The 57,671-nt window shown below is 62.3% G+C and carries 57 protein-coding genes and 1 tRNA gene (1 of these 58 running past the window's edge); 52 read left to right on the plus strand and 6 right to left on the minus strand.

What is annotated here, in order from left to right; all coding sequences use genetic code 11:
* Positions 1–731: 731 nt before the first annotated feature.
* The 12 genes from DSM100688_RS11740 to rpsI all read left to right on the plus strand — a co-directional run bounded on the left by DSM100688_RS11740 (position 732) and on the right by rpsI (position 15,486).
* Positions 732–899: a hypothetical protein gene (locus DSM100688_RS11740; RefSeq protein WP_163146843.1), complete on the plus strand. Its 168-nt coding sequence runs from the start codon at positions 732–734 to the stop codon at positions 897–899.
* Positions 900–973: 74 nt separating this feature from the next.
* Positions 974–3,088 carry a SpaA isopeptide-forming pilin-related protein gene (locus DSM100688_RS02820; protein ID WP_163146844.1) on the plus strand — a complete coding sequence of 705 codons (2,115 nt, stop codon included), beginning with the start codon at positions 974–976 and terminating at the stop codon, positions 3,086–3,088.
* Between the two features lie 261 nt (positions 3,089–3,349).
* Positions 3,350–4,024 carry a hypothetical protein gene (locus DSM100688_RS02825; protein WP_152357663.1) on the plus strand — a complete coding sequence of 225 codons (675 nt, stop codon included), beginning with the start codon at positions 3,350–3,352 and terminating at the stop codon, positions 4,022–4,024.
* A gap of 65 nt (positions 4,025–4,089) precedes the next feature.
* Positions 4,090–5,466, plus strand: a complete 1,377-nt coding sequence (locus DSM100688_RS02830; protein ID WP_152357664.1) for an AAA family ATPase — start codon at positions 4,090–4,092, stop codon at positions 5,464–5,466.
* Positions 5,463–6,278, plus strand: coding sequence for a hypothetical protein (locus tag DSM100688_RS02835; protein ID WP_152357665.1), 816 nt, complete (start codon positions 5,463–5,465; stop codon positions 6,276–6,278). Before DSM100688_RS02830 ends, DSM100688_RS02835 begins: the two co-directional genes overlap by 4 nt.
* 478 nt (positions 6,279–6,756) lie before the next feature.
* Positions 6,757–7,806, plus strand: coding sequence for a class C sortase (locus DSM100688_RS02840; protein WP_240811835.1), 1,050 nt, complete (start codon positions 6,757–6,759; stop codon positions 7,804–7,806).
* A 653-nt stretch (positions 7,807–8,459) separates the two neighbouring features.
* On the plus strand, positions 8,460–9,683 hold the full coding sequence (locus DSM100688_RS02845) for a CapA family protein (protein ID WP_420837472.1): 1,224 nt from the start codon (positions 8,460–8,462) through the stop codon (positions 9,681–9,683).
* Positions 9,684–9,740: 57 nt separating this feature from the next.
* Positions 9,741–10,379 (plus strand): IMPACT family protein, encoded by a 639-nt coding sequence (locus DSM100688_RS02850; RefSeq protein ID WP_152357908.1) that lies wholly within the window; start codon positions 9,741–9,743, stop codon positions 10,377–10,379.
* Positions 10,380–10,895: 516 nt separating this feature from the next.
* Entirely contained in the window at positions 10,896–11,630 is a 735-nt protein-coding gene (locus tag DSM100688_RS02855; RefSeq protein WP_152357667.1) for an AbrB family transcriptional regulator, read from the plus strand.
* Positions 11,631–11,950: 320 nt separating this feature from the next.
* Positions 11,951–14,116 (plus strand): 4-alpha-glucanotransferase, encoded by a 2,166-nt coding sequence (gene malQ, locus DSM100688_RS02860; protein WP_152357668.1) that lies wholly within the window; start codon positions 11,951–11,953, stop codon positions 14,114–14,116.
* Between the two features lie 408 nt (positions 14,117–14,524).
* Positions 14,525–14,974, plus strand: a complete 450-nt coding sequence (gene rplM, locus DSM100688_RS02865; protein ID WP_152357669.1) for a 50S ribosomal protein L13 — start codon at positions 14,525–14,527, stop codon at positions 14,972–14,974.
* Between the two features lie 20 nt (positions 14,975–14,994).
* A complete protein-coding gene (rpsI, locus tag DSM100688_RS02870; RefSeq protein WP_152357670.1) occupies positions 14,995–15,486 on the plus strand; it encodes a 30S ribosomal protein S9 in 492 nt (163 codons plus the stop codon).
* A 293-nt stretch (positions 15,487–15,779) separates the two neighbouring features.
* Here rpsI and glgX read toward each other — a convergent pair whose 3' ends face one another.
* Together glgX and DSM100688_RS02880 are read right to left on the minus strand one after the other, a co-directional pair.
* Complete coding sequence (gene glgX, locus DSM100688_RS02875) at positions 15,780–18,401, minus strand: glycogen debranching protein GlgX (RefSeq protein ID WP_152357671.1); 2,622 nt, start codon at positions 18,399–18,401, stop codon at positions 15,780–15,782.
* A 229-nt stretch (positions 18,402–18,630) separates the two neighbouring features.
* Positions 18,631–19,758: an ROK family transcriptional regulator gene (locus DSM100688_RS02880; RefSeq protein WP_152357672.1), complete on the minus strand. Its 1,128-nt coding sequence runs from the start codon at positions 19,756–19,758 to the stop codon at positions 18,631–18,633.
* A gap of 415 nt (positions 19,759–20,173) precedes the next feature.
* Between DSM100688_RS02880 and adhE the strand changes: the two genes are divergently transcribed.
* On the plus strand, positions 20,174–22,906 hold the full coding sequence (adhE, locus tag DSM100688_RS02885; protein ID WP_152357673.1) for a bifunctional acetaldehyde-CoA/alcohol dehydrogenase: 2,733 nt from the start codon (positions 20,174–20,176) through the stop codon (positions 22,904–22,906).
* Between the two features lie 982 nt (positions 22,907–23,888).
* Here adhE and budA read toward each other — a convergent pair.
* The gene (budA, locus tag DSM100688_RS02890) at positions 23,889–24,653 is read right to left on the minus strand and encodes an acetolactate decarboxylase (protein ID WP_152357674.1); all 765 of its coding nucleotides are present in this window, start codon (positions 24,651–24,653) and stop codon (positions 23,889–23,891) included.
* Between the two features lie 435 nt (positions 24,654–25,088).
* Complete coding sequence (locus DSM100688_RS02895; RefSeq protein ID WP_152357675.1) at positions 25,089–25,934, minus strand: YwiC-like family protein; 846 nt, start codon at positions 25,932–25,934, stop codon at positions 25,089–25,091.
* A 291-nt stretch (positions 25,935–26,225) separates the two neighbouring features.
* Here DSM100688_RS02895 and DSM100688_RS02900 point away from each other — a divergent pair, with 291 nt between their 5' ends.
* From DSM100688_RS02900 to DSM100688_RS03070, 35 genes are all read left to right on the plus strand, one after another.
* A complete protein-coding gene (locus DSM100688_RS02900; protein ID WP_152357676.1) occupies positions 26,226–26,909 on the plus strand; it encodes a hypothetical protein in 684 nt (227 codons plus the stop codon).
* Between the two features lie 235 nt (positions 26,910–27,144).
* Positions 27,145–27,453 (plus strand): 30S ribosomal protein S10, encoded by a 309-nt coding sequence (gene rpsJ, locus DSM100688_RS02905; protein WP_003808013.1) that lies wholly within the window; start codon positions 27,145–27,147, stop codon positions 27,451–27,453.
* Positions 27,454–27,470: 17 nt separating this feature from the next.
* The gene (gene rplC / locus DSM100688_RS02910; RefSeq protein WP_152357677.1) at positions 27,471–28,118 is read left to right on the plus strand and encodes a 50S ribosomal protein L3; all 648 of its coding nucleotides are present in this window, start codon (positions 27,471–27,473) and stop codon (positions 28,116–28,118) included.
* A gap of 17 nt (positions 28,119–28,135) precedes the next feature.
* On the plus strand, positions 28,136–28,801 hold the full coding sequence (rplD, locus tag DSM100688_RS02915; protein ID WP_152357678.1) for a 50S ribosomal protein L4: 666 nt from the start codon (positions 28,136–28,138) through the stop codon (positions 28,799–28,801).
* 5 nt (positions 28,802–28,806) lie between these two features.
* Positions 28,807–29,103 (plus strand): 50S ribosomal protein L23, encoded by a 297-nt coding sequence (gene rplW / locus DSM100688_RS02920; protein ID WP_152357679.1) that lies wholly within the window; start codon positions 28,807–28,809, stop codon positions 29,101–29,103.
* Between the two features lie 36 nt (positions 29,104–29,139).
* Positions 29,140–29,970, plus strand: a complete 831-nt coding sequence (gene rplB, locus DSM100688_RS02925; protein WP_152357680.1) for a 50S ribosomal protein L2 — start codon at positions 29,140–29,142, stop codon at positions 29,968–29,970.
* A gap of 15 nt (positions 29,971–29,985) precedes the next feature.
* Entirely contained in the window at positions 29,986–30,264 is a 279-nt protein-coding gene (gene rpsS, locus DSM100688_RS02930) for a 30S ribosomal protein S19 (protein ID WP_003814508.1), read from the plus strand.
* A gap of 17 nt (positions 30,265–30,281) precedes the next feature.
* Positions 30,282–30,641, plus strand: a complete 360-nt coding sequence (gene rplV / locus DSM100688_RS02935; protein WP_152357681.1) for a 50S ribosomal protein L22 — start codon at positions 30,282–30,284, stop codon at positions 30,639–30,641.
* A gap of 2 nt (positions 30,642–30,643) precedes the next feature.
* Positions 30,644–31,453, plus strand: coding sequence for a 30S ribosomal protein S3 (rpsC, locus tag DSM100688_RS02940; RefSeq protein WP_152357682.1), 810 nt, complete (start codon positions 30,644–30,646; stop codon positions 31,451–31,453).
* Positions 31,454–31,457: 4 nt separating this feature from the next.
* Positions 31,458–31,877: a 50S ribosomal protein L16 gene (rplP, locus tag DSM100688_RS02945; protein ID WP_094730272.1), complete on the plus strand. Its 420-nt coding sequence runs from the start codon at positions 31,458–31,460 to the stop codon at positions 31,875–31,877.
* On the plus strand, positions 31,877–32,134 hold the full coding sequence (gene rpmC, locus DSM100688_RS02950; protein WP_152357683.1) for a 50S ribosomal protein L29: 258 nt from the start codon (positions 31,877–31,879) through the stop codon (positions 32,132–32,134). Before rplP ends, rpmC begins: the two co-directional genes overlap by 1 nt.
* A complete protein-coding gene (gene rpsQ, locus DSM100688_RS02955) occupies positions 32,134–32,394 on the plus strand; it encodes a 30S ribosomal protein S17 (protein ID WP_152357684.1) in 261 nt (86 codons plus the stop codon). The genes rpmC and rpsQ overlap by 1 nt, the downstream gene beginning before the upstream one ends.
* 91 nt (positions 32,395–32,485) lie before the next feature.
* Positions 32,486–32,854, plus strand: a complete 369-nt coding sequence (gene rplN / locus DSM100688_RS02960; protein ID WP_152357685.1) for a 50S ribosomal protein L14 — start codon at positions 32,486–32,488, stop codon at positions 32,852–32,854.
* Position 32,855: 1 nt separating this feature from the next.
* Positions 32,856–33,191: a 50S ribosomal protein L24 gene (gene rplX / locus DSM100688_RS02965; protein WP_152357686.1), complete on the plus strand. Its 336-nt coding sequence runs from the start codon at positions 32,856–32,858 to the stop codon at positions 33,189–33,191.
* A complete protein-coding gene (gene rplE / locus DSM100688_RS02970; RefSeq protein ID WP_152357687.1) occupies positions 33,188–33,760 on the plus strand; it encodes a 50S ribosomal protein L5 in 573 nt (190 codons plus the stop codon). Before rplX ends, rplE begins: the two co-directional genes overlap by 4 nt.
* Before the next feature lies 1 nt (position 33,761).
* A complete protein-coding gene (locus tag DSM100688_RS02975; RefSeq protein ID WP_003814530.1) occupies positions 33,762–33,947 on the plus strand; it encodes a type Z 30S ribosomal protein S14 in 186 nt (61 codons plus the stop codon).
* A gap of 90 nt (positions 33,948–34,037) precedes the next feature.
* Positions 34,038–34,436: a 30S ribosomal protein S8 gene (gene rpsH, locus DSM100688_RS02980; RefSeq protein ID WP_152357688.1), complete on the plus strand. Its 399-nt coding sequence runs from the start codon at positions 34,038–34,040 to the stop codon at positions 34,434–34,436.
* Positions 34,437–34,453: 17 nt separating this feature from the next.
* Positions 34,454–34,993 (plus strand): 50S ribosomal protein L6, encoded by a 540-nt coding sequence (gene rplF / locus DSM100688_RS02985; protein WP_152357689.1) that lies wholly within the window; start codon positions 34,454–34,456, stop codon positions 34,991–34,993.
* A 1-nt stretch (position 34,994) separates the two neighbouring features.
* Positions 34,995–35,366: a 50S ribosomal protein L18 gene (gene rplR, locus DSM100688_RS02990; protein WP_152357690.1), complete on the plus strand. Its 372-nt coding sequence runs from the start codon at positions 34,995–34,997 to the stop codon at positions 35,364–35,366.
* Complete coding sequence (rpsE, locus tag DSM100688_RS02995) at positions 35,363–36,088, plus strand: 30S ribosomal protein S5 (protein WP_152357691.1); 726 nt, start codon at positions 35,363–35,365, stop codon at positions 36,086–36,088. The genes rplR and rpsE overlap by 4 nt, the downstream gene beginning before the upstream one ends.
* Positions 36,089–36,091: 3 nt before the next feature.
* Positions 36,092–36,274: a 50S ribosomal protein L30 gene (gene rpmD / locus DSM100688_RS03000; RefSeq protein ID WP_152357692.1), complete on the plus strand. Its 183-nt coding sequence runs from the start codon at positions 36,092–36,094 to the stop codon at positions 36,272–36,274.
* Between the two features lie 2 nt (positions 36,275–36,276).
* The gene (gene rplO, locus DSM100688_RS03005) at positions 36,277–36,738 is read left to right on the plus strand and encodes a 50S ribosomal protein L15 (protein WP_152357693.1); all 462 of its coding nucleotides are present in this window, start codon (positions 36,277–36,279) and stop codon (positions 36,736–36,738) included.
* 215 nt (positions 36,739–36,953) lie between these two features.
* On the plus strand, positions 36,954–38,291 hold the full coding sequence (secY, locus tag DSM100688_RS03010; RefSeq protein ID WP_152357694.1) for a preprotein translocase subunit SecY: 1,338 nt from the start codon (positions 36,954–36,956) through the stop codon (positions 38,289–38,291).
* Positions 38,292–38,355: 64 nt separating this feature from the next.
* Positions 38,356–38,919: an adenylate kinase gene (locus DSM100688_RS03015; protein WP_152357695.1), complete on the plus strand. Its 564-nt coding sequence runs from the start codon at positions 38,356–38,358 to the stop codon at positions 38,917–38,919.
* Between the two features lie 264 nt (positions 38,920–39,183).
* The gene (infA, locus tag DSM100688_RS03020) at positions 39,184–39,402 is read left to right on the plus strand and encodes a translation initiation factor IF-1 (protein WP_003808114.1); all 219 of its coding nucleotides are present in this window, start codon (positions 39,184–39,186) and stop codon (positions 39,400–39,402) included.
* Positions 39,403–39,423: 21 nt separating this feature from the next.
* Positions 39,424–39,537: a 50S ribosomal protein L36 gene (gene rpmJ / locus DSM100688_RS03025; protein WP_003814578.1), complete on the plus strand. Its 114-nt coding sequence runs from the start codon at positions 39,424–39,426 to the stop codon at positions 39,535–39,537.
* A 146-nt stretch (positions 39,538–39,683) separates the two neighbouring features.
* Positions 39,684–40,061, plus strand: a complete 378-nt coding sequence (gene rpsM / locus DSM100688_RS03030) for a 30S ribosomal protein S13 (RefSeq protein WP_152357696.1) — start codon at positions 39,684–39,686, stop codon at positions 40,059–40,061.
* 81 nt (positions 40,062–40,142) lie between these two features.
* Positions 40,143–40,544, plus strand: coding sequence for a 30S ribosomal protein S11 (gene rpsK, locus DSM100688_RS03035; protein WP_033493949.1), 402 nt, complete (start codon positions 40,143–40,145; stop codon positions 40,542–40,544).
* A 90-nt stretch (positions 40,545–40,634) separates the two neighbouring features.
* Positions 40,635–41,630, plus strand: coding sequence for a DNA-directed RNA polymerase subunit alpha (locus tag DSM100688_RS03040; protein WP_152357697.1), 996 nt, complete (start codon positions 40,635–40,637; stop codon positions 41,628–41,630).
* Between the two features lie 87 nt (positions 41,631–41,717).
* Positions 41,718–42,221, plus strand: a complete 504-nt coding sequence (gene rplQ / locus DSM100688_RS03045) for a 50S ribosomal protein L17 (protein ID WP_152357698.1) — start codon at positions 41,718–41,720, stop codon at positions 42,219–42,221.
* Between the two features lie 186 nt (positions 42,222–42,407).
* A complete protein-coding gene (truA, locus tag DSM100688_RS03050) occupies positions 42,408–43,331 on the plus strand; it encodes a tRNA pseudouridine(38-40) synthase TruA (protein ID WP_152357699.1) in 924 nt (307 codons plus the stop codon).
* 195 nt (positions 43,332–43,526) lie between these two features.
* Positions 43,527–45,719, plus strand: a complete 2,193-nt coding sequence (locus DSM100688_RS03055; protein ID WP_152357700.1) for a circularly permuted type 2 ATP-grasp protein — start codon at positions 43,527–43,529, stop codon at positions 45,717–45,719.
* A gap of 194 nt (positions 45,720–45,913) precedes the next feature.
* The gene (locus tag DSM100688_RS03060; protein WP_152357701.1) at positions 45,914–46,714 is read left to right on the plus strand and encodes a transglutaminase family protein; all 801 of its coding nucleotides are present in this window, start codon (positions 45,914–45,916) and stop codon (positions 46,712–46,714) included.
* A 270-nt stretch (positions 46,715–46,984) separates the two neighbouring features.
* Positions 46,985–47,069: transfer RNA gene (locus tag DSM100688_RS03065), tRNA-Ser, on the plus strand.
* A 142-nt stretch (positions 47,070–47,211) separates the two neighbouring features.
* Positions 47,212–48,933, plus strand: coding sequence for an S-layer homology domain-containing protein (locus DSM100688_RS03070; protein ID WP_152357702.1), 1,722 nt, complete (start codon positions 47,212–47,214; stop codon positions 48,931–48,933).
* Between the two features lie 78 nt (positions 48,934–49,011).
* Here the strand turns inward: DSM100688_RS03070 and DSM100688_RS03075 are convergent, their stop codons facing one another.
* Positions 49,012–50,751, minus strand: a complete 1,740-nt coding sequence (locus DSM100688_RS03075) for a hypothetical protein (RefSeq protein ID WP_152357703.1) — start codon at positions 50,749–50,751, stop codon at positions 49,012–49,014.
* Positions 50,752–50,905: 154 nt separating this feature from the next.
* Between DSM100688_RS03075 and DSM100688_RS03080 the strand changes: the two genes are divergently transcribed.
* Entirely contained in the window at positions 50,906–52,531 is a 1,626-nt protein-coding gene (locus tag DSM100688_RS03080) for a CHAP domain-containing protein (RefSeq protein WP_163146845.1), read from the plus strand.
* 50 nt (positions 52,532–52,581) lie between these two features.
* Here the strand turns inward: DSM100688_RS03080 and DSM100688_RS03085 are convergent, their stop codons facing one another.
* Positions 52,582–53,664, minus strand: coding sequence for an acyltransferase family protein (locus DSM100688_RS03085; RefSeq protein ID WP_152357705.1), 1,083 nt, complete (start codon positions 53,662–53,664; stop codon positions 52,582–52,584).
* A gap of 130 nt (positions 53,665–53,794) precedes the next feature.
* Between DSM100688_RS03085 and DSM100688_RS03090 the strand changes: the two genes are divergently transcribed.
* From DSM100688_RS03090 to DSM100688_RS03100, 3 genes are all read left to right on the plus strand, one after another.
* Positions 53,795–54,796 (plus strand): glycosyltransferase family 2 protein, encoded by a 1,002-nt coding sequence (locus tag DSM100688_RS03090; protein WP_152357706.1) that lies wholly within the window; start codon positions 53,795–53,797, stop codon positions 54,794–54,796.
* A 100-nt stretch (positions 54,797–54,896) separates the two neighbouring features.
* Positions 54,897–56,141, plus strand: a complete 1,245-nt coding sequence (locus tag DSM100688_RS03095) for a nucleotide sugar dehydrogenase (RefSeq protein WP_152357707.1) — start codon at positions 54,897–54,899, stop codon at positions 56,139–56,141.
* A 28-nt stretch (positions 56,142–56,169) separates the two neighbouring features.
* A protein-coding gene (locus DSM100688_RS03100) for a DUF6020 family protein (RefSeq protein WP_152357708.1) crosses the window boundary here: on the plus strand, positions 56,170–57,671 show its 5' portion. It continues 331 nt past the right edge of the window; 1,502 of the gene's 1,833 nt are visible here — the first part of the coding sequence; its start codon is at positions 56,170–56,172; the stop codon falls past the right edge of the window.

Raw genomic sequence — 57,671 nt, forward strand, 5'->3', positions numbered from 1 at the left:
CTGCGACGGTTGGTATTTTCTGACGACGGTTGGTATTTTCTGACGGACATACAGCCGATTGGGGGACGGAATCGGCTGTATGTCCGTGGGGGAGTGTGGGTGTGGGGTCGGGATGGCTGTGGCGGTGTGCGACTCGGTCGACGGACATACGGTCGATTACGGGCTGCAATCGGCTGTATGTCCGTTGAGGGGGAGGGGATTGATGGGATGGGACGATGTGGGGTGTCCGTCAGAGGGGGAGGGGTGTGGCGGTCGGGAACGTCTTGGGATGTCCGATGAGGGGGAGGAATGTAACGGGATGGAGCGATTGGGCGGAGGGGTATGGTTGCGTTGCCATGAGGGGGTGTGACACGCCGATGGGGGAAAGTGTTGGGAGGGGTTGTTATGGCGCGATGCCTGATATTTCGGGGGTTTATGGGGACAACGGGACCACCGGCGCGATATTGACACCGTTGTCGTTTTTGTTTTTGAATACGTTCGCAGTAATATCGAAGGCAGTAGGTGATGAGACAACATGAATAGCGGATTTTCGCAAGCCATCTCGGCGGTAACCGTCATGACAAGGTTTGCAAAAATCAAATGCCAAAAGCATGCGAACGTATGCTGTCGCGTCATCTCGACGGTACACAACGACGTAACGACATGCCCCCATGTCGAGGGGTATGCACTGACGCCGGAACAACACGGCACGGGTCGCCGAAGCGGACGACACCGGACTCGAGGGAGCCAGCATGAGCCAGGCATCGCGCATCAACGCCGCATCGGCGGGATCGCCGGCGAACCACGGCCCGACGGCGCCCGCCGCGACACCGCCCGCCGGACCGCCGCACCCGTGTCCCGGCGCATCCGCACCATTCCGCCCGCACTCCGGCCGACCGGCGGCACCGCTGCCGGCCTAGGGCCTCCCCGGCACCCGCCGGCCATCAGACGTGATCCACCCAACGCAATCCTCCACCAAGGAAAGGAAGAAGAAATGAAGAAGTTGCTCCACCAGGCGATCGCCGGGGCCGCCGCCCTAGGCATCGCCGTCAGCGGCCTCGCCCTAGGCGTCGGCAGCGCGTACGCCGACGGTGACAATGCCGGCACCACGGCGACCGGACAGATCGCGACTGCGAAGCCGAACGAGAACGGCACGATCACCATCACGGGTGATGCGCATACGTTCGCTGGCTACAAGTTGGCGAGTCTGAAGTCGCTGACGTATGAGGCCAAGACTAACGATAGTGACTCGACGACTTATGAAATGAAGGGCTTCGAGGTCGAGACCAATTCCGCGTATACTTCGGATATCGTTGCGGCTCTTGACGAAGTTAAAGATTCGAAAGGCAATACGCTCAAGTCCGAGTATGAAGCTGATACTGCATACTCGGGCAACCCGATCGGTTGGCTGGCCAACAAGAAGTACGACACGACCAAGGAGACCAAGGCTCCGTGGGGCGGCTCCACGACCGGCACGGATTCCGAACTGCGCCAGTTCGCGACGAAGCTTGCGGCAAAGCTGAAGGATAAGACTTCGACCGATGGCACTCTGAACAGCTCTGCGGACGGTACCGAAAACAATGTCGCGCAGGGTCTGTGGCTGCTTCGCGACACCACGGCTTTGACGGACAAGCAGGAGACCGCCTCCATCCCGATCATCGTGTCGACCACGTACTCGGTGACGATTGGCGAAGACGATGCTGCGACTACCGCCGAGTTCAAGGAAGGCATCGGCACCATCGAGCTGAAGAATACCAAGCCGGAAGTCGGCAAGCAGGTCGTCAAGGGCGATGCGCAGAAGGGCTATGAGTCCGAGAAGGTCCCGGATTACAACATCGGCGATACGGTTCCGTATGAGCTGTCCGCCACCCTTCCGGACTCCTACACCGGCTACGACAAGGATCCGAACTACGGAGACTCTGCGAAGGCTAATCCTAAGAAGTCCCGCACCTTCAAGATCATCGACACCGCGTCCGCCGCGCTGACTGTGGACTGCACTCCGAAGACTGGCGATAACCTGTACTCCAACTGCGTCGAGTCCGTCAAGGTGCTCCCGAAGACCGACACCGGTTACGATTCCACGAAGGCTGTGAAGCTGAACGCCGGCTCCGATTACGATGTCGAAACTGCTGCGGTCGAATACGGTACCGATGCCAACAAGATCGGTGAAAAGAACACTGAAGATCAGTCGAAGAACACCGCCACCAAGGTGACGGTCGATCTCGGCAAGTACGTCAACATGGTTGCCGGCTCCACCTCCGCTTCCGCCAAGTCCGAGAAAGACACGACGCCGAACGGCATCCTCGAAGGCGGCAAGGTCGTGGTGATCTTCAAGGCCACGCTGAACAAGAGCGCCCTGCTTTCCGACCCTGGTCGCACTCAGGGCAACCCGAACAAGGTCGCGCTCGAGTACTCCAACAGCCCGGAGGACATGGAAAGCAAGCACACGACCCCGGGCGACGAGGTCAACGTGTACACCTACCGCTTCAAGATCAAGAAGACCGACAAGGGCGGCGCCTTTTATAAGGCCCTTCTTGGTGCCGAGTTCACGGTCAAGGGTCCGAATGGCTACTTGGTGTCCAAGGACGCAACGACTGGTGCTTGGAAGTTCTCCGACAACGAAAGCGACGCTGAGAAGTTCAAGCCGACCGAGGAGAGCGGTGAAGCCATCATCAAGGGGCTTGACGGCCTTGATTCCGGCGCCTACACCGTGAAGGAAGTCACGGTGCCGAACGGCTACTCTTCGCTGTCCAAGCCGGAGTTCAGCTTCACCATCAAGCCGGTGAAGGAAGCCAACAGCACGGACGATCCGGCTGTTGATACGAACACCAAGAACCCGTGGGGACAGAAGACTTGGGGCGATTTCGTCATTGGCGATGTGACCTTCTCTGGCCTGACTGGTACCGATAAGGTTTCCGGCACTGGTGCGAGCTTCGTGACCGCGGCTGCCAAGTCCGGTAACGAGTTCCAGTACACCGTCTACAACGCGAAGAACATCACGGAGCTGCCGAAGACCGGTGGCGCTGGCTTGGCCCTGATCGTGGCCGTCGGCGCGCTGTTCATCGGTGCGGCCGGCATCTTCGCGGCCCGCGCCCGCCGCAACGCCTGACGCGCACCCCGCTCCCCGCACCGGGGAGCGGCCACGACGCCGGGGCGTGACGCACCACGCCCGCCCCGGCGCCCCCTCAACACTTGGTGGCGCGAGCCGGATCGCACAGCCTCTCTCATCACAGTCGCCGACCCGCACCACCAACCCCCGCCTCCTCGCCGCGCGTGTTCCTCCTATTCTCCCCGCGCGGCCGGAGGCTTCTCCATATCCAAAACCATTCCGCAATCCCCGGCCTGGCCAAGCAGTAAGAGAGACCTAGTCATGACACCAGAGTTGATCTGCAATATTCTCACCACATTGGCGACCATAGGCGCCGTCATCGTCGCACTCATCCAGTTGCAGAAAACCCTTCGCCAAGAAACCGCCAACCGTCTCGAAGACCGATACAACGAGCTGCGCAACGAAGCGTTCCTCGTAGACGCATGGGTCGCCGTCACCACTGATCCCACCCACAACAACGCCAGAGTGTGGCATGTGGTACTGGACAACGAGACCACAGGCGTCATACGAGACGTACAGGTACACGTCCAGTGGCCCGGTCTGTCCACGACCAACCTCGACGAGCACGGACTGGGCGTCATGCCGCTGGCCAGAAAGCCTTGGCTCACCATTCCCGCCGGCTCATGGCGTATCAACTACGAGAAGCGATCCGACAACATCATCTGGAGCATGCCGGTCCGTATCCACGACCCGTATGCGGAAATGAACCCCTCCTTCTTCGACCCCGCGGACAACAAGCAAGGGCAGATTCACGACCGCGTCATCCTCCAGTTCACTGACGCATACGACAACCAGTGGTGCCGCGTCTACAAGACGCACAGCACTCCCGACGATCTCACGCCGGGACTGTACCTGATCGATACCGCGAACAAACAACTAGAGCGATTCAAGTCGTCCCCGAAACGCGACCCGAAGCAGCAGCAGGCCGGCGCATGATCGAGAGCGCATTCCCGATCGTTCGGTAAGATCGAAGGCAGCCGCATGGAAGAAAGGTCATCGCTATGAAGCTGACGCTGGATCGTTTCGCAGGCATCGGACACGCCGAGATCCGACTCGACGGACTCACCGTCATCGCCGGGCAGAACAACACCGGCAAAAGCACCGTCGGCAAATCGCTGTACTCCCTGTTCAACGCGCTGAACAACATCCAATCGCGACTGCTCCAGCAGCGGCGCGAGGAGATCGAAGAACAGTCCATGTCCGCACTGCGCGCATACCTGGGCGCCGTCCGTTCGAAGCGCGGCCGCTACCCGAACGTCTACGAGATCAACGCATACATCGACTACGTCATCGCACAGTACCGCAACGGTACGTACAGCAAACATGATCCGCGGCGGGAACAATACCGCAACCGCATCACCGAAGAACTGCTGCGCGTCGCCGATCAGGAAATCGGCCAGAACGCCGACCAGGACGCCGTTGCCGACGTTCCCGAAGCACTCAGCGAATTCGTGGACCAACTGTTCTCCGACATCGACGAAATCCTCAACTATCCGGAAGACGAACTCGTCAAAACGGTGCTCTCCGACTACTTCGGCGACATGTTCCACAATCAGGTGACGCCGCTGAGCGGAGACGGCCAACGCACCTCGGTGAATCTCGACATCAAGAACAAGCACATTGACATCACGTTCTCGAACAACGAATGCAGCACCGCCGTACGCGACATCGACATCGAACACGACGCGATCTACATCGCGAACCCGTTCATCATCGACACGCTCAGCAAGCAGTTCTACGTAGGGCAGCTGGACATCGTGGAGCAGAATCTACGCAACAAGCTCCTCAACCAGTCCGGCCGGCCGGCCAACACCGAAGACGGTCTGGGGGCGAACATGATTCGACGCACCATCGCCCGGGACAAGCTCGCCGACATCGAACAGCTCATCGACGGCGTGATCCCAGGCAGCATCCAGAACCGCGCCGACGGCTACTACCTCAATTCGCCCAAAGCCGGAGGAGCCGTCAAATTCGAGAACATGTCCACGGGCCTCAAATCGTTCGCGGTGCTCAAAATGCTCATCGAACACGGCAAATTCGGCGAGCGTGACGTGCTGATCCTCGACGAGCCCGAAATCCACCTCCACCCCGAATGGCAGATGAAATACGCCGAGGTCATCGTGCTGCTGCAGAAGGCGTTCGACCTCACCGTGGTCGTGACGACGCACAGCCCGTATTTTCTGGACGCGTTCAACCTGTACTCCCGCAAATACGGGACCAGTAGCGCGGCAAGCTACTACGTCTCGCAGCGTGATGAGTCCAACGTCATCGCCTTCGAAGACGTCACCGACGGCATCGACGCGATCTACCGCATGATGGCGGGGCCGATCGACGTGCTCAACGACCTGCGCGACGAACTCGAGGAGCGGGGCGCATGAGCGATCAATTCAGCGGCTCGGCGAGCGGGGCAGTGAGTGGCGTGGCGAGCGGGGCAATGCGCGATGCGACCAACACCGAGCCACAGTTCATCGATGCCGCCACGTTCGCATCGCGGGTTCTCTCCGTGACCGTCCCCAAAAAACACGACGACATCCAAGACGGCCTGCACAGCACGCTGGCGCAAACGTCATACGACACGCATCACCAAGTCGGCATGGTCGTCAGCGACCACGACGCGGTGAACTTCGACAAGATCGCCGAAATCACCTGCCGTGCCGCATCGTACAACGCCCACGTCAAACAGCCGCGCGTACCCCGCTCGCCGGACGCGCTGATCGTGGACGACCAGCGCCGGGAATGGTACTTCATCGAGTTCAAAAACGGTCGGGTCACGGAGATGGAAGTCAGTCAGAAAATGTACGACGCCATCCTGCTGAGTCTCGACGTGCACATCGTGCCCGACCGTTCGTTTTTCAACAAGTTCGCGACGTTCATCCTGGTCTACAATCCCGAACGACTGAACGACCGGCAGATCGCGCGATACAACGCGCATTTCGGCGGGGAGTATAAGCCCAGGCCCTGCGATCAGACGGGACGTATCCAAACGCAGGCGTACTTCAAGGATCTAGCGGAGGAAGACTTCGACCCTTTTGGCATCGCCAAGCTGAAGGGATACCTGTTCCGTGATGTCGTCGTTCAAACGCAGCGGAGATTTGCGAGAACCCATGCCGCAGAATGGGGAACTCGCATGCCGAAGCGGCGACCTGCTGAGTCGGTGGCAGCGGATGCCTCGGGTGCGCAGACTTCCTGACGGTGGCGAAGCAGCCCGAGCTTTGTTGGACGTATTGCGCGCGTTAGGCCCGGGCATTTGGTGTGCGGATCCAGGCTGTGTGGTCACGCGATGGTATTTCGGGCGATTGTGCCATCGCGTGAGTCGGGTTGTCGGTGCTGCCGGTCACGCGATGGAAAATTCGGCTGGAATTCCATCGCGTGACCGAAATGGGGTGGATCGGGAGGTCACGCGATGGCAGAATGCGACGGTTTTCCATCGCGTGACTGGGCGGCTGGTCACGGGATGGAAATATGGACTGAAATTCCATCTCGTGACCGAAAAAGGGGTTGATTGGAGGTCACGCGATGGTAAAACGTAACGATCTTCCATCGCGTGACTGGGCGGCTAGTCACGGGATGGAAAAATCCCCCGAAATGCCATCGCGTGACCCGGACGTGACGGTCGACGATCGGGTGCGTTGATAATGAATCGGGGCCAGCAGTATGGAGGTGGATCAGTGAGCGATATGCAGCAGCCGGGTAGTGTGGACAACCCAGGGGAATCCACGGATACGGACGCGCCGCGCTCGCCGGAGAATGCCGTGTCCGCGACGACTGTCGCGCCCGAACGCCCCGCCAACCCGCACGCCAACCGCGTCAAGGCCCGCATCTTCAGCATCCTGTCGGTCGTATCGCTCGTCATCGGTTTCGGCATCATCGCGTCGCCGTTCATCATGCGCGCCATCAGCGAAACCCAGCAGCACGAAACCGTTCAGCAGACGCAGAACGAGGTCGCCGGCTGGCCGTATCCGCAGGCCGAAAACCAGCTCAAGGCCGCCCGTGCGTACAACGCGAAACTCGCGCAATCCGGCCAGACCACCATCGGCGAGGTCCGCGACCCGTTCGCCAGCACGCCCGGCCAGACCGAGGCGTCCGGCGCCGACGACTCCGCCGCCGCGCGCGATACCGAATACCAGAGCCTGCTCGACACCGGCCAGGGCGTCATGGGATCCATCCGCATACCGAAGATCGACGTGAACCTGCCGATCTACCACGGCACCAGCGACGATGCGCTCGCGGTCGGCGCCGGTCACCTGTACGGCACGAGCCTGCCGGTCGGTGGCAAGTCCACACATGCGGTGATCACCGGTCACCGCGGCCTGCCGAACTCGCTGCTGTTCACGCGACTCGACGAAATGAAGGTCGGCGACTCGTTCTACATCGATGTCATGGGCGAGGAGCTTGGCTACAAGGTCGACCGCATCAGTGTGATCACGCCCGACGACTCCAGCAAGCTGCGCATCAAAGCCGGCGAGGACCGCGTCACGCTCATGACGTGCACGCCGTACGGCGTCAACACGCACCGGCTGCTCGTGTCGGCCGTGCGCGCGTCGATTCCGAACGAGGTGCCCGAGCCGGACGACATCCACGCCGTGAACACGACCGTGGTGGCGCTGGTGTCGCTTGCGGTGCTGTTCGTGCTGCTGCTCACGCTGGCGCTGCTGGTGTGCCGGCGACGGTGGAGTGGCGTGATGCGTCATTCGACGCGTCGCCGCGTGCGGCGGTGATCGCCGGGGATGGGCGCTGTGCATGCTGTGCGTGATGCGTGCGCGATGCGTGCGCGAGACGGTGAGTGACGTACGCGGTGCGCCTGCACTGCGCGTGTCTGGCTGTGGCGGCTGCCGCGAGATCGGGCGGAAAAGTAGGGGAGCCGGAGGTACGCCCTTGTCCGTCCGTCTCCGTGTCTCATTTTAGCGGTTTGCGGACGGACACGCCGCGACGTTTCGCGAGTCGTTGACTGGTTTTCGTGTGATATCGCGCACGTCGTGCGGTGTGATGGCGTGCATGGCGTGCGATACGTCGTCGGGGGTAAGCTGGGTTGCGAGAGTAGACGGGCACCGAAGAAGGCGGGACGATGATGCGGTACGATGTCGGCCGGCATGCGCAAGACGCGCGCGATACGTACGATTCCAACGATGTGCACGGGATGCGTGATGCCAACGATGTACGTGATGCGTACGTTGTAGACGACACCTACGATCCAACGAAGGAAAACGCGTTCGGACAACATGATCCCGTCCGCCGTCGATACGGCCGTCACGGTCGCGTGAGCGACGCGCATATAGCCGCGGTATCGCAGCATGTCGCGCAATGGCTCGCGCCCGCGATCGTCCTGCTGATCGCACTGCTCGTCATCGGTGGTTGGGCGATCGCGTATCAGCTGCGCTCGCAGTACGCAACCGGCACGAATGGCACGAACGCCGCCAACCAGTCGTCCGCCGCACTCGACAAACCCGGCGCCGTACCCCAGCCGGTCGTCGAACATCACGGCAACGCCCCCGACTGCCCCGACACCGACTGCATCTCCATCCTCGTCAACGGCGACCTGCTGTTCCACGAAGGACTGTGGAGCCAGTACGCCGTCAACCCGACCGCCACCGACGGCACCGCGTTCGACTTCACCGGCCTGTTCGAGCCGATGCGCAAGTACATCGATGCATCCGACATCGCGATCTGCGAGTTCGAAACGCCCATCGCCCAGCGCGGCGGCCCATACTCCGCCTATCCGATCTTCAACATCCCGCCCGAAGTCGCCGACGCGGCCGCGCACGTCGGCTACCGCGCCTGCACGCACGCCACCAACCACTCGTGGGATCAGGGCGCGGACGGCATCGCCCGCCTGTGGGACACGCTCGCGGCCGACGGCATCGCGCAGACCGGCTCGTACAAGACCGAAGCAGATTCGACCAAGCCGCTCGTCATCGACTCACCGACCGGCGGCGGCAAACTCGGCCTCGTCACCGGCACCGTCTCGCTCAACGGCATGACCGCCGACCATGACTGGCAGGTCGACCGGCTGCGCGAGGCCGGCGACCCGAACCATCAGGCCGACATCGACAAGGCCGTCGCCAAAGCGAAGGCCGCGCGCGAACAGGGCGCGGACGTGGTCGCCATCGCCATGCACTCCGTGCAGGAATACCTCGACTACGCCGACTCGTGGCAGATCGACGAGGCGCACGCGCTCGCCGACACCGGCGAGTTCGACCTGATCTACGGTGCCGGATGCCACTGTGCACAGCCGATCGAGCACTACAACGGCACATGGATCATCTACGGCCTCGGCAACGCCGTCACCGAATCGGCCAACACGCCCGAAACGATCGTCAACAACCAGGGCGTCACCGCGCGCATCCAGTTCGCCGGGCGGCGCGGGCAGGCCGGCACGTGGCGCGTCAACCGCATCGACTGGACGCCCAGCGCCAACGAGACGCGCGGCAAGTACCAGTGGTGCTCGCTCGCGTCCGACCACCCCGACGGCACCTGCTGGAACGAAGCGCAGGACGCGGCCGTGCGGCAGCGCATCAGCGACGTGATCTACTCGATGGGCGCCGACCGAAACGTCGTACGCGAGTGGGACATCACCGCCGAGCGGGACGGGAAGTAGGGTGCGGCGCGCGCGGCGTGCAGTCCGGCGGCAAGTAGACTGAACGGTATGCCCACCATGCAGACCATCCTCAACCCCGCCGACGCGCCCGCGCACGACGCGTTCGTCGAGAAGAAATCCGAGTTCATCGGCGACGCGTGCCACATCGACTCGCTTGACGAGGCGCTCGCGTTCGTCGAGACGATCCGCGAGCAGCATCCCAAGGCGCGGCATGTCGCGTACGCCGCGGTGTGCGGCGGGTCCGACGGGCGGCTGACGGAGCGGATGAGCGACGACGGCGAACCGTCCGGCACGGCGGGCAAGCCGATCCTCGACGTGCTGCGGCAGGGCGGGCTGACGGATTGCGCGGTGGCCGTGACGCGGTATTTCGGCGGGATTCTGCTGGGATCGGGCGGGCTGATCCGGGCGTATTCGACCGGCGCGTCGATCGCGGTGAAAGCGGCGCGGATGGCGCGGATCGTGCCGTGCGTGCGGTATGCGGTGCGGCTGGAGTATCCGCAGCTCGCGCAGTTCCAGCGGTTGCTGACGGATTGTGACGGATTGGCGGATGACGAGACGTATACGGACCGCGTGACGTTGCGTGCGGCGGTGCCGGCGGATCGCGCGGGTGATTTCGAGGCGCGCGTGCGGGAGACGTTCAACGCGACCGTTGCGCCGGAGATGCTCGACACGGTGAACCGCCCCGTGGCGCTGTAGCGTGTGGCCCTGTTGGTGTTCCTTGGGGATGTGATGCTTCTTCCCCTCAACGGACATACAGCCGATTTGCAAGGTGAAAACAGCTGTATGTCCGTTGAGGGGAAGAAGCATAAGGCGCCAGGAAACGTTCCCGAGTGCGGGAAGTCCAACCCCTGACGGACATACAGCCGTTTTCACCCCGCAAATCGGCTGTATGTCCGTCAAGGTTATGAGGGTTATGAGGGTTATGGGGGTTGTGGGGCTGTGAGGTGTGTGTGATGTGGGTGTTCTTTGACTGGTGTGTTCCCCTCCCCCTCCTCAACGGACATACAGCCGATTCGGGAGTGAAAATCGGCTGTATGTCCGTTGAGGTTGAAACGTGTGGCGTCAAGAACGCCCCGAGTGCCGGAGGCCTAACTCCTAACGGACATGCAGCCGTTTTCACCCTCGAATCGGCTGTATGTCCGTTAGGGGGCGTATGGCGTGGAGAATTGGCTGTATGTCCGTTGAGCGGGGTGAGCGTATAAGCTGGTGGGCATGAGCGAAGCGAACGAACCCACCACGAACGAAGCCGAACCGTCGCAGTCCAGTCAATCCGAACAGTCCGAACAGTCCGAACAGTCCGGTCAGTCCGGTCAGTCCGGTCAGTCCAACCAGTCCGCACAGTCCGGCCAATCCGCGCCGCAGGAATTCGAAACGTTGACGAGCACGTACGAACGCCTGCGTCATTCGACCGACACCGCCGAACTGTCGGAGTTCGCCCGTCGCCCGCTGCCGGACAAATCGGACCAGGCCGCGTTCTCGCGCGCCACCGCACTGCTCGAGGCAGTGGCCGGCAATCCGCACACGCCGGTCGACGATCGCATCTTCCTCGCCGAAACCATGCCGTTCCCGAACGTGCTCGTCAAACTGTCCGTCGACGCCGACGAACGCGTGCGCAAGGCCGTGGCCGCCAACGGCGACGACAAGAACTGGCTGGTCGGCCGTCTCACCAAGGATCCGGTGCCGGAGGTGCGCGATACGGCGCTGCGCAACAAGCGCACGTCGTGGAAGATGCGGCTCGAAGGCGCGCAGAATCCGGACGTAGATGCGGAGATCCTCGATTTTCTCAGTCGGTTCGGTGTGGAGAGCGAGCCGGATGCGCCGGCGATCCTCACGTCGATGGTGCGTCGCGCGGTCGCGTTGAATCCGAACACCGGCGCCGAGACGTTGGCGCGGCTGGCGCAGGATCCCGATCCGGTGGTGGTCAAGGCGGTGCGCAGTCGTTCGTAACTGACGTTTGCGGCCGACGGTTACCAACTGACGTTCGCAACGGCCGTTCCTAACCGTCAGCCGATGGACGGCCGTACGTTGCAATCGTACGTCGCAATCGTACGTTGCAATCGTATGCCGTGACCGTATGCCGCAGTCGGATGACCGACCCCACCGTGTCCACTGTGTCCACCAATCGTGTCCAGATGGCGGAATCTCGCGCGGATAGCGTCCGTGGCTGCCGATGTCCCGTGATGTTAAGGCTAACAATGGGATTTGAACCGTGATATTCGGCGTTTTGCCTAGCGCGCCCGCCCAGGTGGGGGAATACACTAAGTGGTATGACAGAGAGAACCGAAACTGCCGATCGCCTCGCGCGTCCGCTGATTCGTCTGGCGAAGCTCGTGGGCGTCGCCACCAGCTACGTCGGCATGTCGCATGACTACCACGAAATCGCCGACGACGTCCTCGTCGCCGTCCTCGCCGCACTGGGCATCGATGCCTCCAACGACGAGGCCATCGCCGCGTCCATCCGCCGCATCCTCACCGAGCGTCACGGCCGACTGGTCGCCCCCACGGTGCTGCACACCGTCGGCAAGGAGGACAGCGTTCTCGTCAACACGCCCATCCTCGCCATTCCCGAGGCTAGCATCACGCTGGAAAACGGCGAAGACTATCCGCATCGGCTGGAAATGGGCCCCGGCGACGGATCGCAGGCGTACGTCATCAACGACAAGTTCATCGCGACCGCGTCGATCCACCTGCCCGCCGACCTGCCCGCCGGCTACCACACGCTGCACGTCAAGGTCGGCAACCGCACGCAGGACGCCACGCTCATCAGCGCACCGCAGAAAGTGCCGCTCCTGAACGAAATGGAACACGGTCACCTGTGGGGCTGGATGGCGCAGCTGTACTCCATCCGCTCCTCTGCGTCGTGGGGCGTGGGCGACTACGAGGACCTCAAGCAGATGCTCGTCGGCGCCAAGCAGAAGACCGGCGCCGACTTCATCCTCGTCAACCCGCTGCACGCGGCCGAACCGGTGTCGCCGCTCACGCCGTCGCCGTATCTGCCGGTGTCGCGCCGCTTCGTCAACTTCACGTACATTCGCCCCGAATCCATCGAGGAATACGGTCGGCTGGACGACAACGCCGCCGCGCAGGTGCGCGACCTGCACGCGCAGGTCGAACCGCTCAACGGCGACGCGCAGCTCATCGACCGCGACGCGATGTGGCGCGCCAAGATGGGCGCGCTGTGGCTCATCTTCAAGACCGGCCGCAGCGAGGAGCGCCAGGCCGCGTTCGACGCGTACAAGCAGGCGCAGGGCGGCGAGCTCGAAGCGTACGCCACGTGGTGCCTGTGCTACGACAAGTGGGGCGCGCCGAGCGCCGACCCCGACAACTGGGAGCGCAAGTTCACCAAGGATTCGGCCGAGATCGCGAACCTGCGCAACCAGTACCCGGACACGCTCGACTTCTACCGCTGGCTCGAATGGATCGCGGTGGAGCAGATCGAAGGCGCGCAGCAGGCGGCCCGCAAGGCCGGCATGCGCATCGGCGTGATGTCCGACATGGCCGTGGGCGTGCATCCGCTCGGCGCCGACGTGTGGTGGAACCCGGAGCGGTTCGCCAAGGGCGCGACCGTGGGCGCGCCGCCGGACATGTTCAACCAGCAGGGGCAGGACTGGAGCCAGCCGCCGCTGAGCCCGATCGATCTGGAGAACACCGGCTACCGCACGTACCGTGACATGGTGCACGGCATGTTCCAGCAGGCCGGCGCGGTGCGTATCGACCATATCCTCGGACTGTTCCGTCTGTGGTGGATCCCGGACGGCAAGCCCGCGACGGACGGCACGTACGTGCACTACGATTCGGACATCATGCTCGGCATCCTCGCGCTTGAGGCGTCGCGTGCCGACGGCGTGGTGGTCGGCGAGGACCTCGGCGTGGTGCCGGAGTACGTCGCCGCGTCGCTGTCCGCACACGGCATCCTCGGCTGCGCGGTCGAGTGGTTCGAACAGTTCGACGGCAAGTTCCGCGCGCCGGCCGACTGGCGTCCGTACGCGCTGGCGTCGGTCAACACGCACGATCTGCCGCCGGTGGCGGGATACCTGGAGTACGAGCACGTCAAGTTGCGTGAGCAGCTGGGTCTGCTGACCGGTCCGAAGGAGGACTTCGAGCGGTCGGCGCAGGCCGAGCATCAGGCGATGATGACGATGCTGGTGGACGCCGGTTATCTGGACGAGTCGCTGCTGGCCGACGAGCAGACGAACGAGTGGCAGATCATCGAGGCCATGTACCGCGCGCTGCAGGGATCGCCGTGCAAGCTGCTCGCCGCGTCGATCACCGACGCGGTCGGCGAGAAGCGCGCGCAGAACCAGCCAGGCACGAACAACGAGTATCCGAACTGGCGCATCCCGCTGGCCGACGGCGATGGCAACGTCGTGTCGCTTGACGACCTGTACGACAACGCCAAGCTGCAGCAGCTCGCCGCCATCATGCGCGGCTGACCTCGCGCTTGCTCAACGGACATACAGCCGTTTTCAACGATGGAATCGGCTGTATGTCTGTTTTTGTATGTGGTGTATGTGTGGAGAGGCGTTCCTCGGGCCTTAACACCACCCAACCTCAACGGACATACAGCCGATTCCATCGTTGAAAACGGCTGTATGTCCGTTGGGGGAGGAGGGCGCAACACGCCCGGAATCAGTGTCGTGCGCAATGTCAAGGCTGGCGATACACTAGTAGATTGTTGTGTTTCCCTAAGGGGTCCTTCAAAGCGCTTTCCCACTCGCCATCGAGGACTTTCAGGGAGCCCACGGATAATGAGGTCGAAGCCTCTCGTCCCGCGCGCCCCAACCAAGTGCGCGGTCGAGCAGCCGAAACCCGGAACACAATAGATAAGAAAAGGTACACCAGTGAAAACTTTCACTCCGAAGCCAGCTGATCTGACTCACGACTGGTACATCATCGACGCGACCGACGTCGTCCTCGGCCGTCTGGCTACTCAGGCCGCCACGCTGCTGCGCGGCAAGAACAAGCCGACCTACGCGCCGCACGCCGATTCCGGTAACCACGTCATCATCATCAACGCCGACAAGATCGCTCTGACCGGCAACAAGATGGGCAAGGAACTCTACTCGCACTCCGGTCGCCCGGGCGGTCTGCGTCGCGACACCTACGCCCAGCTGCTCGCCAACAAGCCGGAGCGCATCATCTTGGCTGCCATCAAGGGCATGCTGCCGAAGAACCGTCTGTCCAAGGTGCAGCTGGACCGTCTCCACATCTTCCGTGGCGCCGAGCACCCGCACACCCCGCAGAAGCCGCAGGTCTTCGAGATCGCTCAGGTCTCGCAGCAGGCTAAGTGAACCGAAGGGAGATAAGAATCATGGCTGAAAACACCAACGACTCCGCGGTTCAGGCAACCGAAGAGGAGCTCACCTCGTACACCACCGAGACCAACGCTGGCGCTGGCACCGGCACCTCCGCGATCGCCCCGGGCTACGGCACCGGCCGTCGCAAGGAAGCCGTCGCCCGCGTGCGTCTGATCCCGGGCACCGGCAAGTGGACCATCAACGGCCGCACCCTGGAGGAGTACTTCCCGTCCAAGCTGCAGCAGCGTGAGGTCAACTCCCCGATCGTCCTGCTCAAGCTCGAAGGCAAGTTCGACGTCGTCGTCCTCGTTGACGGCGGTGGCACCACCGGCCAGGCCGGCGCCATCCGTCTCGGCGTGGCCCGCGCGCTGAACGCCATCGATCGTGACGCCAACCGCGCCACCCTGAAGAAGGCCGGCATGCTGACCCGCGACGCCCGCGTCGTCGAGCGCAAGAAGGCCGGTCTGCACAAGGCTCGTCGCGCTCCGCAGTTCTCGAAGCGTTAAGCCTTGGCGGTTTCGCCGCTTATGGGAGGCCCCTCGCGCCGTCTGGTGCGAGGGGCCTCCTCGTTTGTTGGCCGTTATATACTGCTCACGAGGTGCCATATGCCCTTAGTCCTAACGGACATCCAGCCGTTTTCAACGATGGAATCGGCTGTATGTCCGTTAGAGAAATACGCATTGCTCCCTTATGCACGTAGTGACGATCAGATCGTCCTACCCCTCAACGGACATCCAGCCGATTCCAACGTTGAAAACGGCTGGATGTCCGTCAAGGGTGTGGGTCACTCGCCAAGCCGTCACTGCATACGCTTGAACACGCTGATGCTCAGCGCCGGAATCGTCCACATATCATGCGCCAGGCTCGCGGCCTCCGCGGCCGACGTCTCGCCGTCGTCGCCGTCCACCGCCCGCTCGATGTCGAGAATCCCGTTGCCCTGCGCACTGCGCCCGCGCACCGCCGCGCCGGGCCGCCCGTCATCGTGATCCGCGCCGACCAACGTCGTATGCGGATCGGCCGTCACATTCGTCGTGCGCACCGACCTCGGCCGATCCAGCTTCTCCTCCGCGGCCAACTGCGCCTGCACCATGTCGACCAACTCGTTGATCGGATCGTCCTCGCTCACCGCGTTCGTCCAGTTGTCGTCGCTGAAATCATGCGGATCCAGCCGCTCGGTGAACATCCCATGCCCCGGCCGCACGCCGCACGCCACGCCGGAACTCCACTCGCACTGCCATCCGCAGTCGGACGGCAACCGGAAGTGCCGGTCCTGATCCACGCCGTTGATCACGATGAGAATATCCGTCTCGTCCACCGACAGCAACCGCATCGCAAACGTACGCACGCCGGTGTCCATCCAGTCGCGTTCCATCGGCGTCGTCCCGTCCGACAGGTACCACTGCACGCGACTCGATGGCTTGAACAGGCCGAGCTGCGACAGTCGCGTGAAGAACTCCTCGTGATGATACAGTCCAAGCGACTTGCGGATCGAAATCAGCCGCGACACCATCTCCAGCCGCCGCATCTCCGGCGTCTTCTTGGTCTGGTACAGCCAGTCCCAGTCGAGCCACGTGATGTCGTTGTCCTGCGCGTACGCGTTGTTGTTGCCGTGCTGCGTGTTGCGGAACTCGTCGCCGGCGAGCATCATCGGCGTGCCGAGCGACAGCATGAGCGTGCCGAGCATGTTCATGGCCGCACGTTCGCGGTTGCGCGTGATCGCCGGGTCGCCGGTCGGGCCCTCCACGCCGAAGTTCACGGAATGGTTCGTGTTCGACCCGTCCATGTTGTTCTCGCCGTTGGCCTCGTTGTGCTTGCTCACGTACCGCGTCAGGTCGGTGAGCGTGAACCCGTCGTGGCAGGCCACGTAGTTGACCGACGCGACGCAGCCGCGCCCCGGATCGGTGGCGAACAGATCGGCCGATCCGCACAGTCGCGTCGCCATCTCCTGCATGCCGATGCCGCCCGTCGCGCCCGGTTGCGTGTCGGTGAGCCAGAACCTGCGCGTCGTGTCGCGGAACCGGTCGTTCCACTCGCTGAACGGCATGCCGAACCCGCCCGTGCGCCAGCCTTGCGGGCCGAGATCCCACGGTTCCATGATGAGTTTGAGATTGCCGAGCAGCAGGTCCGACCGCAGCGCGTACAGGAACGGGTGATGCTTGGTGAACTCGCCGTCGAGTCGCGCCAGTGAAGCCGCGAGGTCGAAGCGGAAGCCGTCGATGCCGATGCGCTTGGCCCAGTACCGCAGCGAGTCCACGGCGAACGTCACGACGTGCGTGTTGGTGAAGTCGAGCGTGTTGCCGCAGCCGGTCGTGTCCTCGAGATGACCGATGTTGTTGCGCTGCCGCCGATAGTACGACAGCGGGTCGAAGCCGCGCCAGCAGGTCGTCGGCCCCTCCACGCCGCCTTCGCACGTGTGGTTGTACACGACGTCCATGATGACCTCGAACCCGGCTTCGTGCAGCGCGTTCACCATGTCGATGACTTCCTGGCGCACGGCGCGCGCGCCCTGTTTGCGCGCGGCGGCGGTGGCGTACGACGGTTCGGGGGAGAAGTAGCTGAGCGTCGAGTATCCCCAGTAGTTGTGCCGGTCGCGCTCCTGCAGGAACAGTTCGTCCTGTTTGGCCTGGATCGGCAGCAGTTCGATCGACGTGACGCCGAGTCCCTGCAGATACGCGAGCGTGACCGGATGCGCGAGGCCGGCGTATGTGCCGCGCAGTTCCTCCGGCAGCCACGGCGCGTTCTTGGTGAAGCCCTTGACGTGCAGCTCGTACAGCACCGTCTTGCTCCACGGCACGTGCGGATGGACCGGATCGCCGTCGTGCTTGGTGACGTCGCGGTCGTCGATGGCGACGGACACCGGCATCTTGCCGATCGCGTCGACGGTGCTCATCGCGCCGAACGCGGAGCCGCGCACCTTATGATCCTCGCCGATCTCGCACTGGTACGAGAACGCGGCCGGATCGAGCTGCATGGCGCCGTCGATGCCCTTGCCGTACGGGTCGAGCAGCAGCTTGTACGGGTTGAATCGCAGGCCGTGATCCGGGTCCCACGCGCCGTCCACGCGGTACGCGTAGCGCATGCCGTCCCACGCCTTCGGCAGGTGCACGTACCACAGGCCGTAGTTCGGTCCCTCCATGCGGAACAGCGTCTCGCGCACGTACAGCGATTCGATGATGCGCGTGCACACCGCGTGCTCGTGGATCTGCTGGAGGAACGACGACGGCGAGTCCTCGAAGATGCGGATTGCATCGTTGAAGAAGGCGGTCGGCTGGTCGACCGGCTCGTACACGCACAGCCATACCTGATCGGCGGTTTCGGAGCGGACCACGGCATCCGCACCACCGTCCTCGGTGAAGTACAGTCCCGGCCTCGTTGCGTAGCGGTGCGGTATCGCATACCGCTGGGGTATCGCGTTCTTCATACAGCCATTGTAGCTGTGTCGTTTTAGGCGGGTGCGTGGCGGTTTTCGCTCGGGCGCGTGGCGGTTTTCGCTCGCTGAGGAGCGTGTTCCGCGGGCGTTTTCTGCCAGTCCGGTTGCTGCGTGGCGGTTTTCGCTCGCTAGGAGGGGCGTTAGCGAGTGTTTTCTGCCACGCGGGGAGGGCTTACGGCGCTATGGCGGATGCCGGTGCTGTGCGGGGAGGGGCGCGGCGTCACGCGGCGATGCCGGCGATGTCGGCCAGGTAATCGGCGACGAACCGCAGCGCCGCGCCGACGATGTACTGCCGGTCGTCGCGCAGGCTCTTGCGTAGGACGAATCCCGCCATGCCGGGCGGCGTGCGTTCCGCGACGCGCCGGTGCAGGTCGGCGATGTCGTCGTCATCGAGATAGGTCGCCGCCTCGCCGCCGACGATTACGTCGCCGGCCACGATGGTCCGCGCGTTCGCGATCGCCTGCGCCACGTAGTCCAGCCACGTGTTCATGCGCTCGCGGTGATGCGTCTCGCCCTGTTCGAGCACGCTGAAGAAGCCGGGGATGCTTTCGTAGTCCTCGGGCAGCGTCTGTGGCGAGCAGTACGCGCTCATGCAGCCGCGTCGGCCGCACGTGCATTCGCGGCCGTCTGGCACGAGCGTCATGTGTTCGATCGCGCCGTTGCGGTGCGTGATGGCGGTGTCGCCTCGTCGTGCTGGTTGATGCAGTCGGCCATCGATGATGAGCGATCCGCTGGGTTGGCGATCGAGGTAGAGGCAGATCGCGTCGCCGAGCGTCGGGTCGAACCATGCTTCGGAGGTGGCCGATGCGTCCGCGGGGTGGATGGTGCCGCACGGGTGCCGCACGATCTGTTCGAGTGGTATGGCCGCCGGGGTGCGCAGACATAGGCCGATGCCGAGGATGATGTCGTCGGATGCGGATGCGGTGGTGCCGCGGCGGTGCGGTGCGGCGGTGCTGTCGGCGAATTCGTTGACGATGATGCCGACGCGCTGCCAGTATGCGGCGTCGTTGCGATAAGGGAGCGTGCGGCTGAGTTCGGTGACGGTGTCGCCGTACAGGTCGATCGCCCGCACCGTGACGGTAGTGGTCGTGGTCGCGAGTCCGATCGCGAGCCGGTGACGTGGGTTGAAGGCGTAGGATCTCGCCTTGCGGCCGCCGGTGGACCGCTGCAGCGCGTCGGGGGTGACGATGCCGCGTGCGGCCAACTCCCGCAGGTGCTGCGTGATCGTGGGGGCGCTCAGACCGAGTTCCTGCGCCAGTTCCTGTTTGGTGGCCGTGCGGTGTTCGTAGAGATGACGGATGATGGCGGTTCGGGCGCGTGCGTTGGGTGCGGGGTGAGGCGACGTCATTGGCGGCCTTTCGCGGGATGTGGATGCGGTTGCGATGGTGGATACCAGCATACTTTATAAAAGTCATTTTGTATAACTTGGTTTGACAATATGACTTCTGTAAAGGCACTTTAATAAAGTGGTATCGCCGACATGTGCGTTCGCTTGTGATGTCGACGGAAAAAGCGAACAAAACACGGCGGAAATCCTGATTTTGGTACTAACTTGTCATAAATCAACCTTATAACGAACAAAAACAAGACAGAAACGCACATGAAACGCCGCGGTTGGTGTGCGTGTGCGATACGAACAGTCGTTCGGTAGATTGTGACGCAGGCCACAAAAACGGCGGTTCGATACGAACGCCGCGCGGCCGGTGCGACCGGTCGCCGCCGTGGCGGAACGTAAGTTGCTCCGAGCAAGTCAAGGAGGATTCATGGCAGAAGCACAGCAGGCCGAGGCCCCCACCAAGCCGACCCCTGAAGAGAAGAAGGCGGCCGCCGAGGCCGAGGTCGACGCGCTCGTCAAGAAGGGCCTCAAGGCCCTCACCGAGTTCGAGAAGCTCGACCAGAAACAGGTTGACCGCATCGTCGCCAAGGCGTCCATCGCCGCGTTGAACAAGCACCTCGTGCTCGCGAAGATGGCCGTCGACGAGACCGGCCGTGGTCTTGTGGAAGACAAGGCCACCAAGAACATCTTCGCGTGCGAGCACGTCACCAACTACCTGGCCGGACAGAAGACCGTCGGCATCATCCGCGAGGACGACGTCATGGGCATCGACGAGATCGCCGAGCCGGTCGGCGTCGTCGCCGGCGTCACCCCGGTCACCAACCCGACCTCCACCACCATCTTCAAGTCGCTCATCGCGCTCAAGACCCGCTGTCCGATCATCTTCGGCTTCCACCCGTTCGCGCAGCAGTGCTCCGCCGAAGCCGCTCGCATCGTGCGCGACGCGGCCATCGAGGCCGGCGCCCCGGCCGACTGCATCCAGTGGATCGAGCACCCGTCCATCGAAGCCACCGGCGCGCTCATGAAGCACGACGGCGTCGCCACCATCCTCGCCACCGGCGGCCCGGGCATGGTCAAGGCCGCATACTCCTCCGGCAAGCCGGCCCTCGGCGTCGGCGCCGGCAACGCCCCGGCCTACGTCGATGCGGACGTCGACATCGTGCGCGCCGCGAACGACCTGATCCTGTCCAAGCACTTCGACTACGGCATGATCTGCGCCACCGAGCAGGCCATCATCGCCCACAAGGACATCTACGATCCGCTGGTCAAGGAACTCAAGCGTCGCAAGGCGTACTTCGTCAACGACGAGGAGAAGGCCAAGCTCGAGCAGTACATGTTCGGCTGCACCGCGTTCTCCGGCGGCACCCCGAAGCTCAACTCCGTCGTGCCGGGCAAGTCCCCGCAGTACATCGCCAAGGCCGCCGGCTTCGAGATCCCCGCCGACGCGACCATCATCGCCGCCGAATGCTCCGAGGTCTCCGACAACGAGCCGCTCACCCACGAGAAGCTCGCCCCGGTGCACGCCGTGCTCAAGGCCGATAACAAGGAGCAGGCGTTCGAGATGTGCGAGGCCATGCTCAAGCTCGGCGCCGGCCACACCGCCGCCATCCATACCAACAACGAGGCGCTCGTGCGCGAATACGGCCTGCGCATGCACGCCTGCCGCATCATCTGGAACTCCCCGAGCTCGCTCGGCGGCGTCGGCGACATCTACAACGCCATCGCCCCGTCGCTCACCCTCGGCTGCGGCTCCTACGGCGGCAACTCGGTGTCCGGCAACGTGCAGGCGGTCAACCTGCTCAACATCAAGCGCATCGCTCGGAGGAACAACAACATGCAGTGGTTCAAGATCCCGGCCAAGACCTACTTCGAGCCGAACGCCATCAAGTACCTGCGCGACATGTACGGCATCGAGAAGGCCGTCATCGTGTGCGACAAGGTCATGGAGCAGCTCGGCATCGTCGATAAGGTCATCGACCAGCTGCGCGCCCGTTCCAACCGCGTCACCTTCCGCATCATCGACTACGTCGAGCCGGAGCCGAGCGTCGAGACTGTCGAACGCGGCGCCGAGATGATGCGCGAGGAGTTCGAGCCGGACACGATCATCGCGGTCGGCGGCGGCTCCCCGATGGACGCGGCCAAGATCATGTGGCTGCTGTACGAGCACCCGGAAATCTCCTTCTCCGACGTGCGTGAGAAGTTCTTCGATATCCGCAAGCGTGCCTTCAAGATCCCGCCGCTGGGCAAGAAGGCCAAGCTCGTGTGCATCCCGACCTCGTCCGGTACCGGTTCCGAAGTCACGCCGTTCGCCGTGATCACCGACCACAAGACCGGCTACAAGTACCCGATCACCGACTACGCGCTCACCCCGTCCGTCGCGATCGTCGACCCGGTGCTCGCCCGCACCCAGCCGCGCAAGCTCGCGTCCGACGCCGGCTTCGACGCGCTGACCCACTCGTTCGAGGCATACGTGTCCGTGTACGCGAACGACTTCACCGACGGCATGGCGCTGCACGCGGCCAAGCTCATCTGGGACAACCTGGCCGAGTCCGTCAACGGCGAGCCGGGTTTGGAGAAGACCAAGGCGCAGGAGAAGATGCACAACGCCGCTACCATGGCCGGCATGGCGTTCGGCTCCGCGTTCCTCGGCATGTGCCACGGCATGGCGCACACCATCGGCGCGCTGTGCCACGTCGCCCACGGCCGCACCAACTCCATCCTGCTGCCGTACGTGATCCGCTACAACGGCCAGGTGCCGGAGGAGCCGACCTCGTGGCCGAAGTACAACAAGTACATCGCCGACGAGCGCTACCGCGACATCGCCATCAACCTCGGCATCGACCCGGGCAAGACCCCGGCCGAAGCCGTCGAGAACCTGGCCCGCGCGGTGGAGGACTACCGCGACAACAAGCTCGGCATGAACAAGAGCTTCCAGGATTGCGGTGTGGACGAGGACTACTTCTGGAGCGTGCTCGACCAGATCGGCATGCGCGCCTACGAGGACCAGTGCGCCCCCGCGAACCCGCGCATCCCGCAGATCGAGGACATGAAGGACATCGCCATCGCCGCGTACTATGGCGTGCCGCAGGCCGAAGGCCACCGCATCCGCGTCGAGCGCGAGGGCGTGGCCGCCACGGAGGAGGCCTCCGAGCGCGCCTGAGCCGCGGCAGCTGGCTGAGAACGCGAGCTGAGTGAGCTGGTCGAGGGGAGTCCATCCGCAAGGGTGGGCTCCCCTTTTGCGACCTCCACCCCCTACGGACACGGCGTTATCCGGCGTAGGGCCAGACTTCGAAACTCACGCGTACCCCGCCCCTTGCGGACACGGCGATATCACGTCATGCCTCCCTTCCCTCTTCTACGGACATACAGCCGATTTTGCGTCCTGAGCGGCTGTATGTCCGTAGCGATGAATTACAACGGCGCGTGGAACTGCCGTAAGCGTCTACGCTCTCTCCCCTTAACGGGCTCGGCAGTCCCACAGTTCCAGCTTCACCCTCTGTCCCTATCCTCCTAACGGACATACAGCCGATCCGGCCCATGGATTTGGCTGTATGTCCGCAATAGTCGGGATGCCCGGAGGCATCTCCGGTCGTAATCGTGGTCTGACTTCGGTTTTTCGGATATCTTGGGGCGTCGTGGGTGGCGTGTCGTTTTGCGGGGGGAGTGGTTTGCATCTCGACGGATCGTTCGTTGGGTGATTCCGGCTGCTTCGATACGGTGTATGGACCATCTTGTGATAGTTGGCGTTCGTGATCATACATGAATGAGTGCTCCCCGCACCCGCGGGGATGATCCCGCGGAATCGGCGGTCGACTGCGCGTTCGACACATGCTCCCCGCACCCGCGGGGATGATCCCTGCATCTGAATGCCGCGTCGTAGCGCGTCCGTGTGTTCCCTGTTGCCATCCCTGCAACCCTCACCCTCTCCTACGGACATACAGCCGACCAAGACGCAAAATCGGCTGTATGTCCGTTGAAAAGGTAAGCCGAAACATCACGTGGGTCCGCCATAAGCGCGCGTGGCCACCTCCTTCAACGGACAACCAGCCGAAATCACCCCTGAAATCGGCTGGTTGTCCGTTAAAGAGAAAAGGAGGGCCGGCGTTGAGAGCGGCGAGACATCTGTGGGAAGACTGTCCGCCTCAGCGCTTGGTGTCGCCTTCGGCACTGGTGATCGCCTCGGCGATCGGATCGTGGCTGAAATCATGCTCGCGGTAGCTGGGATCGTCCACCGGCAGATGCTGCACCAGCGTATCGAACACCTGACTGTAGATCTTTCCGTGATCGAGCACCGCGTCCAGCACGTGCCCGCCAAACGTATGATCGTCGGACAGGAAATGCTCGTGGAACCCGGCAACCGCCGCGCCGTGGAACATGACTGGCGAAAAATAGCCGAGCATCGTGCCCTTCACATCGTGCCGCAGGAACATCGCCTGCCGGTCGGCCACCTCAACCAGCGTCGGGTACGGGGCCTGCTGTTTGATCACCGCGCGCGTCTTGATAAAGCTGAACGTGCCGCGCACGATCACCGAGAAGAACGTGTTCGCGCGGCCGTTCGCCTCGACGATGCGCCGGTTGAGCTCCTTGAGTCCGATGTCGCTGCGTTCGCACTGATATTGGAACGCGGCGTGGTGCACGTTCGCGAACGGCATGGTGAAATCATCTGGCACGCGTTCGGCCACACCGCTGCTGCCGACCTTGTACGCCACGCCGTCGAGGATGATGAGCTCGCCGTCGAGTCCTTCGCCGGTGCCGATGCCGGTGTCGCCGTGCGTGAGCAGGTCGCCGATGGTCGTGGTGCCTTCGAGCAGGCCGGGCACGAGCAGGGCGAGCGTGCCGTGCTGGTACAGCTGGTTGGCGTGGTGCGCCGTGATGGGTCTGATCTGGGAGCCGCGTGATGATGTCACGGGATTCACGATACGGCGTATGGTTTCGGCGGATTCGCGTCCGTCTCAAGTGGTGTCCGTGACTCGCGTCACATTGTTTCCCGCAACGTACATACAGTCGATCCGGGTACCTAAATCGGCTGTATGTCCGTTAGAAGGGGAGTGACGCGACGATAACGATGGTTTTATATGCGGATATACGGACCTATATATAGTCGCGATCTATCTTCTCCAACGTACATACAGTCGATCCGGGCAGGTAAATCGGCTGTATGTACGTTGGAGGGGGAGCGGCGTTGAGAGGAGTATCTAGCCGTATGGCTTATTCCCTGACGTACATACAGCCGATTTTGGTACCCGGATCGGCTGTATGTACGTTGAAGATGGATGCGTGCGGATCATTTGTCATTGTGCCCGTCAGAACGGTGCGGCAGAACGGTCCGTCAGGGCGGCGCGTCAGAATGTCGTGATGACGGCGACGAACGTCAGCAGGCTTGAGACCAGCTCGACCATGCCGACGACGACCGGCCTGAGCCGGCGCCGCCGCGCGATCAGCGGCAACGCGATCGCACGTGCCATCAGCCAGGCGGCGTCGATCGCCAGCGCCACGAACAGTAGGCCGAATCCCAGCGCGCCCCACAGGCCGAACGTCACCGCCGCCAGCACCGCATGCCATCCCCACGACGCCAGCAGATACGTGCGGTTGCCGCGTTCGCGGATCATCGTCTTCACGAACAGCACCGACCCGAACTGAACGAGCAGGAACACGACGGTCGCCGGCAGCCCGCCGTTGGCCAACGCCGGGAGCGCGGCGCCATTGGCCAGCGTGCCGAACGAGGCGACGACCATCGCCATCGCGCAGGCGGCGACGATCGCGACCGCGTTGCCCCACAGCGTGCGCTCGCGCCGCAGCCACGCCGCCGCGAACGACAGCGCGGCCAGCACCAGATACAGCGGCGCCCACCACAGCACGCCAGGATGGACGATCACGAACGGCAGCCCGACCATCACCAGCAGCACCGTATAGATAACGGTCGGCGGCAGGTACCGGCGCGCGAACCGCGACCGGATCCACCGTGCGGCCGTGAACTGCACGCAATAGCACAGCATCCATGCCGCGAACAGCCAGACCGTGGCCGCGTTCGGCCCGCCGACGACCATGCCGGCCAGCGCGGGCAGCAGCGCCATCGCCCATGCGCCGGGCTGGTCGGGGATCCAGTCGTGTGCGGTCGTGCGTCGTGCGGTCGTAGCGCGGTCGGCGGGGCGTGGTTCGTGCGGCTGCGGCGTCGTGGTCGTGTTCATGGTTCATACGGTAGGGGAGTGCGCGGCGACGCGCCAGCGTGCGGGGCGATGGACGGTGGCCGGCCGGCGACACTCGGCGGTGTGGTGCCAGGTCGGCTGCGACCGGCCGTTTGCGCCCGTCGCGTCGTGTCCGGCGGGGCATCCGATTGTGGACAACCGCACGGTAGTTGTCCACAATCGGTTGTCCACAAAAAATGTGGATAGACACGCCGAGTGTGGATAACCCGTACCGTTCGACCACATACCCCGAAATCATGCAGGTATCCGTGCCGTAGCCGATACGGTACACGTATGAGCGCGAATACGACACTGACCGAATGGTGTATTGGCAACGAACGGCGGCGGCTGTACGTGTGGGGTCGAACGGAGTCCGAACGTCGGTCCCTGCGCCGCCGCGCGCAGTCCGGCGAACTGGCGCGCGTCGGCCACGGCTGTTACGTGCGCGGCGAGATGTGGGATCGGCTGAGCGCGGCGGAACGGTACCGGTGGCTGGTGCGGACGTTGTCGGTACGGCATCCCGATTGGATGTTCGGCGGCATCACCGCCGCCGTGATGTACGGAATCACCGATTCGGCACGGCACCTCGGCGCGTTGCATCTCGCCGTGAATCAGGAACGGTGTGGGAAGGATCGCGGCGATGTTCGGTACTGTCTGCTGCCGGATGATGAGTGCGGACGTTCGGCGACGGTGGGCGGGGTGCGGGTGACGCCGCTCGGGCGCACGGTGTTCGATTGTCTGCGACGATTGGATTTCCCCGACGGGATCGTCATGGTCGAATCGGTGCTGCGGCAGGGGATCATGACGCGCGACGAGATGCGGTCGCACTGTCTGACGCTGCCGGGACGCCATCGTCTGCGGGCCCTGCTCGCGGTGGAGCAGGCGCCCGGCGACACCCGCGACGACGATGAGGCGTACGGCTACGGCGTCATGGTCGAACGCGGCCTCGTCACGCCGCGACACGCCCGAACTCCTTAAGGGTAGGCCTAGTGCTTTAATAAACAAGTTGCCTGATTTGGGCTCGCATATTGGAATCAAAAAAGCGAGCGCGGAGCGGGGGTCCACGAGAGTGGACGAACGCATGCCGCGCACTGATGTGGTTTGGCCACAGGATGCACCTCGTGAGGGGTGTCTTCTGCTGCGGCCAGGTCCGCCGGTGCCCTTGAAGCAGGCTGGTAAACAGTACACGAATCGCTAGAAAGGGCGGACGGCAATGGCGGGACAGAAAATCCGCATCAGGCTTAAGTCCTATGACCACGAGGTCATCGACCAATCGGCGAAGAAGATCGTCGAAACGGTGACGAACGCGGGCGCAACTGTGGTTGGCCCGGTTCCGCTCCCGACCGAGAAGAACGTCTTTGTTGTTATTCGTTCTCCTCACAAGTACAAGGATTCTCGCGAGCACTTCGAGATGCGCACGCACAAGCGCCTCATCGACATCGTGGACCCGACCCCGAAGGCCGTGGACTCCCTGATGCACATTGATCTGCCCGCAGATGTCAACATCGAGATCAAGCTGTAAGGGAGGAGGGAACCACTATGACTTCGCAGAGAGGTAGCCACAAGGCTCTGCTGGGCAAGAAGCTCGGCATGACTCAGATCTGGGACGAGAACGGTTTCTTCGTCCCCGTCACCCTCGTTGATGTGTCCACCAACGTGGTGACCGCCGTCAAGTCCGACGAGACCGACGGCTACAAGGCCGTGCAGATCGGCTATGGCCAGATCGACCCGACCAAGGTGACCAAGCCGCTCGCCGGCCACTTCGCCAAGGCCGGCGTCACCCCGCGTCGCCACCTCGTCGAGGTGCGCACCGAGGACGCCGCCGAGTACGAGCCGGGCCAGGAGCTGTCCATCGACTTCTTCCCGGAGGGATCCGAAGTCGACGTGACCGGCACCACCAAGGGCAAGGGCTTCGCCGGCACCATCAAGCGCTGGGGCTTCAAGTCCTACCGTCGTTCTCACGGTTCTCACAAGAACGAGCGTCGTCCGGGTTCTGTTGGCGCATGCGCCACCCCGAGCCGCATTCTCAAGGGCAAGCGCATGGCCGGCCGCATGGGTCACGTGACCGCGACCGCTCAGGGCTTGACCGTCATGTCCGCGGATGCCGAGAACAGCATTCTCGCCATCAAGGGCGCGATTCCGGGCCCGAAGGGCGGCATCGTTCTCGTCCGCACGGCAGTGAAGTAAGGGGAGTTTGATCAATCATGGCAAACGTTACTCTGAACGTGTCTGACGCCAAGGGCGCTACCACCGGCACCGTCGAGGTTCCGGCCGACATCTTCGGCCACACCGCCGAAGAGGTCCAGGACCGCATCCCGCTGATCCACCAGGTCGTCGTGGCCCAGCTGGCCGCTGCCCGCCAGGGCACGCACGCCACCAAGACCCGCGGCATGGTCTCCGGCGGCGGCAAGAAGCCGTGGAAGCAGAAGGGCACCGGTCGTGCTCGTCAGGGCTCCATCCGCGCCCCGCAGTGGTACCACGGCGGCACCGTGTTCGGTCCGCAGCCGCGCGACTACTCGCAGCGCACCCCCAAGAAGATGAAGGCCGCGGCCCTGCGCTACGTCCTGTCCGATCGCGCCAACGCCGGTCGCGTCGCCGTTGTGGACTTCGGCATCACCGATACCCCGTCCACCAAGGCCGCCGTCGCCGCGCTGTCCCCGATCACCGAGAACAAGTTCACCACGGTGGTGTTCTCCCGCGAAAACATCAACGAGTGGCTGTCGGTCCGCAACATTCCGACCGTCCACCCGATTTTCGCCGATCAGCTCAACACGTACGATGTGGTCACGGCTCAGTACGTCGTCTTCACCAAGGAGGGCCTCGACGCCTTCCTCGCTGGTAAGACCGAGCCGGCCGTCAAGGAGGCCTGATCAGTATGGTCGCTATTCACAAGCCCGCACACGACGTCATCCTGAAGCCTGTCGTCTCCGAGAAGAGCTACGCCTTGTCCGATCGTGGCCAGTACACCTTCGTGGTGGCCCCGAACGCGAACAAGGTGCAGATCAAGCAGGCTATCGAAGAGATCTTCAAGGTGAAGGTGACGAGCGTCAACACCCTCAACCGCGCTGGCAAGAAGCAGCGCACCCGCTTCGGTTTCGGCCAGCGCGTCTCCCAGAAGCGCGCGATCGTGACCGTCGCCGAGGGCCAGACGATCGACATCTTCGGCAACTGAAGGCTAGCCGAGAAAAGTTAAAGGAAGAACTATATTATGGCTATCCGCGTTTATAAGCCGACGACTGCAGGCCGTCGCAACGCTTCCGTCTCGGACTTCTCCGAGCTCACGCGTTCCACGCCTGAGAAGTCGCTGGTTCGCAAGCTCACCAAGACCGGCGGCCGCAACTCCTACGGCCGTATGACCTCCCGCCATCGCGGCGGCGGCCACAAGCGCCAGTACCGTCTCATCGACTTCCGTCGCTGGGACAAGGACGGCGTGCCGGCCAAGGTCGCTCACATCGAGTACGACCCGAACCGTTCCGCCCGCATCGCGCTGCTGCACTACGCAGACGGCGAGAAGCGCTACATCATCGCCCCGGAAGGCATCAAGCAGGGTGATGTGATCGAGACCGGCGCCCAGGCCGACATCAAGCCGGGCAACAACCTGCCGCTCAAGAACATCCCGACCGGTACCGTGGTGCACGCCATCGAGCTCAAGCCGCTCGGCGGCGCGAAGATCGCGCGTTCCGCCGGTGCCGCCGTCCAGCTCGTCGCCAAGGATGGCGCCTACGCCCAGCTGCGTATGCCGTCCGGCGAAATCCGCAACGTGGACGCCCGCTGCCGTGCCACCGTCGGTGAGGTCGGCAACTCCGACCACGCCAACATCCAGCTCGGCAAGGCCGGTCGCGCCCGTTGGATCGGCAAGCGTCCGTGGACCCGTGGTGAATCCATGAACCCGGTCGACCACCCGCACGGCGGTCGTACCCGCGGTGGCAAGCCGCCGGTTTCTCCGTGGGGCAAGGGCGAAGTTCGTACTCGCCGTCCGAAGAAGGCTTCGAACAAGATGATTGTTCGTCGTCGTCCGAATGGTAAGAACCGCAAGTAAGGGAGTGTCGAGTAGATGACTCGTAGCATCAAGAAGGGCCCCTTCGTCGACGCCCACCTGCAGAAGAAAGTCGACGAGCAGAACGAGAAGGGCACCAAGAACGTCATCAAGACGTGGTCCCGCCGTTCGATGATCACCCCTGATTTCATCGGACACACGTTCGCTGTTCATGACGGCCGCAAGCACGTCCCGGTGTTCGTCACCGAGGCCATGGTCGGCCACAAGCTCGGTGAGTTCGCCCCGACCAAGACCTTCAAGGGTCATGTGAAGGACGACAAGAAGGCCCGCCGCTAAAGGATAAGGAATAGAACATGGAAGCTAAAGCAATCGCTCGTCACGTCCGCGTGACGCCGCGCAAGGCTCGCCGCATGGTCGACCTCATCCGCGGCAAGCAGGCGACCGAAGCCGTCACCATTCTCAAGTTCGCCCCGCAGGACGCGTCCCTCCCGGTTCGCAAGGTCCTGGAGAGCGCCATCGCGAACGCTCGCGTGAAGGCCGACAAGGCCGGCGAGCCGTTCCGCGAGAACGACCTGATCGTCAAGGAGACCTATGTGGATGAGGGCGTGACGCTCAAGCGTTTCCGCGCTCGTGCCCAGGGCCGTGCCGCTCGTATCAACAAGCGCACCGCGCACATCACGGTCGTCGTCGCGTCTAAGGAAGGAGCCCGCTAAAGATGGGTCAGAAGATCAATCCCTTTGGCTACCGCCTGGGCATCACTGAAAACCACCGCTCCAAGTGGTTCTCCGACTCCAACAAGCCCGGCGAGCGCTACAGCGACTTCGTCCTCGAGGACGACAAGATCCGCAAGGAAATGAACAAGGACCTCGAGCGTGCGGGCGTGTCCCGCATCGTCATCGAGCGTACCCGCGACCGCGTGCGTGTGGACATCCACACCGCCCGTCCGGGCATCGTGATCGGCCGCCGTGGCGCCGAAGCCGAGAAGGTTCGCGCCAAGCTCGAGAAGCTCACCGGCAAGCAGGTCCAGCTCAACATCTTCGAGGTCAAGAACGCCGCTCTGGACGCCCAGCTCGTCGCGCAGGGCATCGCCGAACAGCTGACCAACCGCGTGACCTTCCGTCGCGCGATGCGCAAGGCTCAGCAGGACGCGATGCGCGCCGGCGCCAAGGGTATCCGCATCAAGCTCTCCGGCCGCCTCGGCGGTGCGGAAATGAGCCGTTCCGAGTTCTACCGCGAGGGTCGCGTTCCGCTGCAGACCCTGCGCGCCCTGATCGATTACGGCTTCTTCGAGGCCAAGACCACCTACGGCCGCATCGGCGTCAAGGTGTGGATCTACAAGGGCGACATGACCGAGCGTGAGTTCGAAGAGCAGCAGCAGGCGCAGCAGAACAGCCGCCCGGGCCGCCGTGGTGGCGATCGCCGCCCGCGCCGTGGCAACCGTAACGCCGCCGCCCAGCAGCAGGCCGAGGCCCCGAAGGCCGAGACCGCCGCCGAGGCTCCTGCCGCAACGGAAACGAAGGAGTGAACTGATGCTTATCCCGAAGAGGACTAAGTACCGCAAGCAGCATCGTCCGGTCCGCTCTGGCATGTCCAAGGGCGGCAACGAGATCGCGTTCGGCGATTTCGGTATTCAGGCGCTCGCGCCGGCCTACGTGACCAACCGTCAGATCGAGGCCGCCCGTATCGCCATGACCCGTTACATCAAGCGTGGCGGCCGTGTGTGGATCACGATCTTCCCGGATCGCCCGCTGACCAAGAAGCCGCTGGGCACCCGAATGGGTTCCGGTAAGGGCACGCCGGAGTTCTGGATCGCCAACGTGCGTCCGGGCCGTGTGATGTTCGAGATCGGTGGCGTTTCGGAAGACGTCGCTCGCGAGGCTCTGCGCCGCGCTATCGACAAGCTCCCGATGAAGTGCCGCATCATTGCGCGCGAAGGTGGTGATATCTGATGGCAATCGGTACCGCTGAATATGCAATCAAGAATCTGAACGAGAAGACCAACGAGGAGATCGAAGGTTTCCTCAAGAAGTCCAAGGAAGAGCTGTTCAACCTGCGCTTCCAGCACGCGACTGGTCAGCTCGAGAACACTGCCCGCCTCAAGGCGGTCAAGCACGACATCGCCAGGATGTACACCGTCCTGCGCGAGCGTGAGCTCGGCATCAGCCAGGCGCCCGAGGCATCCGACACGAAAGCTGAGGAGAAGTAATGGCTGAAGAGCGTAACTTCCGCAAGGTTCGTCGCGGTTACGTCGTGTCCGAAGCAATGGACAAGACGATCACCGTCGAGCTCGAGCAGCGTTCGACCCACCCGCTGTACGGCAAGGTCGTTCGTTCCACCAAGAAGGTCAAGGCCCATGATGAACACAACGACGCGCACGTTGGCGACCTCGTGAGTATTATGGAGACTCGGCCCCTGAGCAAGACCAAGCGTTGGCGTCTCGATTCCATCATCGAGCGCGCTAAGTAACAAGTTCGGCAAGGCTCCGCGAGTCACCCCGCCCATGCTCGTACAGGTGGGCGGGGTGCTTGGGGAGAACCAGCTCGGCTAAGGAGAATCAATGATTCAGCAGGAAACGCGGCTTCATGTCGCCGACAACACGGGTGCGAAGGAACTCCTCTGCATCCGCGTGCTCGGCGGATCGAAGCGACGCTATGCCGATCTGGGCGACGTGATCGTCGCCTCCGTCAAGGACGCGATCCCTGGCGGCTCGGTCAAGAAGGGCGACGTGGTCAAGGCCGTCGTCGTCCGCACCGTCAAGGAGCACCGTCGTGTGGACGGCTCCTACATCAAGTTCGACGAGAACGCCGCCGTCATTCTCGGCTCCGGCCGTGAACCGAAGGGCACTCGTATCTTCGGACCGATCGCTCGTGAGCTGCGCGACAAGCGCTTCATGCGTATCGTGTCCCTCGCTCCGGAGGTGATCTGACATGGTAGCCAAGATCAAGAGCGGCGACCTGGTCAAGGTCATCCGCGGCAAGGATAAGGGCAAGGAAGGCAAGGTCACCCGCGTGCTGGCCGACGATCGCCTGATCGTCGAGGGCGTGCAGATCGTCAAGAAGCACGTCCGCGCCACGCAGCAGGGCCAGCAGGCCGGCATCGTCTCCGTCGAGGCTCCGATCCATCGCTCCAACGTGATGCTGATCGACCCGGAGACCAAGCAGCCGACCCGCGTTGGCGTTGTGGTGAAGGAAGAGGCCCGTGACGGCAAGGTGAAGACCGTGCGCGTCCGCGTGGCCAAGAAGTCCGGAAAGGAGCTGGCATGACCGATGCTACCGTCGAAGCGCCGGCAACCCCGCGCCTGAAGCAGAAGTACAACGAGGTCATCGTCCCTGAGCTGGAGAAGGAGTTCAACTACTCCAACCCCATGCAGGTCGCCCGTGTGCAGAAGGTCGTCGTCTCCATGGGCGTCGGCGCCGCTGCCCGCGACTCCAAGCTCATCGAAGGTGCCGTCAAGGACCTGACCCTGATCACCGGCCAGAAGCCGAAGATCACCAAGGCCAAGAAGTCCGTCGCGCAGTTCCACCTGCGTGAGGGCCAGGCCATCGGCGCATACGTCACCCTGCGCGGCGACCGTATGTGGGAGTTCCTGGATCGTCTGCTGACCCTCGCGCTGCCCCGTATCCGCGATTTCCGCGGCATCAACGGCAAGCAGTTCGACGGCCAGGGCAACTACAACTTTGGTCTCACCGAGCAGTCCATGTTCCACGAGATCGATCCGGATTCGATCGATCACCAGCGCGGCATGGACATCACCGTGGTGACCTCCACCAAGGACGACAAGGAAGCTTCCGTGCTCCTCAAGCACCTCGGCTTCCCCTTCAAGGAGAACTGATATGGCAAAAACCGCTCTGAAGAACAAGGCGGCCGGCAAGCCGAAGTTCAAGGTTCGCGCCTACACGCGCTGCCAGGTTTGTGGTCGTCCCCACTCCGTCTACCGCAAGTTCGGCCTGTGCCGCATCTGCCTTCGCGAGAAGGCTCACCGCGGCGAGCTGCCCGGCGTTACGAAGTCCAGTTGGTAAACATCGACGCTGAAGGTCCGCGGCCCGATCGCCTGATTCGTCAGGCGTGAGGGCGGCGGAAACCATAGCGAGAAAGGGCAACAAGCCCAAATGACAATGACAGATCCGATCGCAGACATGCTTACGCGTCTGCGTAATGCGAGCGCGGCTAAGCACGAGACCGTGGATATGCCGTACTCCAAGTTCAAGGCGAACATCGCCGAGATCCTGAAGCGCGAAGGCTACATCAAGGACTTCAGCGCCAAGGAAGCCAAGGTCGGCCAGACTCTTGAGGTCACCCTCAAGTACGGCCCGAACGGCGAGCGTTCCATCCAGGGCATCAAGCGCATCTCCAAGCCGGGTCTCCGCCGTTACGCGAAGTCCGACGCGCTGCCGATGCCGCTCGGTGGTCTCGGTATCGCCATCATCTCGACCAGCTCGGGACTGATGACCCAGAAGGAATGCCTCGACCGGGGCATCGGCGGCGAGATCGTCGCCTACGTGTGGTGAGAAAGGAGAGCTGACACATGGCATCGCATATTGGTAAGCTCCCCGTCGCCATCCCGGCCGGCGTGGAAGTCACTATCGACGGTCAGAACTTCTCCGCCAAGGGCGCGAAGGGTTCCGACTCCTACGTCATTCCCGAAGGCATCACCGCTGTGGTCGAGGGCAACGAGATCGTCCTCACTCCGGCCGATGACCTGCGTCCGACCCGTGCCAAGCACGGTCTGGCCCGCGCCATCGTCGCCAGCATGGTCAAGGGCGTGCACGAAGGCTACGCCAAGACCCTGCAGATCGTTGGCACCGGTTACCGCGCCACCCTCAAGGGCAAGAGCATCGAGTTCGCTCTCGGTTACTCGCACACCATCACCGTCGACCCGGCCGAAGGCATCGAGTTCGAAGTGCCGAACGCCAACACGGTGATCGTCAAGGGCACCGACAAGCAGGCCGTTGGCCAGGCTGCGGCCAACATCCGCAAGCTGCGTGCTCCGGAACCCTACAAGGGCAAGGGCATCAAGTACGCTGACGAGCACATCCTGCGCAAGGCTGGAAAGGCTGGTAAGTGATATGAGCGTTAAGATTCTCGGTAAGGGCAAGAAGGTTTCGCTCAAGCGCCGTCACGCCCGTCTGCGCAAGCGCATCTCCGGCACCCCGGAGCGTCCGCGTCTCGTCGTCACCCGTTCCAACCGCCACATGGTCGCCCAGATCGTCGACGACACCAAGGGCTTCACCCTGGTGAGCGCCTCGACGCTGACCGCCGAATTCGCCGGTTTCGAGGGCACCAAGGTCGAGGCCGCCAAGAAGGTCGGCGAGCTGCTGGCCGAGAAGGCCAAGGCCGCCGGCATCGAGGCTGTCGTGTTCGACCGCGGCGGCAACAAGTACACCGGTCGCGTCGCAGCTGTCGCTGAAGGCGCCCGCGAGGGAGGTCTGGCACTGTGAGCGACGAAACCCAGAAGGAAACCCAAGTGGCTGAAGAAACTCAGAACACTGAGGCGGCTGAGACCAACGCGAACGAGGACCGCAAGTCCCGTCGCGGCCAGCGCGGCGAAGGCCGTCGTGGCGAGCGTCGCAACCGTCGCGAAGAGAAGCAGGGCGATGAGCTGCTCGACCGCGTGGTGACCATCAACCGTGTGTCCAAGACCCACAAGGGCGGCCGTACGTTCAGCTTCGCCGCGCTCGTGGTCGTCGGTGACGGCAACGGCACCGTCGGCGTTGGCTACGGCAAGTCCCGCGAGGTTCCGGCCGCTATCGCCAAGGGCCAGCTCGACGCCAAGAAGCACATGTTCACCGTCCCGCGCGTCCGCGGCACCGTCACCCACCCGGTGATCGGCCACGACGCCGCCGGCACTGTGCTGCTGCGCCCGGCTGCCCCGGGTACCGGCGTTATCGCCGGTGGTCCGGTCCGCGCCGTCATGGAGTGCGCCGGCATCACCGATATCCTGACCAAGTCGATGGGCTCCGCCACCGCCGTGAACATGGTTCGCGCCACCGTGGCTGCCCTCAAGCAGCTCGAGGATCCGGAAGAGATCGCGGCCCGCCGTGGTCTGGCCCTCAACGAGGTCGCCCCGGACGCCCTGCTGCGCGCTCGCGCCGCCGGCATCGCCGAGGCCCGCAAGGCCCGTGAAGAGGCCGCCGCCGCCCAGCAGAAGGATGGTGAGTGATAGATGGCTAACCTGAAGATCACCCTGCACCATGGTTTGGTGAACCGTACGCCCAAGCAGCGCGCCACCGTGCAGACTCTCGGTCTGCGCAAGATCGGCCAGAGCGTTGTCCTCGAGGACAACAAGTCCACTCGTGGCCAGATCCTGGCGGTGCGCCATCTGGTCACCGTTGAGGAGGTTGACTGATTATGGCCAATGAAGAAGAGACCACCATCCTGCAGATGCACGATCTGAAGCCCGCTCCGGGCGCCAAGAAGGATCGCATCCGCGTCGGCCGTGGTGAAGGCTCCAAGGGTAAGACCTCGGGCCGTGGCGACAAGGGCACCAAGAAGCGTTACCAGGTTCGTCCGGGCTTCGAAGGTGGCCAGCTGCCGCTGTACATGCGCCTGCCGAAGCTTCGCGGCTTCAAGAGCCCCTTCAAGAAGGAGTTCCAGGTCGTGAACGTGGCCGCTCTTGCCGAGCTGTTCCCGGCCGGTGGCGAAGTCACCGTCGCTGATCTGGTCGCCAAGGGCGCCGTGCGCGCCAACCAGCCCGTCAAGGTGCTGGGCGATGGTGAGATCACCGTCGCGCTCACCGTCAAGGGCGTGAAGGCTTCTGCCTCGGCCAAGGCCAAGATCGAAGCCGCCGGCGGTTCCGTCTCCGAGGAGTAGTTCTTCTCGCGCGGACCAGCCGCAGTGCGATATGAATGATGACCCTCGACCGCGCAAGCGGCGGGGGTCATCGTCGTTTTACGAATCGTTTATGGATATTTATGGACATGAGAACCGCTGCGTCGGGGCAGTGGTAGACGCTGTACGCTAGACTCGACGACTAGAGTCTGTCTGCAACCGGTGCGCATGGGGCGCACATATGGAAAGGAACCCAGGTGAGGACGTTAATCCAGGCCTTCCGTACCAAAGAGCTGAGAAACAAGATCCTGTTCGTGTTCGGCATGATCATCATCTACCGCATCGGATCGTTCATCCCGACGCCGGGCGTCGACTACAAGGTCGTGCAGGAGTGCGTCGGCACGATGAAGACCGCATCCGAGAACTTCATCGGCCTGGTCAACCTGTTCTCCGGCGGCGCGATGCTGCAGCTGTCGATCTTCGCGCTGGGCGTCATGCCGTACATCACCGCGTCCATCGTCGTGCAGCTGCTGCGCGTCGTCATCCCGCGCTTCGAGGCCCTGCACAAGGAGGGCCAGTCCGGCGAGGCGAAGCTGACGCAGTACACCCGTTACCTGACCATCGGCCTCGCGGTGCTGCAGTCCACCACCATCCTCGTCACCGCCCGCTCCGGCGCGCTGTTCAACTACTCCTGCTCGCAGGTCATCCCGGACGGCTCCGCGTGGAACCTCATCGTCATGGTGCTCATCATGACCGGCGGCACCGGCCTCATCATGTGGATGGCCGAGCTCATCACCGACAAGGGCATCGGCCAGGGCATGTCCATCCTCATCTTCATGTCCATCTGCTCCGGCTTCCTGCCGCAGCTGTGGGAGATCGGCTGGGGCACCAACGGCACCGACGGCAACTGGCCGAAGTTCGCGATCGTCGCCGGCGTGCTGCTCGTCATCCTGATCTTCGTCGACTTCGTCGAACTGTGCCAGCGCCGCATCCCGGTCCAGTACACGCGCCGCATGATCGGCCGCAAGATGTACGGCGGATCGTCCACCTACCTGCCGCTCAAGATCAACATGTCCGGCGTCATCCCGCCGATCTTCGCGTCCTCGATCCTCGCGATCCCGACCCTGATCGCGCAGTTCGGCAGCACCGACCAGAGCTGGGTCAAGTGGATCAACTCCAACCTGGCCAACACCACGTCCGTGTGGTACATCGCGCTGTACGCCGTGATGATCGTGTTCTTCTGCTTCTTCTACACCGAGATCACGTTCAACCCGGACGAAACCGCCGACAACATGAAGCAGTACGGCGGTTTCATCCCGGGCATCCGCGCCGGCAGCGCCACCAGCCGCTACCTGAGCTACGTGATGAACCGCCTCAACACCGTCGGCGCGGTCTACCTGCTGTTCGTCGCGCTCATCCCGACCGTGCTCATCATGGCGCTCAACCTCAACACGCAGCTGCCGTTCGGCGGCACGACCATCCTGATCATCGCGGGCGTCGGCCTCGACACCCTGCGCCAGGCCAAGGCCCAGACCGAGCAGTTCCAGTACACTGGCTTCCTGCTCGAGGACGTGGACCACAAGGAAGGCAAGTAAGCAACCATCTGTCCGTGGCTCCCCGACCCGGGGAGCCACCGCTATGTCAAGGAAGGAAAGACCAATGCGTCTACTCATCATGGGCCCGCAGGGCGTGGGCAAGGGCACTCAGGCCGCGCTGCTCGCCGAGCACTTCGGCATCCCGGCGATCTCGACCGGCGACATCTTCCGCTACAACATCAAGAACAAGACCGAACTCGGCCTTGAGGCGCTCAAGTACACCGACAAGGGCGAGCTGGTCCCGGACGAGCTGACCAACAAGATCGTCAAGGACCGTCTGGCCATGGACGACGCCAAGAACGGCTGGATCCTCGACGGCTACCCGCGCAACGCCTCCCAGGTCGAGGCGCTCGACGCCATGCTCGCCGAGCTCGGCACCCCGCTCGACAAGGTCGTGGCGCTCGACGCCGACCACGACGTGCTCATGGAGCGCATCGCCAAGCGCGCCCAGGAGCAGGGCCGTTCCGACGACACCCCGGAGGCCATCGCCAAGCGCCTCGCCACCTACGCCAAGGAGACCGCGCCACTGCTCGATATCTACAAGCAGCGCGGCCAGCTCGTCGCCATCGACGGCGTCGGCGAGATCGACGCGATCCAGGCGAATATCGTCAAGGCGCTCGAAGGCTGAGTAGATTTTCATCGAGGCGTGATGCCAAATGGGCAGCTTTGCGGCTGCCCATTTTTTGTACCCGGTTGATGTGGCGGGGTGTGGGATACGGATGGCTCCGTCGTCGGACAGTCCACTGGACTGTCTTCCTCCTCGCGTCGCCGCATGCCGAGCGTGCGGCGACACGCCGTGTGTCGCAATCCCCGTTTTCGTGTATATTTGATCGTTGGTGTGTCTTCGGACATACTGAACGGTAATTGTCCCAAAGAACGGATCACGAGGCTCATGGCAAAAGACGGTGTGATTGAAGTCGAAGGTCAGGTAGTGGAAGCGCTGCCGAACGCGATGTTCCGCGTCGAACTCGAGAACAAGCACATCGTGCTCGCCACGATCTCCGGCAAGATGCGCAAGAACTACATTCGTATCCTGCCGCAGGATCGCGTGGTGCTTGAAATGAGCCCGTACGATCTGAACCGCGGACGGATTACGTACCGCTACAAGTAAAGGTACAAGTAAAGGAAAACCATGAAGGTCAGCCCTAGTGTGAAGAGGATCTGCGAAAACTGCCGCGTGATCCGTCGTCACGGCCGCGTCATGGTGATCTGCACGAACCCGCGCCACAAGCAGCGTCAGGGCTGAGAGCAGATCCAGCGGCACCAAACAATCAGGCGCTGAGTCACAGGCGAGTCTCTCCCGAGAGGCACGCTTGAACCCCGGGTACGCAGGCCCGGGCCGGGCAACCGGACGACTCGGTGCACGACCTGCGGAACACAGAAGGAATCGCAATGGCACGTCTTGCCGGAGTCGACATCCCCAATGAGAAGCGCATTGAAATCGCCCTCACCTACATTTTCGGTGTGGGTCGCACTCGTGCGAAGGAAACGCTTGCCGCGACCGGTATCAACCCGGACACCCGCGTCAAGGATCTGACGGATGAGCAGCTGATCACGCTGCGTGACTATCTCGAGGGTAACTACAAGATCGAGGGCGATCTGCGTCGTGAAATCGACGCGGACATCCGTCGTAAGATCCAGATCAACTGCTACCAGGGCATGCGTCATCGCAAGGGTCTGCCCGTGCGCGGCCAGCGCACCAAGACCAACGCCCGCACCCGCAAGGGCCCGAAGCGCACGGTCGCCGGAAAGAAGAAGGCCACCAAGTAGTAGGTGGTTCGTCCGGGCCACGGGATGCATCATTCCATCGTCCGGACAGACAAACAAGTTCGTACTAGGAAACGAGGATCAATGGCAGCTGCAAAGCAAGCCGCTCGTAAGCCTGTCCGCCGCCGCGACCGCAAGTCGATCCCGGTGGGTCAGGCTCACATCAAGTCCACTTTCAACAACACGATCATCTCGATCACCGATCCGTCCGGCGCTGTCGTGTCCTGGGCGTCCGGTGGCGATGTCGGCTTCAAGGGCTCCCGCAAGTCCACGCCGTACGCCGCTGGCATGGCTGCCGAGTCCGCCGCCCGCAAGGCGATGGAGCACGGTCTGAAGAAGGTCGACGTGTTCGTCAAGGGCCCGGGTTCCGGTCGTGAAACCGCCATCCGCTCCCTGCAGTCCGCCGGTCTTGAAGTCGGTTCCATCACCGACGTCACCCCGCAGGCGCACAACGGCGTTCGTCCGCCGAAGCGTCGTCGCGTCTGAGCCGTCTGAGCACTAGACATAGCAATTCATCCAAAGCCGCTTGCCTGGCCGGTGAGTGCACCACCGACCAGAAGCTGAAAGGATAACACAGTGCTTATCGCACAGCGTCCGACACTGACCGAGGAAGTCCTCAACCCGCAGCGCTCCCGCTTCACCATCGAGCCTCTTGAGCCTGGTTTCGGCTATACGCTGGGCAACTCCCTGCGCCGTACCCTCCTGAGCTCGATTCCGGGCGCGGCTGTGACTTCGGTGCGCATCTCCGGTGCCCTGCACGAGTTCACCACTCTGCCGGGCGTGAAAGAGGACGTTACCGAGATCCTGCTCAACATCAAGGGCATCGTGCTCACCAGCGAGTACGACGAGCCGGTCGTCATGTACCTGCGCAAGAGCGGCGAAGGCGAGGCCACCGCGGGCGACATCACCCCGCCGGCCGGTGTCACCATCGCCAACCCGGACATGCACATCGCGACGTTGGCCGAAGACGGCGAGCTCGAGATCGAGTTCACCGTCGAGCGTGGTCGCGGCTATGTCCCGGCGCAGATGAACAAGCAGGACAACGACGAGATCGGCCGTATCCCGGTCGACTCGATCTACTCCCCGGTGCTCAAGGTGAGCTACAAGGTCGAGGCCACCCGTGTGGAACAGCGCACGGACTTCGACAAGCTCATCCTGGACGTGGAAACCAAGCCCGCCATTTCGCCGCGCGATGCGGTCGCTTCCGCCGGTTCGACCCTGGTGGAGCTCTTCGGCCTGTGCCGCGAGCTCAACACCCAGGCCGAAGGCGTCGAGGTCGGTCCGGCTCCCGTGGCCGAGGAGACCAACCCCGAAATGGCCGTGCCGATCGAGGATCTCAACCTCACCCAGCGCAGCTACAACTGCCTGAAGCGCGAGGGCATCCACACCATCGGCGAGCTGGTGAACCACACCGAGCAGGACCTGCTCGACATCCGCAATTTCGGCATGAAGTCGATCGACGAGGTCAAGGACAAGCTGCAGACCCTGGGTCTGTCGCTCAAGGCCTCCCCGCTGGGCTTCGATACCACCAACCTCGAAGGCGGCACCTTCTACTCGCCGGAAGACGAGTGATCCGTCGCTTTTGACCAACCGCACCGCCATGCCCGGACGTTCGGGCACATGCCCACCTGAGCGTGGCGGCGCATTCAAGGAGTAAACATGCTTACACCCAAGAAGGGCCCGCGTCTGGCCTCCAGCCCGGCCCACGAGCGCCTGATGCTCGCGAACATGGCCACCAGCCTGTTCCAGAACGGCCGCATCGTCACCACGCTGCCGAAGGCCAAGCGCCTCCGCCCGCTGGCCGAGCGCCTGATCACCTTCGCCAAGCGCGGTGATCTGCACTCCCGCCGTCGCGTGATGCGCGTCATCCGCAACAAGTCCGTCGTGCACAAGCTCTTCACCGAGATCGCCGAGCAGATGGAGCAGCGCGAGGGCGGCTACACCCGCATCGTGAAGATCGCCCCGCGTAAGGGCGACGCCGCTCCGGCCGCGATCATCGAGCTCGTCACCGAGCCGGTCGCCAAGAAGGCCGTCGTGAAGGAAGCCGAAGCCGCGACCAAGGTTGCCGAGGAGACCGCTCCGGTCACCGAGGCCACTGAGGCTCCGGCCGAGACCGCTGCCCCGGCCGAGACCGAGGCTGCTCCGGCCGAAAACGCCGAGTGAGCATAGACCACTGAAAGGGGTCGGGACTGAGTCCCGGCCCTTTTTTGTATTGCGGCGTTTCGACACGCTGACAGAGTGATCACGACACGCTTGATGCGTTTCCGACATCGGCGCAATCGCGCGGTTCCCGATTCCGCATCAAGCGTGTCGTGATCACCTCACCGGCGTGTCGTACTATGAATACCCATGAGACTCAGAATCGACCTGGCATATGACGGCGGCGGCTTCTACGGCTGGGCGAAGCAGCCCACCCTGCGCACCGTGCAAGGGGAGATCGAGGATGCGCTGCACAAGATCCTGCGCGTGCCGACCGATCCCACATCGTCCGAAGCACAGGCCGAACCACTGCGACTGGTTGTCGCCGGCCGCACCGACACCGGCGTCCACGCCAGCCATCAGGTCTGCCACGTCGACGTCACCCCGGACACCCTCGCCCGCGCGGTCGGCCACATGGACGTGCCGCCGACCGTCGCACTGACTCGCCGTCTGCAGCGCATCCTGCCGCCCGACATCACGATCCGCACGATTACCCCGGCTCCGGACGGCTTCGACGCGCGGTTCTCCGCACTCGAACGTACGTATGTGTACCGCATCGCCGACCGATCGTCCGAAGTCGACCCGCGCATGCGCGGTTTCGTCCTGCACATCGACGACGATCTCGACATCGCCGCGATGAACGCGGCCGCCGCGATGACGATCGGACTGCATGACTTCGGCTCGTTCGCGACGCCGAATCCGGGAGGCACGACGATCCGCGACGTCAAGATCGCGTACTGGCGACGGATTCCGGTCCGTCCGCTGATTGACGACGTCGACGCGATGGGGGAGCGCTACCGTACGCCGGCGGCCGAGTCGGGACTGCTGTGCTTCACGATCGTGGCCGACGCGTTCGCCCGCAACATGGTGCGATCGCTGGTCAACGGATGCGTGCAGGTCGGCGTCGGCAAACGGTCGCTTGACTGGTTCGCCAGCAAAATGGCGACGCCGTTGCGCGAAGGCTCCACCGGACCGATCGCCCCGCAGGGCCTGACGCTCGAGCACATCCAGTATCCGCCCAACGACCAACTTGCCGCCCGCGCCGAAGCCATCCGCGCCAAACGCACGCTGTAGCACGCCCGTAACACAGCCGCCCACAGCCGGTAACCGCGCGCGACTAGCGTAACCCGTATTCATGGCGACGGCCACGGACGGCGCAAGCGTGCGTCCGCAACGGCCGGCGCCGCCCACGCAACCGCATGTGTCACCGATCGGGCGTGGGCAGCGGTAACCGGCGACAGCCGGACGGGACGAAGGCGAGGAGCGAACATGGCTGCATCGGCGATCAATCTGGCGGGCGAACTGGTCAACCGTCGCGAGGCGATCAACCGTGAGCTGAGCCGCAACGGCGTGCGGTTCGGCGTGTACAAAAACGGCGAGTACCACGACCGTCTCTTCCCGTACGATCCGATTCCGCGCGTCATCGAATCCGACGAGTTCGACCGGCTCGAGGCCGGCCTCAAGCAGCGCGTCAACGCACTCAACGCGTACCTCAAGGATATCTATTCCGAGAAGAAGATCATCCACGACGGCGTCATCCCCGAGGAATACGTGTACACGTCGGCCGGCTACTTCCCGCAGGTCAACGGCGTGACCCCGCCCGGTGGCATCTTCGCGCACATCGCCGGCGAGGACCTCGTGCAGGGCGAGGACGGCCGCTGGTGGGTGCTCGAAGACAACCTGCGCATCCCATCCGGCGCGAGCTACCCGCTGTTCGCGCGCGACATCGAACGCCGCACGAACCCGAAGCTGTTCCGCGAGGTGCACGTGCGCGACAACCGCGACTACCCGCGTCTGTTGCGCAAGGCGATGGACTTCGTCTCGACCGAGGGCATCGCCGTGGTGCTCACCCCCGGCCGCTACAATTCCGCGTTCTTCGAGCACGCGTACCTCGCCGAGAAGACCGGCGCGGCGCTCGCGTTCCCCGAGGACCTCGAAGTGGTCGACAACAAGCTGTTCTTCCTCGACTACGCCGGCAACCGGCATCGCGTGGGCGCGGTGTACCGGCGCCTGTCGGACGAATACCTGGACCCGTTCGCGTTCAACCCGGATTCGGTGATCGGCGTGCCCGGGCTGCTCTCCGCATACCGTTCCGGCAACGTCGCGATCATCAACGCGCCCGGCAACGGAGCGGCCGACGACAAGGCGATCTACTATTTCGTGCCGCAGATGATCACGTACTACCTCGGCGAGAAGCCGATCCTGCACAACGCGCCGACGTACATGCCGATGTTCGAGGCCGATCGCAAGACCGTACTCGACCGGCTCGGCGAGCTGGTGATCAAGGACGTGGCCGAGGCCGGCGGATACGGCGTCGTGTTCGGGTCGTCGCTCGACCACGCCGCGCGCGAGGAGCTGGCTGAGCGCATCAAGGCCGAGCCGCGCCGGTTCATCGCGCAGGAGGTCATCCAGTTCCGTGACATCGACGTGATCGACCCCGAAACCGGCGAGGCGAGTCCGCGTAAGGCCGACCTGCGCGCGTTCGTCGTGACCGGCCAGAACACGCACGTGTGGTATTCCGGCCTGACCCGCTACTCGTCGGTGCCCGGCCAGATGATCGTCAATTCGTCGCAGGGCGGCGGCTTCAAGGACACGTGGGTGCTCGCGCCCGAGCATGGCAGCGAATCGCACGAGCGCGCGCAGCAGCGCGACGAATCGATCGCGTCGGTGAATCTCATCCCGCACTCGCGCAAGCATACGTTGTCACTGGTCACCGCGTCGAAGGCCGACAACCTGTACTGGCTCGGCCGTTACACCGAGCGCGCGTTCACCACGCTTATCCAGTTCTTCCCGTTCTACGACCGCGTGATGGACACCGACGTGGACGCGTTCCGCCCGTTCGCCCGCGCGCTCGACCTGCCCGAGGACTTCGAGGACTTCGACGGTTTCATCCATTCGTTCCTGTACGACGGCACGAATCCTGATTCGGTGCGCAGCGCGATCGTCGCCGCGTTCAACAACGCCGTCGTGCTGCGGCCGGAACTCACGTCGCGACTGCTGCAGTACGTCGAACTCGCGGTCACGAACATCACCGACGCGGCCGAACGGTCGGCCAGTGCGAGCGACATCTACGCGCAGCGCGACATCGCCGACGACATGCTCGCGTTCTGGGGCGGCATCGAGAACTCGACCGTCGACGTGACGCTGAAGGCGTTCGTGTTCATCGGCAAGTACGTCGAACGCATCGACCTGTACACACGCTTCCGTCTGCCCGAGGACGAACTCGACGCGCCGCTCGCCAAACTCGAGACGTACTCGCGCGCGCTCGACGGCAAGCCGCTGCCGCAATGCTTCGTGTCCGGCATCAGCTGGCTGCTCGGCCAGCTGCCGGACCGCGGCTATCCGGAGCTCACCAAGCGGCTGCGGGGATTCCTCGACGACTTCAACAGCCGCGCGATTTCCGGTGAGGCCAAGGACGCCGGCACGCTCAACTCGATGAACATGGACGCCAAGCGGCCGTGAGCGGTCGTACGTGAGTGTGGTGGACTTGCAGAACGACGTGACATGGCTGGACATACGCGTGTCCGGCCACACTTGCGGGCGTGCGGAACGGCCGGACCCGACCGCGGCCGTTCCGTCGCCCTCTGCTAGACTGGAGTGGCCTTATACGTCGGTAGGTCCGTCCATAAGTCCGTCCACTTGAGGAGTCGTGTTTCATGAAAAAACTGGTGTTCGACTACGAGATGAAGCTGTCGTTCAGCTCGCCGGTCACCGATCACCGATTCCAGTTGCGTTGTGTGCCGGCCACCGGTCCGCGGCAGCAGGTCGTGGACGTCGAGGTCGACATCGAACCGCACGTCGACCTCGAAACAACCATCGACTCGTTCGACTCCGTGGTCATGACCGGGTTCATCCCCGAGCCGCACACCATGTTCAACTATACGGTCAAGGGCATTGCGTTCGTCGACAACGAGCACATCAAATCCGAGATCTACAAGCCGCTGTACCGGTTCAACTCCGCGCTGACGATCCCCGGCCCGTGCATCGAGCGCATGATCGAGATGTGCAAGATTCGTCTGTCCGCACTGCCGATCGACGCCACGCCGATCGATCAGGCGCGCGAGGTGATGGACGAGGTGTTCCACGCGTTCGTGTACACGCCCGCGTCCACGACGATCCGTACGACGGCCGAGGAGGCGCTCGCCCAGCGCAAGGGCGTGTGCCAGGACTACGCGCACGTGATGCTGTCGGTGTGCCGTCATGTCGGGCTGACCGCGCGGTACATCGCCGGACTGCTCGGCGGCGAGGGCGCGACGCACGCGTGGGTCGAGATCTACCATGACGGGCGGTGGATCGGCCTCGACCCGACGCACAACCGCATGGTCGACGACAACTACATCACGATCGCGCACGGGCGCGACTACCGCGACTGCATGCTCGACATCGGCATCTTCTCGGGCGTGAACGTGCGGCAGCACCAGTGGGTCAACGCGTCCGTGCACGAGCAGCGGCTGTAGGGGTTGCGGGCGTTGTGGCTTTAGCCGGGGTGCTGCGGGCGGTACGCGGAGATTGCGGGACGTCTTCTGTGCCCCATCCCTTTCATAACGGACATACAGCCGATTGCGGGCGGGAAATCGGCTGTATGTCCGTTGAAGGGAAGGGGCGGCTGTGGCTGGCAATGCGTCATCCCCTGACAGGAAATGCACGACGCGCCGTGCCGCACGGCATGATTTGCGCAATCCACGATTTGCCATATAATAAACAAGTTGCGTTTTTACGCAGCGCATGGATAAGTGTCCGAGCGGTCTAAGGAGCACGCCTCGAAAGCGTGTGAGGTTAACCCCTCCGCGAGTTCGAATCTCGCCTTATCCGCCCCTAGGGTTTCAGGCTTCGGCCTGAAACCCTTTTGTTTTCTGCGGCGCCATTACTTCCATGAGCGATAAGCGACGTTCTACAATGGAACTGTTTGGAGACACGTTGAGGATGTTTCCCCGAAATAGTGCAGAGGGTCATTATGCAAATGCAATCCATACGCAGTTTTTTGGCGGGATCGGTAGCCGCCGCGCTTATGACGACCGGCGGCATGTTCGTGCACGTCGGCGATGCTTTCGCCCAGGATATCGATGAGCCGGCATCGGCCGGGCAAGTGATGTCGCAGAAGGGCACACTTGCCGATACGGATGCCGTTTCGCGACCGAACTCGGCTATGCTGCGCGCCGAAACAGACGATTCGGACACTGCGAATGGTTCTGAGGATGACAGGGTTTCGTCCTTGGGCGTGACTCTCGGCTCTGGTATTCCCGTTGTGGTCAATGAAACGCTCAATCAAAGCGATGTATATAAGAAGGCGCTGGCGCAGATCATCAAGTGGCGCAAGGACGCATTGGCTGATAAGGCCATCAAGTTCTGGTATGAGGGCGCCTATATTCCGTTGCCGGACTACCTGAACCAGATCGGCATGAGCGAGGAGGAGTATCTTTCTCCGAAGTGGTCCACTGCGTTGGAGCGCATTGCGGTGCAACGCGCCGTGGAATCCGCGGATGTCTCGCTCGGACATACCCGTCCTAACGACGAGAGCTGCTTCACTGCCACATATAACGGGGATAGTGCGTCCAGCGAGATCCTGGCATGGGGCTCAAAGGATGTGGCGGAAGCCATCAATCTCTGGGCTTCCGAGAAAAAGGCCTATATCGCGCAGGTTGAAGGTAAGGATCACGGTGTGACCGGTCATTATATTACGCTGATCTCGCCCGCGTATGACCGGTATGGTTTCGGTCAGGCGACCGGTGTCGAATATCGGTATACGTATGCCGGTGAAGCCGCTTCGTCCGACACGTTGCAGGACTCCTCCGACGAGCCCACGAACCTGACCGGGAAGAAGGACGTTGAGGTGGCGTTGTCGCAGGATCGCTTCCAGCAGAACACGCTGAGCATGCCGGCTTCTCTGATTGTGGGCAACACGTTCCAGGCGTCACTGCAGTTGAAGTATCTTTCCGGCCGTTATCATTTTGCAGGCACATGGTCGTCGTCGGATCCCTCCGTCATCAGCATCGATAACAGCGGCAAGGGCGTTGCCAAGAAGGAAGGCTCTGTCACCATCACCGCCTCTACCTACAATAATGAGCTCTCTCAGACGGTGGGTGTACGTGCGTTTGCCGATGTGACCAGCAAGACCCCGCACACCGAGGATATTAGCTGGCTCGCTTCCACGGGCATTTCCACCGGCTGGACGCGCAAGGACGGTACCCGAGAGTTCCGTGGCGGACAGAGTGTGACGCGTCAGGACATGGCGGCATTCCTGTACCGTCTGGCAGGATCACCGGACTTCGATGCGTCGAAGGCGAAGAACCCATTCAAGGATGTGACAAAGAAGACGCCGCATTACCGGGAGATTCTGTGGCTTGCCTCCACCGGTATTTCCACAGGTTGGAAGGAACGGAATGGTTCGTATACGTTCCGCGGCATGGATACGGTGAAGCGTCAGGATATGGCCGCGTTCCTGCATCGCCTCGCCGATTATGCACAGGCAATGCCGACGCTGGGCAGCACCATATCGTTCCGTGATGTGACGTCGAAGACCGCTCATGCCGACGACATCGACTGGCTGGCCCGTACCGGCGTGACCGAAGGATGGACCGAGAAGGACGGCTCCCGTACGTTCCGCGGCATGACAAGCGTGAAGCGTCAGGATATGGCTGCGTTCCTGCACCGCATGAGCGTTAACGTGCTTGCGTAGTTACCGATCGCAAAAGAGATATAGGAGGGACTGCGTTGAGGCGCAGCCCCTCCTATATCTGCATCATCATCTGCATCATCACGCATTGCTGCGGGAACCACTGTTCTGGCGGGGGTACCGTGTGCTGTTTCCGACGCTCATATACCGACCGATCCGTTCCATCCCATAAGCCGCGACGGGGATCAGCAAAAGGGCGAAGGACAGCACGTAGATACTTTTCGCTTCCCAGAACAGAAAACAGCCGAATCCTCCGAGGAAAATCAGACACATCATCGTCATAACGGCAAAATGGCCGTCGTGGATACGTTGATCTCTTTGGCCGGAGGTATTGATGCGACGTCGCCAATGAAGTGCCGATCCCATGCCGATGGCACTGAACATGTAGACCAACGTCTGGTACACGTTCTCAAAGCCGATAAGTAGTCCATTGGTCGTCCCGTAGAATGCGTGGCTGGCAATCGCACCATTGGCACGACGTTCCATCAGCGACGAATAATACAACGTCTGATATGTGGGCTCGGACCATTCGGAGATAAGCTTGAGCGCGAAAAAACGTGCGGCGCCAAGGGGATGGCTCCAAAAATAGGCCAGCGAGTCATTGATCGCGGAAAGCGCCGCGGCTTTCTGCAATGCGGCATCTCCATGGACCGATTTGTAGGTTTGGATTGCTTCGGCGCTCCACCATCCGGGCATTGACGTCTTTGCGTTATGGGACAGTCCTATGGCGATCCATGCCAGCTGCGGCAGGCCGGTGCCGAATCGTTGCTGCACGATGCGCTCGATAAGGATGACGGGGAGTCCGGAGAACGCATTGGCTGCGAGGAACAGCCCGATGTGAATCGGAATCAGCCAGAGCAGTCTGTTTGCGAACGCCCGCACGGACAGCATCATGACGAATGCTATGAGCAATATGATCATGGTGCCTTTGACCGTGATGGCGATAGCGCCGACGGCAAAGCAGATAAGCGTCCAAAGCAGAGCCTTACCGTACGTGTGCTGCTCTCCGGCGCGTATGGCCGCAAGCAACGATATGGTCGCGAAGAACAAGCCGGCGGTATTGGTATAGACGAATGCAGGAGACATCAGGAGCGGAAGAGAGGTCATCAGCAGTAGTGCTTCTATCCGTTGCCCGAAAGCCGATAACCCAAGTCGAATGCCAATTCGCTGTAAGGCCCAGCCGGTGCCGGCGATCAGAACGACATTGATGATCTGCACCGCGATGATGTTGCCGATGCCGAATATCGCGAAAATGGCGACGAACCATAATAGGGCGCCGGTCTGGAACGGATACCAGGAGAAATAGTCATAGGCGGGCGGCGTCCCTTTGACACCGGGGGCAAATTCCGCGTATTGTCGCGAGACGATGGCGCTGGCAGCTTTGATGAGGCTGGTCGAGTCCGGGTAAATATAGATGTTACCCGTGGCATTGAGCGCGATGACCCAGAGGAGAGAGCCCATCAGAACATAGACGGCGATGAACGCCGGCAGGTTCATGGATGGCAACAGTCTTATCCATGCATTGGAAACTGCCAGCAGTATGAACAGCATGATGATCGCGGATAGCAAGAATGTCAGGGATGGCAATCCGTGATGAACCTGCATCGCTTCACCGGTGACGAGAAGCGTCGTACTATTCGGCACCGGATAAAACGTGCCTGTGGTGAACACTGATAATAGAGCGAGAGTTGCGGCTACGGCGCAGGCGAGGGCGATGAATATCCGGCTTGCCCAAATGGCGATTGTCGGGGCGGGGATGTGATTTTCCCACGCCGTTACAACGGATCGTATTGTGGAGTGTCGTTGTGATTGTGCAGTCACCGTATTCGCCTGTCTGTTCTGTTATGCGGCCGGTTTTCTGTATGCGATGATACCAAGTTTCAGAATTTCGCGTGCTCGGGGGGATGCTGGGATGGGGTGGGAATACGATTCCATATCGTATTTTTTGAGAGCGGATCGAGAAACCGAGGGTAGTATGTCTGCGCATGATGACGGATTTCGCAGAAACGGTGTCCGTGCCGTTGTGGCTGCTGCGATCGTGATGCTGAGTTTGGCACAGACGTTCGTCTATAATGCCACGGCATTGGCTGACGATGGTGGCACGGAGTCATATCAGCAGCAGCGCCCGGAGCAGGTGATGGACGATGACGCCGCGATACGTCCGAACGACACCGAGAACACGAACGATAACGATGCCGCGAATGCTGAAGTCGATAATCAGACAGACGCCGGTGCGGACGATAATGCGAGTACTGAGGATGGCGATGCCTCCGGCACGTCTGCTGAGGGGGCGAATACGGCCACGACGGATCCCTCGACGAATGGGAGCGTGAATCTTCAGCAGAACCAGAATGCGCAGGGTGCCGAGGATTCTCGCGATAATGATGCTTCTGCCGAACGTGCCGATGCCGGGGATGCTTCCGGGAGCGGTACTGATGATGCGACTTCTTCCGGTTCTCGTTCCGCCGCGGAGCAATGGTATGGCTGGAAAACAGTCAACGGTGTTCTGCGATGGTACGATCACGGTGCGTCGGGACCCGACGATTTTGCCCGTTCCAAGGAGGTATACGATCGTACCGATGGGGCATGGTATCGGCTTGACGATAGCGGCAGCAAGATCGTCAATCGGGATTACCCCGATACGAAGCATCATCGTTGGCTTCGATACGATGCCAACGGTCGTATGGTCAAAGGAATCGACTATAGATACGGCCATTGGTACAGCTTTGATCTGGTCACCGGCGCAATGCTGAAGGGGATGCACCTCATCGCCGATGGCAAAGGCCGACGATGGGTATACTACGATGTGGTCACCGGACAGATGGCATTCGGCGAACGTCGTCTCAACTACGATAAGGCACACACTGGATGGTACTATTTCAATCCCCAAACCGGCGGCGTCACTTATGGTTGGGTGCATCTGCCGGGCAAATGGGTGTACTACGGCAAGCCGGATGGCAAGATGCGCAAGGGGGCACAGCGCATCAACGGCGCCTCGTATTACTTCAATCTGACGACCGGTGCGATCACGTATGGTTGGAAGACGGTCGGAGGCAAGCGTGTCTTCTACGATCGTGCCACAGGCAAGATGGTGCATGGTTCCAAGATGATCGATGGCAGACCGTACTACTTTGACCAGCGTGACGGACACCGATATTCTCGCCGGGAGCTGATCAACCGACTGCTCGGAGTCGTGCGCAGCACCTACGGCAAGAACATTGACGCTCCTGGCGTATTGGCGGCAAACGGGGGACTGCTATGCCCCTATGGCCCGTGCATGGCATGGGTCTGGTGGTGTTTCAACAAGGCAGGCATGAGCATATTCCTGTCTGGTGGTGCGACATCCGGCTGGCCTCATCATAACTTCGACTGGTACCGCAGCCGCGGCCGCGTGAACATGACGCCCAAGGTCGGTGACCTCGCCTTCTATAAGTGGTCGGATCAGCCATGGGCGAAGAATTTGTCTGCAGCGCACGTCGGAATCGTGGTTGCGGTAAAGGGCAAACGCGTGACGATTGCCGATGCTGCATTCACCAGTATCGCTGAGCGTCCCTCATACACCGTGGCCTTGCAGGGGTATGCGGAGCCGTATTGGGATTAAACCATCCTGTCCGAGGGCGGGGCTGGTATTGATCCAGCCCCATGGTTTCGTCACGCCCTTGTGACTGCCAGATAGGGGAAAAAGAGCATATTGATGCGGGGAATGCGATACAGCACCCACGTCAATACGAGATCGATGACAATCCGCGCGCCGAACACCGGTAACCACAGCATATGGTCATCGACGATCACTGTCGATAGACGGTTCAGCAACCATATCCACGGTGCCGTGTCATCCTCCAGCAAATGCACGCATAGGAGGGCGAGACTGTTCTTTCCGATCGCGGCAAGTGCGACAGCCAGCCTATCCGCCCGGCGATCAATGAGCATGGATATGCCGAGGACACAACAGGTTCCTGCGACCGCGCCGAATACCGACAATGCGGAACGCCATCCGCCGCCATACTGATTCATGGCCATACTGAATCCAAAGAATTGCCATATCGCAACGAGCCATATGACTGCGGCGACGATCCACGGCCATGCTTTGCTGCAAAGCCAATCAACGGCGTGATAGCGTCGGCACAATGTGCCGAAATACACGAATGCGGACGCCGTCATGCCTGATTGCACGCTCCATGGAAGCCATACGAAGCGAGATGAAAAGTACCCCACGACGAATACCACGATGATGAGCACAGGCGCGAACGAAGTCCGAGCCACCGTATGCACGATGAGATGAGCCCAGAACAGCCCGAGCAGAAACCACAGTGCGCCGATGCGGAATGGCACCGGCCAGAGATAATTGGGAGCGGCATCTCCGGCACCGTAGAAGGCGGCCCGCAGCCATCCGAGGAATGTCCAGGCAGCTCCGTGGCGCAGCACCAACGCAAGCATCGAATTGACGACGACGATGCAGCCGGCGGTGATCGCATAGGTGGCCAGTAGCTCCCGGCTTTCCCTTCCCCAACGGAATGGACGTTCCGGGTGCATGAAATACCCAGAAACCATGAAGAACAGAGGCATGTGGAAGGTGAAGCAGAGATGGTAGAGCGTTTGCGCAACGACGTGTTGCGGAGCGTAGACGTTCGTGATGAGGATGCTGTGCCCGAGGATGACACAGACGATGGCCATGCCTTTAGCTATATCGAAGTACCTGATGCGAGCGGCCGTCACGCTATCTTCTCTTTCCATCGTGCTCGTTCCCAGTGCGGCCGTGAGGCCAACGGATATCATATCATCCGCAAAGCCATCCGGATGGAGAGCGGGGGCGGATCGGGCGTCGCCTTCTGGGACGCGGATCCATGCACTACACTGGAAAACCATGATTGAGGATGAACAGATTGGGTCGAAGGTCAACTGGGTTGAGGTCCGCCGGGAACCGCCTGAACTGTGTATTGTCGTACCGTGCTATAACGAGGAGCAGGTTCTCCGCCAGACCGCCGCCGTTCTCAGTGGGAAAGTCCGGTCCTTGGTCGACACCGGAGAGATCAAGCCATCCAGCGCCGTGTTGCTGGTCGATGACGGTTCTGCGGACGGTACCTGGTCGATCATCGAGCAGCTGCATGATGAAGACACCGGTCTGTTCCATGGGGTGAAGTTTTCGCATAATCAGGGACATCAGAACGCCGTGTATGCGGGATTGATGGCGGCATATGACCGGGGCTGCGATGCCGCTGTCTCCCTGGATGCAGATCTGCAGGATGATCCTGACGCGATCGATGAGATGGTTCGTGACTATCGTGACGGCAATGAGATCGTGTTCGGCGTGCGCAACAACCGAGATACGGATTCCATGTTCAAACGGTCGACCGCGGAGGCGTTCTATACGTTGATGTCATGGATGGGTGCGGATATCATTCCGGACCATGCCGATTACCGACTGATGAGTCGGACTGCGATCGAGGCGCTTTCGCGGTATACGGAGACGAATCTCTTCCTTCGCGGCATCGTGCCGTCGCTGGGCTTCTCCACGTCCGAAGTGTTCTATAAGCGTGGCACGAGAGCTGCTGGAGAATCCAAGTATCCGGTATCCAAGATGCTGTCGTTTGCCATGGAGGGGATTACGTCGTTCTCCGTCAAGCCGCTGCGCATCATCACTATGATTGGCATGTTATCCATTGTCGTGGGCATCGTGATGTTGGTGTACACTGTGGTTTCCGTATGTTCCGGCAATGCTGTGACCGGATGGGGGTCGCTGATGGTCTCCATGTGGCTGCTCGGCGGCCTGATATTGGTGTCGTTGGGCGTTGTCGGCGAGTACATCGGGCGGATCTATCTCGAAACAAAACGTCGTCCTCGGTACATCATCGAACGCATGGTGTAACTGGCGCACCGTGATTCCCCGTACTGGCATGCAGTCGCGGGATTGTCCCCGAATGGGCTAGCATGATTTTCTGTATTCATAACGTTGAAAGTAGGATGATATGAAGATTGCGGTTGCTGGCACAGGTTATGTCGGCCTGTCCATCGCCATGTTGCTGTCGCAGCACAACGAGGTGCATGCGTTGGATATCGTGCCCGCGAAGGTGGAGATGCTGAACGCCGGCAGGAGCCCGATCGTGGACAAGGAGATCACGGCGTTTCTTGACGGGAACAAGGACGGCAGCCGCCCGCTGGACTTCCACGCGACCCTGGATCCGGCCCAAGCCTACGGCGGCGCCGACTATGCGGTGGTCGCGACCCCGACGAACTACGATTCGGAGAAGAACTACTTCGACACCTCGAGCGTGGAGGCGGCGATCGAGGCGATCCGCGAGGTGAATCCGACCGCGTGGATCGTGATCAAGTCCACGATTCCGGTGGGCTACACGATGCAGGTGCGTGAACGGTTCAACGATCACCGGATCCTGTTCTCCCCGGAGTTCCTGCGCGAGGGGCACGCTCTGTACGACAACCTGCACCCGTCGCGCATCGTGGCGGGCGCCCCGCAGGACGACCCGGAGGCCGTGGCGGCGGCGAGGACGTTCGTCCAGCTGCTCGCGCACGGCGCCGACCCTGCGGAACTGACCCGCACGAATGCCGATGGTACGACCGGCATCCCCGAGATCGTGGTCGGGCCGACCGAGGCGGAGGCGATCAAGCTGTTCTCGAACACGTATTTGGCGTTGCGCGTGGCCTATTTCAACGAGCTGGACACGTATGCGGAAAGCCGTGGCCTGGACACCGGTGAGATCATCAGGGGCGTGTGCTTGGACCCGCGCATCCGCGACGACTACAATAACCCGAGCTTCGGGTACGGCGGGTACTGCCTGCCGAAGGACACGAAGCAGCTGCTGGCGAACTATCGCGACGTGCCGCAGAACCTGATCGGCGCGATCGTGGAATCGAACCGCACGCGCAAGGATTTCATCGCCTCGGAGATCGAAGCTCGTGTCAAGGACATTGACAGGCCGGTGGTCGGCATCTACCGACTGACCATGAAGTCCGGTTCCGATAACTTCCGCCAGTCCGCGATTCAGGGCGTGATGAAGCGGCTCAAGGCCAACGGCATCACCGTGCTGGTGTATGAGCCGACGCTGGACAAGTCTGATTTCTACGGCAGTGAGGTCACTCATGATCTTGCGTCGTTCAAGGAGCGTGCGGACGTGATCGTCGCGAATCGTTGGAACGTAGAACTGAAGGACGTCGCGGACAAGGTGTTCACCCGCGACCTCTTCCGCCGAGACTAGTTGCCGTCCCAGGATGAAGCGGAACGGCATGGCAGGGATTGCCGGCATTACGCTGCGTCCGCCGACGCCAGTACAGACGGTGTTGTGCGCGGCGGGCGCATTGACGATTGCGGTGGCTGATCGCGCCGCCGTATACGGGCGCATCGGACCGATGAATGGTGAGCTGTGGTTACGAGCCTGCAAGCTATTCGTTCTGCTCATGATGCTGTGTCTGTTGGGAGAGATGCTCATCACCCGGCAGACAGTGCTCTCTGTAGGTGCATTGGACGGGATCGCAAGACGAGAACCGCGCGATCGGAAGATCGTGCCTGCCGGTGTCGCCGCCGTCGTTCGATGGTGGCGACATAGTCCCGCCGTCCTTCATGTCGCCACGCTCACGATACTGATGACGCTATGTTGGCTGCCGTATATGCTCTGGCTGTTCCCGGGCATGATCTGGTATGACACCGGCGACCAGATCGCGCAGTTCTACGGTCACGCGGCAATGGGGCAGCCGGCCGGCGTCGTGTCTTCGCATCATCCGGTATTCGACACCATGGTGTTTGGATGGGCGGCCAAGGTAGGCGAATTATGGTTCGGTGGCTATCAGTCCGGATTGACGGTGCTGATACTCGCACAGGCCGTGCTGATGTGCGTCGTGCTCTCGTCCGCAGTGGTGTATGTACGCCGTGCCGGTGCACCGACGGGCACTGCAATTGCGGTATTCCTGTTTTTTGCCCTGTTTCCGGGCCTGCCGATGTTCTTCATGTCGTTGGTCAAGGACAGCGTGCATGCGGTGGTCTTCATGCCGTGGCTGCTGATGTATATCGAGGCATGCCGCAGTAGGTTGAGCGTTCTGCGGTCGGTGCCGTTTGCGGCCGGATTCATCGTGTTCGGGGTCCTGTCATCGCTGACGACTGCCACGGGCTTCTACATCACCGCATTATCCATGTTGGGGCTGCTGCTGGTTGGCCTGTGCTCCCGGCGTGGGGGCATGGCCGGATTGCGGTGTTTTGCCGGCGGAGCCGCCGTCATAGTGATCGTTATCGTGCAGCTGCTGTTTCCCATGGCTGCGCGAACCGTGCTGAACGTACACAAAGAGGATCCGAACCAGATCCTGGTCGTTCCCATGCAGATGACTGCACGATATGTCGTGGATCATGCGGATGATGTCACCGCCGAGGAGCGCGGCGTAATCGATGCCTTGAACAATGTGCCGGTTGAACGCATGCCGGAGGTGTACAACCCGTTCATCGCGGATAATGTGCTGCATCTGTCGCTCAAGGACCCCTCGTATATTCGCCAATACATTCAGGTGTGGTTCGCTCAGGGCGCGCGTCACCCGCAAAGCTATGTCAATGGGTTCGTCGCTTTGGAATCGGGGTGGTTCTCCTTGTGGAGAACGTCCAGCTACGACATGGCCCCCACCTCCCTGCAACGTTTGGACGAGCTGGCGCCAGGCGCCATTCCGAATCAAATACTGATGCTTGGCGAGAACGCCATCAGCCCGTCGTTCGCCGAGGTGATGAAGTACCGGGCGAATCTCGATGG

It is taken from the genome of Bifidobacterium ramosum (genome assembly GCF_009299505.1).
GTDB lineage: Bacteria > Actinomycetota > Actinomycetes > Actinomycetales > Bifidobacteriaceae > Bifidobacterium > Bifidobacterium ramosum.

Excerpts from the sequence above, each read along its gene's own strand:
- DSM100688_RS03095 (WP_152357707.1), top strand. The coding sequence starts at position 54,897 with ATGAAGATTGCGGTTGCTGGCACAGGTTATGTCGGCCTGTCCATCGCC.
- DSM100688_RS03085 (WP_152357705.1), bottom strand. The coding sequence starts at position 53,664 with ATGGAAAGAGAAGATAGCGTGACGGCCGCTCGCATCAGGTACTTCGAT.
- rplN (WP_152357685.1), top strand. The coding sequence starts at position 32,486 with ATGATTCAGCAGGAAACGCGGCTTCATGTCGCCGACAACACGGGTGCG.
- rplQ (WP_152357698.1), top strand. The coding sequence starts at position 41,718 with ATGCTTACACCCAAGAAGGGCCCGCGTCTGGCCTCCAGCCCGGCCCAC.
- rplB (WP_152357680.1), top strand. The coding sequence starts at position 29,140 with ATGGCTATCCGCGTTTATAAGCCGACGACTGCAGGCCGTCGCAACGCT.
- rpsQ (WP_152357684.1), top strand. The coding sequence starts at position 32,134 with ATGGCTGAAGAGCGTAACTTCCGCAAGGTTCGTCGCGGTTACGTCGTG.
- rplX (WP_152357686.1), top strand. The coding sequence starts at position 32,856 with ATGGTAGCCAAGATCAAGAGCGGCGACCTGGTCAAGGTCATCCGCGGC.
- DSM100688_RS02825 (WP_152357663.1), top strand. The coding sequence starts at position 3,350 with ATGACACCAGAGTTGATCTGCAATATTCTCACCACATTGGCGACCATA.
- DSM100688_RS02975 (WP_003814530.1), top strand. The coding sequence starts at position 33,762 with ATGGCAAAAACCGCTCTGAAGAACAAGGCGGCCGGCAAGCCGAAGTTC.
- rplP (WP_094730272.1), top strand. The coding sequence starts at position 31,458 with ATGCTTATCCCGAAGAGGACTAAGTACCGCAAGCAGCATCGTCCGGTC.
- DSM100688_RS03055 (WP_152357700.1), top strand. The coding sequence starts at position 43,527 with ATGGCTGCATCGGCGATCAATCTGGCGGGCGAACTGGTCAACCGTCGC.
- truA (WP_152357699.1), top strand. The coding sequence starts at position 42,408 with ATGAGACTCAGAATCGACCTGGCATATGACGGCGGCGGCTTCTACGGC.
- DSM100688_RS02820 (WP_163146844.1), top strand. The coding sequence starts at position 974 with ATGAAGAAGTTGCTCCACCAGGCGATCGCCGGGGCCGCCGCCCTAGGC.
- rplF (WP_152357689.1), top strand. The coding sequence starts at position 34,454 with ATGGCATCGCATATTGGTAAGCTCCCCGTCGCCATCCCGGCCGGCGTG.
- DSM100688_RS02850 (WP_152357908.1), top strand. The coding sequence starts at position 9,741 with ATGCAGACCATCCTCAACCCCGCCGACGCGCCCGCGCACGACGCGTTC.
- adhE (WP_152357673.1), top strand. The coding sequence starts at position 20,174 with ATGGCAGAAGCACAGCAGGCCGAGGCCCCCACCAAGCCGACCCCTGAA.
- DSM100688_RS02895 (WP_152357675.1), bottom strand. The coding sequence starts at position 25,934 with ATGAACACGACCACGACGCCGCAGCCGCACGAACCACGCCCCGCCGAC.
- DSM100688_RS02855 (WP_152357667.1), top strand. The coding sequence starts at position 10,896 with ATGAGCGAAGCGAACGAACCCACCACGAACGAAGCCGAACCGTCGCAG.
- DSM100688_RS02880 (WP_152357672.1), bottom strand. The coding sequence starts at position 19,758 with ATGACGTCGCCTCACCCCGCACCCAACGCACGCGCCCGAACCGCCATC.
- malQ (WP_152357668.1), top strand. The coding sequence starts at position 11,951 with ATGACAGAGAGAACCGAAACTGCCGATCGCCTCGCGCGTCCGCTGATT.
- rplW (WP_152357679.1), top strand. The coding sequence starts at position 28,807 with ATGGTCGCTATTCACAAGCCCGCACACGACGTCATCCTGAAGCCTGTC.
- rplC (WP_152357677.1), top strand. The coding sequence starts at position 27,471 with ATGACTTCGCAGAGAGGTAGCCACAAGGCTCTGCTGGGCAAGAAGCTC.
- rplE (WP_152357687.1), top strand. The coding sequence starts at position 33,188 with ATGACCGATGCTACCGTCGAAGCGCCGGCAACCCCGCGCCTGAAGCAG.
- DSM100688_RS02830 (WP_152357664.1), top strand. The coding sequence starts at position 4,090 with ATGAAGCTGACGCTGGATCGTTTCGCAGGCATCGGACACGCCGAGATC.
- glgX (WP_152357671.1), bottom strand. The coding sequence starts at position 18,401 with ATGAAGAACGCGATACCCCAGCGGTATGCGATACCGCACCGCTACGCA.
- rpsK (WP_033493949.1), top strand. The coding sequence starts at position 40,143 with ATGGCAGCTGCAAAGCAAGCCGCTCGTAAGCCTGTCCGCCGCCGCGAC.
- rpsS (WP_003814508.1), top strand. The coding sequence starts at position 29,986 with ATGACTCGTAGCATCAAGAAGGGCCCCTTCGTCGACGCCCACCTGCAG.
- rpmJ (WP_003814578.1), top strand. The coding sequence starts at position 39,424 with ATGAAGGTCAGCCCTAGTGTGAAGAGGATCTGCGAAAACTGCCGCGTG.
- rplD (WP_152357678.1), top strand. The coding sequence starts at position 28,136 with ATGGCAAACGTTACTCTGAACGTGTCTGACGCCAAGGGCGCTACCACC.
- DSM100688_RS03060 (WP_152357701.1), top strand. The coding sequence starts at position 45,914 with ATGAAAAAACTGGTGTTCGACTACGAGATGAAGCTGTCGTTCAGCTCG.
- rplO (WP_152357693.1), top strand. The coding sequence starts at position 36,277 with ATGGCCAATGAAGAAGAGACCACCATCCTGCAGATGCACGATCTGAAG.
- DSM100688_RS11740 (WP_163146843.1), top strand. The coding sequence starts at position 732 with ATGAGCCAGGCATCGCGCATCAACGCCGCATCGGCGGGATCGCCGGCG.
- rplV (WP_152357681.1), top strand. The coding sequence starts at position 30,282 with ATGGAAGCTAAAGCAATCGCTCGTCACGTCCGCGTGACGCCGCGCAAG.
- DSM100688_RS03080 (WP_163146845.1), top strand. The coding sequence starts at position 50,906 with ATGTCTGCGCATGATGACGGATTTCGCAGAAACGGTGTCCGTGCCGTT.
- DSM100688_RS03015 (WP_152357695.1), top strand. The coding sequence starts at position 38,356 with ATGCGTCTACTCATCATGGGCCCGCAGGGCGTGGGCAAGGGCACTCAG.
- rpsC (WP_152357682.1), top strand. The coding sequence starts at position 30,644 with ATGGGTCAGAAGATCAATCCCTTTGGCTACCGCCTGGGCATCACTGAA.
- rpsI (WP_152357670.1), top strand. The coding sequence starts at position 14,995 with ATGGCTGAAAACACCAACGACTCCGCGGTTCAGGCAACCGAAGAGGAG.
- DSM100688_RS03090 (WP_152357706.1), top strand. The coding sequence starts at position 53,795 with ATGATTGAGGATGAACAGATTGGGTCGAAGGTCAACTGGGTTGAGGTC.
- rpmC (WP_152357683.1), top strand. The coding sequence starts at position 31,877 with ATGGCAATCGGTACCGCTGAATATGCAATCAAGAATCTGAACGAGAAG.
- infA (WP_003808114.1), top strand. The coding sequence starts at position 39,184 with ATGGCAAAAGACGGTGTGATTGAAGTCGAAGGTCAGGTAGTGGAAGCG.
- rpsJ (WP_003808013.1), top strand. The coding sequence starts at position 27,145 with ATGGCGGGACAGAAAATCCGCATCAGGCTTAAGTCCTATGACCACGAG.
- rplR (WP_152357690.1), top strand. The coding sequence starts at position 34,995 with ATGAGCGTTAAGATTCTCGGTAAGGGCAAGAAGGTTTCGCTCAAGCGC.
- rpsH (WP_152357688.1), top strand. The coding sequence starts at position 34,038 with ATGACAATGACAGATCCGATCGCAGACATGCTTACGCGTCTGCGTAAT.
- rpmD (WP_152357692.1), top strand. The coding sequence starts at position 36,092 with ATGGCTAACCTGAAGATCACCCTGCACCATGGTTTGGTGAACCGTACG.
- DSM100688_RS02900 (WP_152357676.1), top strand. The coding sequence starts at position 26,226 with ATGAGCGCGAATACGACACTGACCGAATGGTGTATTGGCAACGAACGG.
- DSM100688_RS02835 (WP_152357665.1), top strand. The coding sequence starts at position 5,463 with ATGAGCGATCAATTCAGCGGCTCGGCGAGCGGGGCAGTGAGTGGCGTG.
- rpsM (WP_152357696.1), top strand. The coding sequence starts at position 39,684 with ATGGCACGTCTTGCCGGAGTCGACATCCCCAATGAGAAGCGCATTGAA.
- DSM100688_RS03070 (WP_152357702.1), top strand. The coding sequence starts at position 47,212 with ATGCAAATGCAATCCATACGCAGTTTTTTGGCGGGATCGGTAGCCGCC.